Annotated in this window: 56 protein-coding genes and 1 riboswitch (1 of these 57 running past the window's edge); of the genes, 29 read left to right on the top strand and 27 right to left on the bottom strand. The window is 62.9% G+C overall.

Features of this window, described 5'->3' with window-relative positions; translation table 11 throughout:
* Positions 1-413, top strand: the 3' portion of a protein-coding gene (locus QM596_RS06645; protein ID WP_019744924.1) for a hypothetical protein. It extends 136 nt beyond the left edge of the window; only the last 413 of its 549 coding nucleotides appear in the window; its start codon lies beyond the left edge, outside the window; its stop codon occupies positions 411-413.
* Here the strand turns inward: QM596_RS06645 and QM596_RS06640 are convergent.
* The 3 genes from QM596_RS06640 to QM596_RS06630 all read right to left on the bottom strand — a co-directional run bounded on the left by QM596_RS06640 (position 397) and on the right by QM596_RS06630 (position 3,809).
* Positions 397-1,704, bottom strand: coding sequence for an MFS transporter (locus QM596_RS06640; RefSeq protein ID WP_007733487.1), 1,308 nt, complete (start codon positions 1,702-1,704; stop codon positions 397-399). The two genes, QM596_RS06645 and QM596_RS06640, sit on opposite strands and share 17 nt — an antisense overlap.
* Before the next feature lie 153 nt (positions 1,705-1,857).
* The gene (locus QM596_RS06635) at positions 1,858-2,289 is read right to left on the bottom strand and encodes a MarR family winged helix-turn-helix transcriptional regulator (protein WP_019744926.1); all 432 of its coding nucleotides are present in this window, start codon (positions 2,287-2,289) and stop codon (positions 1,858-1,860) included.
* A 65-nt stretch (positions 2,290-2,354) separates the two neighbouring features.
* The gene (locus QM596_RS06630) at positions 2,355-3,809 is read right to left on the bottom strand and encodes an NCS2 family permease (RefSeq protein ID WP_020970489.1); all 1,455 of its coding nucleotides are present in this window, start codon (positions 3,807-3,809) and stop codon (positions 2,355-2,357) included.
* A 102-nt stretch (positions 3,810-3,911) separates the two neighbouring features.
* Between QM596_RS06630 and QM596_RS06625 the strand changes: the two genes are divergently transcribed.
* A complete protein-coding gene (locus QM596_RS06625) occupies positions 3,912-4,169 on the top strand; it encodes a DUF2530 domain-containing protein (protein WP_019744928.1) in 258 nt (85 codons plus the stop codon).
* A 90-nt stretch (positions 4,170-4,259) separates the two neighbouring features.
* Positions 4,260-5,300, top strand: coding sequence for an iron-siderophore ABC transporter substrate-binding protein (locus QM596_RS06620; protein WP_052740959.1), 1,041 nt, complete (start codon positions 4,260-4,262; stop codon positions 5,298-5,300).
* Here QM596_RS06620 and QM596_RS06615 read toward each other — a convergent pair.
* The 3 genes from QM596_RS06615 to QM596_RS06605 form a co-directional block, all read right to left on the bottom strand.
* On the bottom strand, positions 5,290-5,841 hold the full coding sequence (locus tag QM596_RS06615) for a phosphatase PAP2 family protein (RefSeq protein WP_020908797.1): 552 nt from the start codon (positions 5,839-5,841) through the stop codon (positions 5,290-5,292). The genes QM596_RS06620 and QM596_RS06615 overlap by 11 nt on opposite strands.
* A gap of 6 nt (positions 5,842-5,847) precedes the next feature.
* Positions 5,848-8,520 (bottom strand): sacsin N-terminal ATP-binding-like domain-containing protein, encoded by a 2,673-nt coding sequence (locus QM596_RS06610; protein WP_283308419.1) that lies wholly within the window; start codon positions 8,518-8,520, stop codon positions 5,848-5,850.
* 68 nt (positions 8,521-8,588) lie between these two features.
* Positions 8,589-9,410 (bottom strand): DUF3027 domain-containing protein, encoded by an 822-nt coding sequence (locus QM596_RS06605; RefSeq protein WP_019744932.1) that lies wholly within the window; start codon positions 9,408-9,410, stop codon positions 8,589-8,591.
* A 38-nt stretch (positions 9,411-9,448) separates the two neighbouring features.
* On the opposite strand from QM596_RS06605, the gene QM596_RS06600 reads away from it, so the two are divergent.
* From QM596_RS06600 to QM596_RS06590, 3 genes are all read left to right on the top strand, one after another.
* Complete coding sequence (locus QM596_RS06600; protein ID WP_279217682.1) at positions 9,449-10,279, top strand: glutaminyl-peptide cyclotransferase; 831 nt, start codon at positions 9,449-9,451, stop codon at positions 10,277-10,279.
* Positions 10,280-10,348: 69 nt separating this feature from the next.
* Entirely contained in the window at positions 10,349-12,043 is a 1,695-nt protein-coding gene (locus QM596_RS06595; RefSeq protein ID WP_030244200.1) for an MFS transporter, read from the top strand.
* Positions 12,043-12,537, top strand: a complete 495-nt coding sequence (locus QM596_RS06590) for a DUF2771 domain-containing protein (protein WP_261779136.1) — start codon at positions 12,043-12,045, stop codon at positions 12,535-12,537. Before QM596_RS06595 ends, QM596_RS06590 begins: the two co-directional genes overlap by 1 nt.
* Positions 12,538-12,625: 88 nt before the next feature.
* Here QM596_RS06590 and QM596_RS06585 read toward each other — a convergent pair whose 3' ends face one another.
* On the bottom strand, positions 12,626-13,039 hold the full coding sequence (locus tag QM596_RS06585) for a cold-shock protein (RefSeq protein WP_007733502.1): 414 nt from the start codon (positions 13,037-13,039) through the stop codon (positions 12,626-12,628).
* Between the two features lie 215 nt (positions 13,040-13,254).
* Between QM596_RS06585 and QM596_RS06580 the strand changes: the two genes are divergently transcribed.
* Positions 13,255-13,482 carry a hypothetical protein gene (locus QM596_RS06580; RefSeq protein ID WP_003940194.1) on the top strand — a complete coding sequence of 76 codons (228 nt, stop codon included), beginning with the start codon at positions 13,255-13,257 and terminating at the stop codon, positions 13,480-13,482.
* Between the two features lie 33 nt (positions 13,483-13,515).
* A complete protein-coding gene (locus QM596_RS06575) occupies positions 13,516-13,905 on the top strand; it encodes a YccF domain-containing protein (RefSeq protein ID WP_003939919.1) in 390 nt (129 codons plus the stop codon).
* 95 nt (positions 13,906-14,000) lie between these two features.
* On the opposite strand, the gene QM596_RS06570 is transcribed toward QM596_RS06575, so the two are convergent.
* Positions 14,001-15,398: a YncE family protein gene (locus QM596_RS06570; RefSeq protein ID WP_283308418.1), complete on the bottom strand. Its 1,398-nt coding sequence runs from the start codon at positions 15,396-15,398 to the stop codon at positions 14,001-14,003.
* Between the two features lie 394 nt (positions 15,399-15,792).
* A riboswitch (cyclic di-AMP (ydaO/yuaA leader) is annotated at positions 15,793-16,002 on the top strand.
* Between the two features lie 8 nt (positions 16,003-16,010).
* Between QM596_RS06570 and QM596_RS06565 the strand changes: the two genes are divergently transcribed.
* Positions 16,011-16,574, top strand: a complete 564-nt coding sequence (locus QM596_RS06565; RefSeq protein ID WP_019744938.1) for a transglycosylase family protein — start codon at positions 16,011-16,013, stop codon at positions 16,572-16,574.
* A gap of 83 nt (positions 16,575-16,657) precedes the next feature.
* Here the strand turns inward: QM596_RS06565 and QM596_RS06560 are convergent, their stop codons facing one another.
* Positions 16,658-16,846, bottom strand: a complete 189-nt coding sequence (locus QM596_RS06560; protein WP_019744939.1) for a hypothetical protein — start codon at positions 16,844-16,846, stop codon at positions 16,658-16,660.
* A gap of 60 nt (positions 16,847-16,906) precedes the next feature.
* Here QM596_RS06560 and QM596_RS06555 point away from each other — a divergent pair, with 60 nt between their 5' ends.
* A complete protein-coding gene (locus QM596_RS06555) occupies positions 16,907-19,231 on the top strand; it encodes a helicase-associated domain-containing protein (protein ID WP_020908802.1) in 2,325 nt (774 codons plus the stop codon).
* Positions 19,232-19,318: 87 nt separating this feature from the next.
* On the top strand, positions 19,319-19,444 hold the full coding sequence (locus QM596_RS06550; protein WP_019744941.1) for a hypothetical protein: 126 nt from the start codon (positions 19,319-19,321) through the stop codon (positions 19,442-19,444).
* 425 nt (positions 19,445-19,869) lie between these two features.
* Here the strand turns inward: QM596_RS06550 and QM596_RS06545 are convergent, their stop codons facing one another.
* Together QM596_RS06545 and QM596_RS06540 are read right to left on the bottom strand one after the other, a co-directional pair.
* Positions 19,870-20,520: a TetR/AcrR family transcriptional regulator gene (locus QM596_RS06545; protein ID WP_283308417.1), complete on the bottom strand. Its 651-nt coding sequence runs from the start codon at positions 20,518-20,520 to the stop codon at positions 19,870-19,872.
* Between the two features lie 54 nt (positions 20,521-20,574).
* Positions 20,575-20,886, bottom strand: a complete 312-nt coding sequence (locus tag QM596_RS06540; RefSeq protein ID WP_097387007.1) for a hypothetical protein — start codon at positions 20,884-20,886, stop codon at positions 20,575-20,577.
* A 216-nt stretch (positions 20,887-21,102) separates the two neighbouring features.
* On the opposite strand from QM596_RS06540, the gene QM596_RS06535 reads away from it, so the two are divergent.
* From QM596_RS06535 to QM596_RS06515, 5 genes are all read left to right on the top strand, one after another.
* Positions 21,103-22,296 carry an LLM class flavin-dependent oxidoreductase gene (locus QM596_RS06535; RefSeq protein ID WP_020908805.1) on the top strand — a complete coding sequence of 398 codons (1,194 nt, stop codon included), beginning with the start codon at positions 21,103-21,105 and terminating at the stop codon, positions 22,294-22,296.
* Complete coding sequence (locus QM596_RS06530) at positions 22,293-23,372, top strand: alcohol dehydrogenase catalytic domain-containing protein (RefSeq protein WP_283308415.1); 1,080 nt, start codon at positions 22,293-22,295, stop codon at positions 23,370-23,372. Before QM596_RS06535 ends, QM596_RS06530 begins: the two co-directional genes overlap by 4 nt.
* 180 nt (positions 23,373-23,552) lie before the next feature.
* Positions 23,553-25,211, top strand: coding sequence for a DNA repair helicase XPB (locus tag QM596_RS06525; RefSeq protein WP_019744947.1), 1,659 nt, complete (start codon positions 23,553-23,555; stop codon positions 25,209-25,211).
* Between the two features lie 102 nt (positions 25,212-25,313).
* Positions 25,314-27,392: an amidohydrolase family protein gene (locus QM596_RS06520; RefSeq protein ID WP_283308414.1), complete on the top strand. Its 2,079-nt coding sequence runs from the start codon at positions 25,314-25,316 to the stop codon at positions 27,390-27,392.
* Positions 27,393-27,466: 74 nt separating this feature from the next.
* Positions 27,467-28,129 (top strand): DUF3239 domain-containing protein, encoded by a 663-nt coding sequence (locus QM596_RS06515; protein WP_113683297.1) that lies wholly within the window; start codon positions 27,467-27,469, stop codon positions 28,127-28,129.
* Between the two features lie 9 nt (positions 28,130-28,138).
* Here the strand turns inward: QM596_RS06515 and QM596_RS06510 are convergent, their stop codons facing one another.
* The 6 genes from QM596_RS06510 to QM596_RS06485 are packed head-to-tail and all read right to left on the bottom strand — an operon-like array spanning position 28,139 to position 34,508.
* Positions 28,139-29,125 (bottom strand): LLM class F420-dependent oxidoreductase, encoded by a 987-nt coding sequence (locus QM596_RS06510; protein ID WP_021345292.1) that lies wholly within the window; start codon positions 29,123-29,125, stop codon positions 28,139-28,141.
* A gap of 13 nt (positions 29,126-29,138) precedes the next feature.
* On the bottom strand, positions 29,139-30,371 hold the full coding sequence (locus QM596_RS06505) for an MFS transporter (protein ID WP_021332205.1): 1,233 nt from the start codon (positions 30,369-30,371) through the stop codon (positions 29,139-29,141).
* On the bottom strand, positions 30,368-31,714 hold the full coding sequence (locus tag QM596_RS06500) for an LLM class flavin-dependent oxidoreductase (RefSeq protein ID WP_019744952.1): 1,347 nt from the start codon (positions 31,712-31,714) through the stop codon (positions 30,368-30,370). Before QM596_RS06500 ends, QM596_RS06505 begins: the two co-directional genes overlap by 4 nt.
* A gap of 31 nt (positions 31,715-31,745) precedes the next feature.
* A complete protein-coding gene (locus QM596_RS06495; RefSeq protein WP_283308413.1) occupies positions 31,746-32,618 on the bottom strand; it encodes an ABC transporter permease in 873 nt (290 codons plus the stop codon).
* Positions 32,611-33,432: an ABC transporter ATP-binding protein gene (locus QM596_RS06490; protein ID WP_003940477.1), complete on the bottom strand. Its 822-nt coding sequence runs from the start codon at positions 33,430-33,432 to the stop codon at positions 32,611-32,613. Before QM596_RS06490 ends, QM596_RS06495 begins: the two co-directional genes overlap by 8 nt.
* Complete coding sequence (locus tag QM596_RS06485; protein ID WP_019744955.1) at positions 33,429-34,508, bottom strand: ABC transporter substrate-binding protein; 1,080 nt, start codon at positions 34,506-34,508, stop codon at positions 33,429-33,431. Before QM596_RS06485 ends, QM596_RS06490 begins: the two co-directional genes overlap by 4 nt.
* Before the next feature lie 277 nt (positions 34,509-34,785).
* Here QM596_RS06485 and QM596_RS06480 point away from each other — a divergent pair, with 277 nt between their 5' ends.
* A complete protein-coding gene (locus QM596_RS06480; protein ID WP_283308412.1) occupies positions 34,786-35,748 on the top strand; it encodes a sigma-70 family RNA polymerase sigma factor in 963 nt (320 codons plus the stop codon).
* Here the strand turns inward: QM596_RS06480 and QM596_RS06475 are convergent.
* Entirely contained in the window at positions 35,724-37,445 is a 1,722-nt protein-coding gene (locus QM596_RS06475; protein ID WP_283308411.1) for an FUSC family protein, read from the bottom strand. The two genes, QM596_RS06480 and QM596_RS06475, sit on opposite strands and share 25 nt — an antisense overlap.
* A 187-nt stretch (positions 37,446-37,632) precedes the next feature.
* On the opposite strand from QM596_RS06475, the gene QM596_RS06470 reads away from it, so the two are divergent.
* Positions 37,633-38,811 carry an acyl-CoA dehydrogenase family protein gene (locus tag QM596_RS06470; protein ID WP_046380016.1) on the top strand — a complete coding sequence of 393 codons (1,179 nt, stop codon included), beginning with the start codon at positions 37,633-37,635 and terminating at the stop codon, positions 38,809-38,811.
* Between the two features lie 4 nt (positions 38,812-38,815).
* Here QM596_RS06470 and QM596_RS06465 read toward each other — a convergent pair whose 3' ends face one another.
* Positions 38,816-39,442, bottom strand: coding sequence for a TetR/AcrR family transcriptional regulator (locus QM596_RS06465; RefSeq protein ID WP_020970505.1), 627 nt, complete (start codon positions 39,440-39,442; stop codon positions 38,816-38,818).
* Complete coding sequence (locus tag QM596_RS06460) at positions 39,439-40,095, bottom strand: TetR/AcrR family transcriptional regulator (RefSeq protein ID WP_046379073.1); 657 nt, start codon at positions 40,093-40,095, stop codon at positions 39,439-39,441. The genes QM596_RS06465 and QM596_RS06460 overlap by 4 nt, the downstream gene beginning before the upstream one ends.
* A 183-nt stretch (positions 40,096-40,278) precedes the next feature.
* On the opposite strand from QM596_RS06460, the gene QM596_RS06455 reads away from it, so the two are divergent.
* From QM596_RS06455 to fadD11, 7 genes are read left to right on the top strand one after another with little or no spacing between them, the layout of a single operon-like run.
* Positions 40,279-41,835, top strand: coding sequence for a flavin-containing monooxygenase (locus QM596_RS06455; protein WP_042952734.1), 1,557 nt, complete (start codon positions 40,279-40,281; stop codon positions 41,833-41,835).
* Positions 41,835-42,767: a metal-dependent hydrolase gene (locus tag QM596_RS06450; protein ID WP_020908819.1), complete on the top strand. Its 933-nt coding sequence runs from the start codon at positions 41,835-41,837 to the stop codon at positions 42,765-42,767. Before QM596_RS06455 ends, QM596_RS06450 begins: the two co-directional genes overlap by 1 nt.
* Entirely contained in the window at positions 42,764-43,855 is a 1,092-nt protein-coding gene (locus QM596_RS06445; protein ID WP_021332197.1) for a PDR/VanB family oxidoreductase, read from the top strand. The genes QM596_RS06450 and QM596_RS06445 overlap by 4 nt, the downstream gene beginning before the upstream one ends.
* Positions 43,852-44,352: an SRPBCC family protein gene (locus QM596_RS06440; RefSeq protein ID WP_021332196.1), complete on the top strand. Its 501-nt coding sequence runs from the start codon at positions 43,852-43,854 to the stop codon at positions 44,350-44,352. The genes QM596_RS06445 and QM596_RS06440 overlap by 4 nt, the downstream gene beginning before the upstream one ends.
* Positions 44,349-45,782 (top strand): aldehyde dehydrogenase family protein, encoded by a 1,434-nt coding sequence (locus tag QM596_RS06435; protein ID WP_046379078.1) that lies wholly within the window; start codon positions 44,349-44,351, stop codon positions 45,780-45,782. The genes QM596_RS06440 and QM596_RS06435 overlap by 4 nt, the downstream gene beginning before the upstream one ends.
* Positions 45,783-45,786: 4 nt before the next feature.
* Positions 45,787-46,749 carry an SDR family oxidoreductase gene (locus QM596_RS06430; RefSeq protein WP_283308410.1) on the top strand — a complete coding sequence of 321 codons (963 nt, stop codon included), beginning with the start codon at positions 45,787-45,789 and terminating at the stop codon, positions 46,747-46,749.
* Positions 46,746-48,548, top strand: coding sequence for a fatty acid--CoA ligase FadD11 (fadD11, locus tag QM596_RS06425; protein ID WP_283308409.1), 1,803 nt, complete (start codon positions 46,746-46,748; stop codon positions 48,546-48,548). Before QM596_RS06430 ends, fadD11 begins: the two co-directional genes overlap by 4 nt.
* Here fadD11 and QM596_RS06420 read toward each other — a convergent pair.
* The 5 genes from QM596_RS06420 to QM596_RS06400 all read right to left on the bottom strand — a co-directional run bounded on the left by QM596_RS06420 (position 48,524) and on the right by QM596_RS06400 (position 52,345).
* Positions 48,524-49,609: a sulfate/molybdate ABC transporter ATP-binding protein gene (locus QM596_RS06420; RefSeq protein ID WP_283308408.1), complete on the bottom strand. Its 1,086-nt coding sequence runs from the start codon at positions 49,607-49,609 to the stop codon at positions 48,524-48,526. The genes fadD11 and QM596_RS06420 overlap by 25 nt on opposite strands.
* Positions 49,606-50,415, bottom strand: coding sequence for an ABC transporter permease (locus tag QM596_RS06415; protein WP_020970514.1), 810 nt, complete (start codon positions 50,413-50,415; stop codon positions 49,606-49,608). The genes QM596_RS06420 and QM596_RS06415 overlap by 4 nt, the downstream gene beginning before the upstream one ends.
* Entirely contained in the window at positions 50,412-51,221 is an 810-nt protein-coding gene (gene modA, locus QM596_RS06410; protein ID WP_283308406.1) for a molybdate ABC transporter substrate-binding protein, read from the bottom strand. The genes QM596_RS06415 and modA overlap by 4 nt, the downstream gene beginning before the upstream one ends.
* Before the next feature lie 24 nt (positions 51,222-51,245).
* Entirely contained in the window at positions 51,246-51,641 is a 396-nt protein-coding gene (locus tag QM596_RS06405) for a TOBE domain-containing protein (RefSeq protein WP_003940157.1), read from the bottom strand.
* A 125-nt stretch (positions 51,642-51,766) separates the two neighbouring features.
* Positions 51,767-52,345: a carboxymuconolactone decarboxylase family protein gene (locus QM596_RS06400; protein ID WP_020908828.1), complete on the bottom strand. Its 579-nt coding sequence runs from the start codon at positions 52,343-52,345 to the stop codon at positions 51,767-51,769.
* A 135-nt stretch (positions 52,346-52,480) separates the two neighbouring features.
* On the opposite strand from QM596_RS06400, the gene QM596_RS06395 reads away from it, so the two are divergent.
* A complete protein-coding gene (locus QM596_RS06395) occupies positions 52,481-53,671 on the top strand; it encodes a pyridoxal phosphate-dependent aminotransferase (protein ID WP_283308404.1) in 1,191 nt (396 codons plus the stop codon).
* Entirely contained in the window at positions 53,668-54,678 is a 1,011-nt protein-coding gene (locus QM596_RS06390) for an AraC family transcriptional regulator (RefSeq protein WP_283308403.1), read from the top strand. Before QM596_RS06395 ends, QM596_RS06390 begins: the two co-directional genes overlap by 4 nt.
* Here the strand turns inward: QM596_RS06390 and QM596_RS06385 are convergent.
* Together QM596_RS06385 and QM596_RS06380 are read right to left on the bottom strand one after the other, a co-directional pair.
* Positions 54,675-55,100 carry a VOC family protein gene (locus tag QM596_RS06385; RefSeq protein WP_003940409.1) on the bottom strand — a complete coding sequence of 142 codons (426 nt, stop codon included), beginning with the start codon at positions 55,098-55,100 and terminating at the stop codon, positions 54,675-54,677. The two genes, QM596_RS06390 and QM596_RS06385, sit on opposite strands and share 4 nt — an antisense overlap.
* Positions 55,101-55,157: 57 nt before the next feature.
* Positions 55,158-55,598 carry an Lrp/AsnC family transcriptional regulator gene (locus QM596_RS06380; RefSeq protein WP_020970517.1) on the bottom strand — a complete coding sequence of 147 codons (441 nt, stop codon included), beginning with the start codon at positions 55,596-55,598 and terminating at the stop codon, positions 55,158-55,160.
* A gap of 79 nt (positions 55,599-55,677) precedes the next feature.
* Between QM596_RS06380 and QM596_RS06375 the strand changes: the two genes are divergently transcribed.
* Together QM596_RS06375 and QM596_RS06370 are read left to right on the top strand one after the other, a co-directional pair.
* Positions 55,678-56,415 (top strand): AzlC family ABC transporter permease, encoded by a 738-nt coding sequence (locus QM596_RS06375; protein WP_283308402.1) that lies wholly within the window; start codon positions 55,678-55,680, stop codon positions 56,413-56,415.
* Positions 56,408-56,737 carry a branched-chain amino acid transporter permease gene (locus QM596_RS06370; protein WP_003940007.1) on the top strand — a complete coding sequence of 110 codons (330 nt, stop codon included), beginning with the start codon at positions 56,408-56,410 and terminating at the stop codon, positions 56,735-56,737. The genes QM596_RS06375 and QM596_RS06370 overlap by 8 nt, the downstream gene beginning before the upstream one ends.
* The last annotated feature ends 84 nt before the right edge of the window (positions 56,738-56,821 follow it).

Raw genomic sequence — 56,821 nt, 5'->3', positions numbered from 1 at the left:
TCCTGCTCGTCGCCACAGCCCTCGATCTTCGGGGCGGCGGCGAGGCGAACTTCACCCACGGGCTTGCTGCGGCCTACATCGGCTTCTCCGTTGCGTTCGGGCACAGTCTCATCTCCTGGGCCGACGCCAGGTTCGCCTACCGATTCGCCGGCGGCCCGGCTCCCGTCGCGCCACCCAAGTACGGGAGTGCGCGAGCACTGCGCGAATGGCGCGAGTTCGGCAAAGCCGCGATCGCCTGGGCCATCGCGTGCGGACTTCTCGGCGCGGCCATCTTCCTCGTCGACGACCCCGCACGTACGGGTGCCCTCGACGGATGGATCAGCAAGCTGACAGTGGTGCTGGGAATCTGGGGAGCAATCGCCCTGAGCTACACGGTGTTTCCCAAGCGCGAGAAGGTCACGGCGCGCGGCTAGCCTCGACTGCCTGTTCGGTCGCGTCGCACACGATCACCGGACGCAGGACGAACACCGGCAACCTTCCACCGTCTTCCGGCCTCGCAAGACGAAGTTTCAGCCCTTCGCTACGTAGCAGGTACACCCCGGCCACTGTGCCTGAGACGAGCGAGATCACTCCGCCCACGATCAGGGGCGCACGGGGATCCACGGAGTCGGCGAGCCAACCAAGCAGCGGGCTTCCCAGCGGTGTGCCACCGAGGAAGCTGAGCATGTAGATGCCCATCACCCGCCCGCGCATCTCGGAGGGGACCGACATCTGCAGGATGTTCATCGCGGACGTCGTGAACGTCAACGTCAGTGCGCCCGTGGGGATCAACATCAGCGCCACCAACGCATAGGTAGGCATCAATCCCACCGCGACCTCGAACACGCCGAAAGCCACGGCGGCACCGAGGAACGTCCGCAACCGCGGCGCTTCCTTGCGCCTTGCGGCATACGCAGCGCCTGCAAGGGTTCCCACAGCAAGCGTCGTGGACAGCAGTCCGTAACCGTCGGCCTCGAGGCCGAACGTGTTGCGCGCCATCACCGCCAGGCTGATCGCGAAGTTCAGGCCGAACGTCGAGACCATGAAGACGGACACCATGATCACCCGAAGGTCCTTGCGACCCCACACATATCGGAACCCGTCGCGCACCTGCCCCTTGGTACGCGGCGCCGGTTCGGACGGGATCAGCTCCTTCTTGTTCATCAGGTACAGCGCGATGAGGACCCCACCGAACGTCGCGACGTTGAGCAGGAACACCCACCCGGTTCCGATCAGGTTGATCAAAACACCCGAGATGGCCGGACCGACGATGCGGGCCGTGTTGAACGTCATCGAGTTGAGCGCGATGGCATTGGACAGGTGTTCCTTGCCCACCATCTCGATAGTGAACGACTGACGCACCGGTGCGTCGAGCGCCGAGACACAGCCGAGGGCAAAGGCGATCAGGAAGACGTGCCACAACGCGACGAGCCCACCGACGTCCAACAGACCCAACACCAGTGCGCATACCGCACTCGCCCACTGCGTGAAGATCAGGATCCGACGCTTGTCGTACCGATCGGCCAGCACCCCACCCCACACCGACAGAAACAGCGTCGGACCGAACTGCAAGGCCATGACGATGCCCACCGCCAACGCGTTGCCGTCCGAGAGCGTCAGTACCAGCCAGTCCTGGGCAATACGTTGCATCCACGTGCCGACCAGAGAAACAATCTGTCCGGAAGCCCAAAGGCGGTAGTTGCGGTTGTGGAGCGCGGCAAACATGCCGGAATCGGGGTCTCGGGGCACCCCACCATCTTGCCCCTCGAGTAATTCGTTTGGGCAACGACCTCTATGTAGCGGAGCTACGCGACCTCTATGTAGCGGAGCTACGCGACGTCTCAGTAGCTGAGCTACACGACCGCATAACTCGCGGAACTACTCCGTCTTGTTGACCATCTCCGTGATGATCCCGACGGCACCGCGCAGCGTCGCGAGTTCTTCGCCACCCAGCCCGGCCAGCTGCTCGTTCATCCACGCCTCACGCGCATGGGTCTCGTCCGCGAGCAACGCCTGCCCGGCGTCGGAGAGATTCACGATGATCTGACGACCGTCCGTGGGATGCGGCGAGCGCTCGACCAGACCGAGCTCGGCGAGAGAAGCAACAACGCGCGTCATCGACGGCGGCTGAACTTTCTCACGTGCTGCGAGTACGCCAGGGGTCATCGGGCCGTACTGATCCAGGCTCGCCAAAGCGGACAGTTGCGTCAGCGATACCTGAGCGTCGACTCTGCGGCCGCGCAGATGCCTGGTGAGACGCACTACAGCCAGGGAAAGATCGCTGGCCAGCGCACGAGTTTCGGTGGTCACGCGTCAGACAATACGTCAAGAGCTGGCCGGTAGCTCACGTAATCGAATACCGGTCAACCCTGATTTCACGTAAGGGCGTCGGTAATGGGTCCGACAGTGAAGTAGGCCACAAAAAGTGCCGCCACGATCCAGAGCAACGGGTGGATCTTCTTGATACCACCGCTGGCAGCGTGCAGGACCACCCATGAAATGAAGCCGACACCGATGCCGTTGGCGATCGAGTAGGTGAACGGCATGACGATCATGGTCAGGAACGCCGGGAGAGCCACCGAGAACTTGGTGAAATCGATGTCTCGGACCTGTCCGATCATCAGCGCACCGACGACGACAAGGGCAGGCGCAGCTGCCTCGATCGGCACGACGGAGTAGAGCGGCGTCAGGAACATCGCGACGAGGAAGAGCAGTCCGGTCACGACATTTGCCAGGCCCGTGCGGGCGCCTTCGGCGATACCCGACGCGGATTCCACGAACACGGTGTTCGACGACGCCGAAGCGCCACCGCCCACGATCGCGCCCGCGCCTTCGACGACAAGCGCGCGACCGACGTTGGGGAGGTTTCCGTCCTTGTCGGTCAGGCCGGCTTCTTTACCGAGACCCGTCATCGTGCCCATGGCGTCGAAGAAATTCGCGAGTACAAGGGTGAAGACAAGCAGGCTGGCGGCCAGAACACCGATGCGGGTGAACGCGCCGAAGATGCTGACGTCGCCGACCAGGCTCAGATCAGGCATACCACCGAGCATCTCCGGGATCGCGGGGATGCTGAGGTTCCAGCCCTTGGGGTTGGTTCCGAGCGAGGGTCCGACGTCGGCAACTGCCTCGATGATCGCAGCGAGGATCGTCGTGACAACGATGCCGATCAGCAGTCCACCACGAACCTTGCGCACGACCAGAACACCCATGAGCAGGACACCGAAGATGAACACCACGGTCGGCCACGAAGCGATGGAGCCGTTGATTCCGAGCCCGACGGGAACCGTCGTACCGGCGGCATCGGGGATGCGGCGGACGAATCCGGCGTCGACCAGTCCGATGAAGGCGATGAACATGCCGATACCGGCCGCGATCGCGGACTTCAACGCCGAGGGAATCGCATTGAACACCGCAGTTCGGAAACCGGTGAGTGCCAACAGAACGATGATCACACCGTCGATGACCACCAGGCCCATCGCCTCGGGCCAGGTGACCTGAGGTGCGATGGTGACGGCGAGCAGGCTGTTGATGCCGAGACCCGCGGCGATGGCAAACGGATAGTTGGCAACGAGACCGAAGACGATGCTCATCAGGCCGGCAACCAGAGCGGTGACCGCAGCCACCTGGTTGACCGGAAGGATGTTGCCGAGAACGTCGGTCTTCGCTGCAGCGTCGTCAGCCGAGAAACTGCCGAGGATCAGGGGGTTGAGGACCACGATGTAAGCCATCGCCACGAAGGTGACGACACCGCCGCGAACCTCGGTCGAGATCGTCGACCCTCGTTCGCTGATCTTGAAATAGGTGTCGAGGATCTTGCCGGGTGCCGCCATGTTTGTTCTTTCCCCATCGCTGTAGGTCGCCGTGTGCCGGCGCACATGAAGCCGGTCGCACTAGGGAGAGTAGGCCACCGGGGTACGGGTAGCGTTAATTTTGTGACGGAGACTCGCAACACAACCAGCCTGATCGGCAAATTGTCCGCACCCGCGCCGGCACTGATCATCGGCACCGCGTTGTGGGTGGTCGCCACGATCGTGGTCGCGGTGAGCGGCGATCGTTGGTCGGATGCACTCCCGATCTGTTACGCGGGTATCGGAGTCGGCTTCCTCGGCCTCGCTCTGTTCTCCATTCAACGACGCGCAGCTGTGCGCGGTGACAAGGGCGCACAACAGGGCGCCGGTCTGGTCGACTGAGCAGGTCGATTCACCCTGTCAGTATGGTAAGCCTACCCTGCACTCTAGTGTCGGTCTTAGCTTGTCAATGCTGAAAGGAACCACGTAACCGTGAAGATCTCCCACCGAAATCGTTGGAAAAGCCGAGGACGTTGGACGAGACTGACACCCGTTGCTCTGGTCGCCCTGGTCGGCACAGCACTCGTCTCCTGCGGTTCGAACGACGACGCAGCAAGTAGTTCGTCGAGTTCCGGTGGCGGCGCCTTCCCCGTCACGATCGATCACGCTTTCGGCAGCACCACGATCGATTCCGAACCACAACGGATCGTCACTGTCGGTTACAACGACGAGCAGGCTCTGCTGGCCTTGGGCATCAAGCCCGTCGGAATGGTCAATCAGTACCCGGGCGAGCCGGACGTCAACCGCACGTGGCCGTGGGTCACCGGCCCTTGGGGCGGAACCGAACCGACCGTCGTCGGCAGCAATCCCGAAACCACGATCAGCGTCGAAAAGATCGCTGCGCTCGAGCCCGACTTGATCCTCGCGCTCTACTCGAGCATCGACAAAGACCTGTACAGCACACTTTCCGCGATCGCCCCGACCGTCGCGAAGGATCCGGCCTACGGCGACTACGCAACTCCGTGGCAGATCACGACGAAGACCGCAGCGAAGGCAGTGGGTCGCGAGGCCGACGGCGCGAAGTTGGTCGCCGATATCGACAAGCAGTTCGCCGACGCCAGAAGCGCTCACCCGGAATTTGCAGACCAGACCGCGGTGATCATCAGCGTCGACACGACCCCGGAGTTCTACGCCTTCTCCTCCGAGGACGCCCGCGGACGGGTCCTCGGCAGTCTCGGATTCAAACCTGCTCCCGCGGTCGAGGCATTGATGAACGGTGAGTTCTACGCGCCCATCTCCACCGAGCGACTAGATCTCCTCGACGTGGACCGTCTCGTTGTCATCGGCAATCCCGATGCCGCCCAGGCGGTCCGAAACAATCCGGGCTTCCAGCAACTCGACGTGGTCAAGAACAATCGCGTCGTCTACGTCAACGACGATCAGGCCCCGCAGGTCGGTGCGGCCCTGACCGCGAGTTCAGCACTGAGCTTGCCGTGGGCGACAAGCCAACTACTCGCCGAACTCACGAAGTAACCAGCGCCCGGCGCTTCCTGATCTGCGCAGTTCCCCAGATCCACACTCCGGCCCACACCATCCCGAACGCCCAACCTGCCAGCACATCGGTCATCCAATGGGCAGCCAGGTAGACGCGGGAGAATCCGACAGCGATCGTGTACAGGCCGAGGCTCGCGAGCATTGCCATCTTCGCGAGCCTCGGCAAAGCAAGCCGAAGAATCACTGCGGCAACCGAAGTCGCGAGTATCGCGCTCATCATCGCGTGGCCCGACGGGAACGAATACGAATCGATTTCGATCAAACGCTCCGGCAGGGGTGGACGGGTTCGCGTGAAGATGCGCTTCAATCCGCTCATCACGAGCAGACCGGTCAACATCGATCCGGCGATCAGCAGAGCTTCCGTTCGGAGCCCCCGAACCAGAAGCACGATCGTGAGCAGCGTCGCGATCAGCCACGACGCGAGGGTTCCGCCGCTGTCGGTGATGACGTCGACCACGTCCACGAGCCACGCCGTCCGCTGGCTCACTGCACTGTCGAGTACCCACTGATCAAAAGACATCTGCCCTCACATCCCTTGCGGCAGAGTCCACGTGCGCATCACGTGATGAACGCCGTCCGAGTCCACCCACCACGGCACGGTCACTGTCGCCTCCACCGCTCCTGTCAGTTCCACCGACAGTTCGTGATGGATCACTACCTCGCCGCCGGGAACCTCACGGCCGAGGGCTGCGAAGCCGAGAACTGCCTGTGGTTCGTTCGCCCACGTCGTCACAACGCCGGTGCTGCTCACTCGTCCGTGAACGGATGTGGACGCCGTAGCGACGTCGAGCAGATCTGCCAGTGCGTCAGCTGTCTCGAAACTGCCGAGCACCACTCGTTGTGCAGGCAGTGCCGCTCCCAGCCACGGTCGGTCGAGAACAAGGGCGTCGCCGGGATCGACCAGATCGCCGGAAAGGCCTCGCACGAACGGCGGCAGGTGCAGTTCCTCCAGGTCGAGAACCCGTCGCTGCGCTGCCTCACCCAGCAGTCGGTGCGTCCGCGCGACGACGGCGGAGGCCGGCATCCGTAGTGGGTCGGCAAGCCGATCGAGTAGCAGCTGAGCCAGTTCCGGATCGTCGACGGTATCCGATGCCAGCAATCCGGAGAAGAATCCGGCGTCGGGGTGTTCGGCAGCATCGAGCAATCCCTCGAAGGTGCGATCGCCCGGAGCGCGCAGCAAGCCAAGCACCTCACCGCCGAGTTCGGCATTCGAACGCAACCACCACGCCGTGTATCCACGACGGTCGGTGAGCAGCGCCCGCGTCGCCGGCGACTCGACCAGCAGCGACAGCGCCTGCGGCCAGCGGTCTTCGTCCACGAGATCGAGATCGCGCACGGCTTCGATGTATTCGGGGTCCTCGTCGAGGGTGTCCCACCATGCGTCTTCGGCGTCGAGATCGTGATCGGGGCCGGACGGCAATTCCTCACGGACCACCGTGAAACCCCACCCGACACCGACTACCCGTAGCGCCTGCTCCCCCACCCGCTGAACAAAATCAGCGTCGACGATGCCGAAGGGAGAATCCTCGACCAGGACGCTTGCAAGGGGAGCTCCCGGAAGCAGAAGTTGGTCGGCGGACCGCAATTCGCCCTCCGAATCAGGAAGCAGCACTTCACCGATCCACGACGGCAGCGCCCCTGGCGCCACGTGGGCCGCCAATCCGAGCACCACTTGCGCCAACTCCGTCGCTACCGAATCATCCTGATCCGCAGCATCTTCGATCAAGGCTCGCAGTGCCGGATCGGACAGCAGGTCGGTGGCACTCGCGGTCTGTGCTCCCAATCGAGACAGCAACGGGTGCGCCGCGACAGGATGAACCAACCTCGTCCACTGCACAGACGGTGCGTCTTCGCCCAGTTCGACGCCGACGACGACGGTCCGCGGTCCGGTCACCGTTCGTCCATCGGAGAGCGGAACCGGCAGTGTTCCAAGCTCTTCCACCGCAAGAGTGTCGACCACCAAGGGCTCGAGAGCCGAATAGAGTCGATTCCACCACTTCGGTTCACGTTCCAAGCCGCTGAGCAGTTCCGCGATGCGCGCGAGCCCGATGCGGTGCGTCGACACTGCCGAGAGTGCTCGCTCGTGCTTGGGGCCGGAGAGCTCGGGGACGACCAGGCCGCCGATGATGTCGGTGAGCAACTCGGCAAGGTCATCACTGAGCCCGGGCACCACGGATGCTCGCTGCGGCGCGCGGTTGGGTTCACCGACCACCGGAAGCCACTCGTTTTCCTGCAGCTCCTTCAGAAGCGCTTCGCGCAGAAGCGAATCGGTTTCGCTGCGGGCAAAGGCAGGGATCGGGACGAGTGCCGTTCGCTGCCGAGGAGGTAGTGCAGCAAGGAACTTCGCGTACCCCTCGGCAAGCGGAGCGATCGGTGCAGCGGGCATGAGGCGTCGCCGATCGGGTTGCATTGCAATGTCGGCAATGATGATCGCGGGGATCGACAGTTCCTCGTCGGATCGGGTCGGCGCCCGCAGCACGTCGTCTGCGACCGGCTCGACGACCCCGTCGCGGACCGGCACCAACCACCGTGCGTTCGGCGCCGAGTACTGCCACCACGTGCGATCTCCGATAGCTATCTCGACGAGACCGGATTCCAACACTCGTTCCGATCGCTGAAAGATCTTCTCGCCCAGACGAATATATCCGAGAGCCGGGAGTTCGAGAAGCAGGTCGACTGCCTCACGTGTCATCTGCGAAAGCAGCGCCGCGGCATCGACGTCCGGCCGAAGCGTCAGCACCACTTCCGAATCGGCACCGTCGCTCGGCAATTCGCCAGACGGCCACACCAAACGAAGTACGGGGACACCGGTTTCCGGCACGGGGAGTTCGCGAGACTCGATCTCGCGCAGAGTTTGCGAGGCAGAGAATCGAATCGATCCCGTCGACGAGCGCAGTTCCACCTCGTCACCGACCGAGAGAACTGCCGAGAATCCGACTCCGAACCGCCCCGTCACGCCTTCGTCGGCGTCGACCTTGTTCGACGCACGCAGCGCCGTGAGTGCGTGAACACCGGATTCGTCCAGCGGACGCCCGGTGTTCGCGACGGTCAGCGTCCGACCGTCCACGTCCACCCACAAAGAGCCCTCGACGCCCTCGCGTGCAGCTGCATCGGCAGCGTTCTGCGCCAGTTCGGTGAGCAGGCGGTCGCGGTACCCGGCCTTCGCGAGGTCGGATTCCGCAGCCGCGTCTTCACGCAATCGCGTCGGAGATTCCGACCACGCGCGCAGCGTCGCCTCGCGGAGTGCGTCCGTGCCGAACGGATCTTCTACTCGGTGGATACCGAATCCTCAACTGCAACAACGCTCGACGGGCGAGCGGGCACCGCAATCAGCTCGACTGCTCCGTCGTCGAATGCGTCGAACTGCGGCGAGCCCGCACCGAGCGGCAAGCTGGTGTCCGAATGTGCGCCACAGCCGTAGGACACGCTGACCACCCGGCCGTCTGCGGAGAGTTCGTTGCCGCACACGCCGAACGCTGCGTGCAGCGAACCTGCGAGTGGAAGGAAGAATCCACACAGCCCACACGTCGACGGGGCAGCCTTGGCCATCTCCGACTCCGGGCCGAAGTCACCGTCGAACCAACGCTGCGCGGCATCGAGTCGGCCCTCGAGGCTCATGACCTGTTTGCGGCCGAGCCCGATTTCGAGAGCTACCTCGTCGACTTCCGGGTCACCGGTGGCGACGTAGCCGGGAACGAGCCGAGGATCCTCGGCCGGCGGGGCGAGTAGGTCACCGACGGAGAGATCGCCGGGACGAATCCGCTGATCCCATGGCAGCCATTCCGGCGCAACCAACGCGTCGGGACCCGGCAGCAGCGCCAACTCACTGACAGTTGCGCGGGTGTCCTCCGGTCCGGCAGCGACGACAACCGCCCACTGCCAACCGCGGTATCCGGGAATGTCTGCTGCAAATCGATGGGTGGCGGCAAATTCGTCCTCCGACGTCACGCCGAGGTATGCCCCCACACCGCCTTCATGCAGGTCGACGACTGCCGTTCGGGCAAGCTCGACCGCATCGGCCAGTACTGGGCGCGGCACTGCACGCTCTGGAGAAGTAGCAACACTCACTCCTCCAGTTTGCCGCACCACCGCAAGTCCGCAACGCACTGGGCTGCCATGCTGGGCAGATGAGTAGGTCACACGCCAATTCCGTGCGCACTTTTGCAGTGGTCGCCGTGATCGCGTCGGCCCTGGCGGGGTGCTCCGATTCCCCCGGTGCTCCCGACAACCTCACGTCCGAAACCGGCTCCGTCGAGATCGTTCGAGTGTCCGCGCACGATCCCGACGCGTTCACGCAGGGCCTCGAGATCGACGGAAACCGGTTGTACGAAAGCACCGGACGCGTCGGGCAGTCCTGGGTGCGCTCGAGCGAGATCTCCGACGAGCAGTCCCCCGCTTCGGGACCGGAAGTTGCGCGTGCAGATCTCGACCCGCCGTTGTTCGGTGAGGGCATCACGGTCGCCGGAGACACACTGTGGCAACTCACCTGGAAAGACGGCGTCGCCATCGCCCGTGACAAGGACACCTTGACCGAACGTGGGCGGTTCCCACTCGACACCGAGGGATGGGGAATCTGTTCGCTCGGGGATCGGCTGGTCTCCAGCGACGGTTCGGCCACGTTGACCTTTCGCGATCCCGAAACCTTCGCGCCGATCTCCACGATCGACGTCACCAGATCTTCGGAGTCCGTCGGCAAATTGAACGAACTGGAATGCGCCGAAGACGGCTCCGTCTACGCCAATGTCTGGACCACCGACACCGTCGTCCGAATCGACCCGTCGGACGGCACCGTCACGAACGTGTACGACGCATCGGCGCTACGCGAAGAACTCGTCACGGATGGATCGACCAGCACCGTCGACGTTCTCAACGGCATCGCGCAGATTCCCGGTACCGATCGATTCCTGCTCACCGGCAAGTATTGGCCGCAGATGTTCGAAGTCCGTTTTGTTAACTGAGTCCGACATGACACAGGACTCGCAGGGGTGTGCGTGGTAGCCGCGCCGACACTAGGACAGAATTGAGTGGTGACCGGACCGCGCGAACCCTACGACCCCGAAACTCGGCGAATCCACGACGAGCCGGAGGGGCAACAGGTGCACCCCGGTTACGACAATTACCCACCCGCGGCCCGCCCGGACAACTACCCGCCTTCGGCTCGCCCCGCTGCGCGTCGCACGCCTTTGCCGCCGCTGCACCCGATCCCCGAATCACGGGGAGACTCGGATTCCGCGTCCGGTTCGAAGGCACCGGGTGCGGACGCCCCCAAGGCTCCCCCGATGCCTCGCAAGCTCACCGTCACCCGCGTCGCAGCGATGCGCAGCCGCGAACTGACGAACAAGGGCATCGCGACCTTCCAGCGCGCAGCGAAGGCCGACGGCGCGGACAAGTCCGGTCTGACCGCTCTCACCTACGCGGTGATGACGAACAACGCCACCGACGCCGCGATCTCCGTCGCTCTGGCCAACACGCTGTTCTTCTCGGCTGCGACGGGTGAGGACAAGACCAAGGTCGCGCTCTATCTCCTGATCACGATCGCACCGTTCGCGGTCATCGCACCGCTCATCGGTCCGATGCTCGACCGGTTGCAGCGCGGCCGCCGCATCGCACTCGCGTCGTCGTTCGGAATCCGGACGCTCCTCGCAGTGATCCTGGTCTTCAACTTCGACAGTTGGATCCTCTATCCGGCCGCGCTCGGCATGATGGTGCTCAGTAAATCGTTCTCGGTACTCAAGAGTGCGGTGACACCACGCGTCCTACCACCGGAAATAGACCTGGTGCGCGTCAATTCGCGTCTGACGGTCTTCGGGTTGATCGGCGGAACGATCGGCGCCGGCGCCGTCGCGGGTGCGCTCGCGCTCGCTTTCGGTTCCACCGGAGCCTTGTGGTTCGCCGTCGCCGTCACCGTCTTCGGCGCATATCTGAGCATGCGAATCCCGTCGTGGGTCGAAGTCACCGAGGGTGAGGTTCCCGCGACCATCACCTACCACCCGGACGAGGCGCACCACGCCGGCAGCGCCCCACCACAGCCGAACGCGAAACCGGCCAAGGTCAGACAGCCTCTCGGACGCGCCGTGATCATCGGACTCTGGGGCAACGGCACCATTCGGGTGCTCACCGGCTTCCTGACGCTCTACATCGCGTTCGTCGCCAAATCACGCACCGATCACGAGCCGCTCCAGCAAGCCATGATGCTCGGCCTGGTCGGCGCAGCGGCCGGTCTGGGAAACTTCGCCGGAAATGCCACGGGTGCGCGCCTCAAGCTCGGCCGGCCCGCACTGATCGTGCTCCGGTGCACTGCGTCGGTCTGGATCATCGCGGTGATCGCAGCGCTGACGGACAACCTGATGACCGCTGCGCTGGCCACACTCGTAGCCTCCGCCGCCAGCGCACTCGCCAAGGTCTCACTCGACGCGTCACTCCAGCACGACCTGCCCGAGGAATCGATCGCGTCCGGATTCGGCAGATCCGAGACGGTTCTGCAGTTGAGCTGGGTTCTCGGCGGCGCATTGGGGGTTCTGCTTCCGACCGAATACTGGATCGGGTTCACTGTTGTATCGGTGTTCCTGACGATCGGGCTTCTACAGACCTTCCTGAGCTACCGAGGAAGCAGCCTCCTGCCCGGCCTAGGCGGGAAGCGACCCGATCTGGCCGAACAAGAAGTGACCGAAGTGATTTACACCGGTAAATCCAACCGAGGACAAGGAAGTACTCCGCAGTGATGATGCGCTCGAGAACAAAGAAGATCGTGGCAGCGATCAGTGTCCTGATGGTGGTGGCACTAGTTGCTTACGTCTCCGTTCTTTTCGTGATCATCAAGAACATCAACGACGACCCCGAAAAGCTGCCGGTCATCACTGCATACGCACACGGCAAGACGATCGAGACGAACCCTGCCGGGTTCTGCACCATCGATCTGTCCCAGTGCGCCCAGGTGGGCGACATCTATGCCCTCGACGTTCCCGCGGGCTACCCGCTGCAGCTGTCGTTGTCGACGGACGTCTCCGATGCGCAGTGGGCCATGCTGGCGGTCTACGAGGATGCCGACGGCAACCAGACCGGCGAACCCCGAGTCTTCGAGCCCGGCGAGGCCCTGGCAGTGACGGTCGAATCTTCGAGCGATCCCGTCAAGCAACTCGTCGGCGTCGAAATCCACCTCGCCGTCGGTGAGGGAAGCGAACAGGGACTACTGATCTGGTCGATCAAGACCGCCTGATCCCCGGAAGAACGAAAATGCCCTGCACACCGATTGGTGTGCAGGGCATTTTGTTTCGAAGCCGTGTACGGCAGCTCGAATCGAGCGATCAGGTATCGAGCTCGCGAGCGACGGCTCGGACGACCTCGGAGATCCGCTGAGCGGTCTTGCGGTCCGGGTACTTGCCGTTGCGCAGATCCGGCTGGACCTTCGCCTCGAGCAACGTGATCATGTCCTCGACCATGCCGTGCAGCTGGTCAGGGGTGTGCTTACGCTCGACGGGCTCACGACGCGTCGCCGTAGCGCCCCGCAACGACGGCGCCGGCTCCAGCACCTTCAGGCTCAGCGCCTGCGGACCGCGGCGGCCCGCAGCCATGCCGAACTCGACGCGCTGGCCGGCCTTCAAGCCTTCGACGCCCTCGGGGAGAGCGGAAGCACGGACGTAGACGTCCTCGCCCTCTTCCTGCGACAGAAAGCCGAAACCCTTTTCGACGTCGTACCACTTCACCTTGCCGGTCGGCACCGCGTTCACCTGCTCATCACTCGACTGGGGCATCTGCCCCAATGTGCTCGGGAGGCTCTCGGAAGAGCCTCATGGCCTTGCTCGCATCGCTTCCGGTGGAAGAATGCAAAAGAACGCGCCCCACACTTGCTTCAGCGGGGCGCGCAGTCTGTTAACAGTCTACCTGTGACGAACCCGGGTCGGCACCCAGGTTTACAGGCACTATCCTCGTAGGTGTGGACCCTCAACCGAACCCGCGCACTTCCGGCACCGGAAACGGTCTGTTCCGTACGGCGATGGCACTGTTCATCGTCGGATTCCTGGCGATCGTGGCCATCTTCGCAGTCCACATCTTCAGCGACACCCCGCCCGGCCTGGCGTTGTACCTGGTGGCACTCGCGTGCCCGATCGGCTTCCTTCTGGCCATCGTCTACACGCTCAGATCCGGTCGACGCGTGCGCTGATCACTCCCGCCTCCAACCGAAAGGTCACTGACCATGAGAATCCTCCTGAACGTGATCTGGCTGGTGTTCGGCGGCTTCTGGCTGGCGTTGGGCTACTTCGCCGCAGGCATCATCTGCTGCATCCTCATCATCACGATTCCCTTCGGAATCGCGGCATTCCGCATCGGCATCTACGCACTGTGGCCGTTCGGTAAGACCGTCGTCGACAAGCCGACCGCTGGCGTCGGTTCGATGATCGGCAATGTCATCTGGGTGATCATCGCCGGTATCTGGTTGGCGATCGGACACATCGTCACCGCCGTCGCGATGGCGATCACGATCATCGGAATTCCGCTCGCGGTCGCGAACCTGAAGATGATTCCGATCTCGCTGATGCCGCTCGGCAAGGAGATCGTCGACGTGGACCGCGTCAATTACGCATAGCCGTGGACCGGGTGAATTACGCGTAAGCGGGCCCGGAGACAGAAGAACCCGACCACTGCAGGTGCTGTGGTCGGGTTCTCTCGTATCAGGTCGGATCAGCGGCCGAGGCTACCGAGTCCGGGGAGGTTACCGAGCGAACCGGTACCCGTTCCCGGGTTGCCCGGATCAACGGGGCCGACCGGACCCTCGGAGACCACGATGGTCACACTCGAAACCCGCGAAAGCACGCTCTTCGCAGTGATCTCGACCGTGACGCTGCCGACAGCCGTGGGGGTTCCCGAGATGGTGCCGTCCTGTGCGAGGGACAGTCCGCCGGGCAGAGTGCCGTTGGTGAGCGCAAAGGCTGCCCGGGTATCAGCGGCAGTGAGCTTCTGCGAATACGCCTTACCGACCTGAGCGGCAGGCAGTTCGACGGTCGCGGGTAGCGGGTACGCAGCAACGACGGTCACCTTGCCCCCGTTGGTCGTCGACGCGATGGCGCCGGTCGAGGTGTCGAGCGCGAGGTTTTTGACCTTCTCCAGTGCCGGAATCTTGGTATCGGTCAGAGCGGTGGTGGCGCGGGTCGTCAGATCGACCGACCACAGGTGTCCGTTCATGACGTCCGCGACATATGCAATGCCTGCAGCAGCGTCGACGACCACGCCGTTGGGAATCGCGGTCGGAGACAGCGTGGTCTTCGACAGAACCGCGCCGGCCGGGGTGATCGCCCACAGGTTGGTTGCCCGGGTGTCGGTCATGTAGATGTTGCCGGTGTTCGTGTCGACATCGACGTCGACCGGGTAGAGGTTGTCGGCACGCACGATCGACTTGAGTGCTCCGCCCTTGCGTACGTCCGCCTGCCACAGCGTGCGGCCGTAATTCTCGTCGAAGAAGTTGGTGTCCGCGATGTAGAGGAAGCCGCGGACACTGTCGAAGGCGAGCTTGGTCGGCGTTGCCGACTTGTCGACCAGAATGCTCGACACGGCGTCGGCGGCGTTGGGGTCGACGACTCGGATGTTGCCGGACTTGTAGTCCGAGAAGTACGCGCGGTGCGTTGTGGGGTCGACGACGACATCGTTGATCTGCGGCCGCGAGCCGTCGGGGTTCTTCTCGCTCAGCGTGACCGTCTTTTCGACCTTGCCGGTCTTCGTGTCGACAATCGAGATCGCGCCGCCGTAGGAGGAGGACACGTATGCGCGTCCGAGGTCCGAGTCCACGGCAAGTGCCGACGGGTAACCGACGACACCGTCGATGGTGCCGACGGACTTGCCGGTATTCGTGTCGACGACGGACAACGAGCTGGTCGGTCCGCCGTACTGCGTGATGTATCCGCGGTGGGTTGCCGAGTCGACGACGATGTCGCCGGGCTGGGTTGCGGAATAGCTTCCGACAACACCGTGTGTCGGATCCTCGGGTGAGGCGTGTGCAGCGGGAGCAGTGACGGCCAGGCCGACAGCAGCAGCGGCGACGGCGAGTGACGCGGTGACCGCACGCCGACGGTATTGCAGTTTCATGAGGGGTGCCCTACTTCTTTGGAAGACTCTGCGAACCCTGCCCATTCGGGGCAAGTCAGGCAAACCTAACCTAAGTTTCAATCTCGATGTTGAGACACAGGACACATCTTCGACCTGGATCGGCGCACCTCTCACTCGGCCGGAATTCCATTTCCACATAACGTGTGACCTTGCTCACATTACGGATGGATAACGGAACGGACACAACCGGACATTCACTCAGGCACCCCCACCTACCTGGGAAGAGTCTCCTGCGCTTTGTGTGACGCGTTGTACGTCCTTCGCCACGCCGCGTTATCAAATGGTGACACGAGAGACTCGAGCCGTTACCGTCGTTTTCGGCCGGGAAACTCGGCCACCTCCGGCCCGCCGCGCCAAGCCTTGTCCCGCGGGTACCGGACTTCCGACAGAGCATTCCAGGGACGAGGACGGGGGACCCAAAGTCCTCTGTGAGAACAGAAAAGTTCTCCAGTGGACACCGGTTCGATCGCAAGACCGAATCTTGGGGTGAAGCCAGACCCTTTCCAGCCAGGAAAGGCGAGGCCGGGCGACCTCTCAGCCCGAACCCGACAGCTGACCTCGCAGGCGCGTGTGGAGAGGATTTCGACCATCATGAGCGGACGCCATCGCAAGCCCACCACCACCGGTCGCACTGTCGCCAAGGTCGCCGTCACCGGCGCCATCATGGGCGTAGCAGGAATTGCAGCCACCGGAACCGCAAGCGCTGCCCCCGACTCCGACTGGGATCGTCTCGCCCAGTGTGAGGCCGGCGGAAACTGGGCCATCAACACCGGCAACGGTTACCAGGGCGGACTGCAGTTCTCCCCCAGCACGTGGAACGCACACGGCGGCGGACAGTACGCAGCCACCGCAAACCAGGCCACCCGCGAGCAGCAGATCGTTGTTGCCGAGCGTGTTCTCGCAAACCAGGGTTGGGGCGCATGGCCGTCCTGCTCCTCCAGCCTCGGACTGAGCAGCGGCGCCACCGAGCGTTCCGCTCCGGCCACCACGGCTCCTCAGGCAGCTCCGGCTCCGGCACAGCAGGTCGCTCAGACCGTTGCACACCCGGTCGCTGACGCCATCGATCAGGCAATCGCGTTCGCCAAGGCCAACGGCATCCCGGTCGACCCGCAGATCCTCGCAGTCGCCGACACCGCGAAGACGTTCCTCAAGTAACACCGGTAAGACTGTCCGCTCGGACGCTCGAACATCAAGAAGGCCCGCACCGAATCGGTGCGGGCCTTCTTCGTGTCGAGTTGTTATCGGTTGATGACGGTGTGCGGGTGTACGTAAGGAAGTGACTCCACCGGAACCGGAAAGGTGGTGTCCTCGCCGAAGGGTGAAAGTCCACCTGCGCGGGTCGATGACAATTCGGTCACTGCGTGATCTCCGTCTGCAGTTTCCGGCCATCCTGGATCTACATAGTGTTGCTTCGAATTGTTGGCCACGAAGTCATTTTGACAGGACGCCGTTACGCCGTACAGACCAGGTCTCTAATCTGATACCTGATGACCGAAACACGTGGCACCCCGGCGGGCAGTTCCGCAGCCGAAAGTCTGACCGATTGGCTCTCGGCGCGCAGTGACGCCGAGTTGACGGAGTTGCTGCGTCTGCGCCCCGATCTGGCCGTACCGCCGCCGAGCACGATGGTGGTTCTCAGTGGTCGGGCGCAGCAACGCGCGTCGGTCAGCCGAGCGGCGGACGAACTCGACACCCTCGATTTCGGTCTTCTCGAATTGTTGGCACTGGCTGGCGCCGAGGAAACTCCGATGACGCGGGCGGAGCTCAACAGTGCAATCGCCGAACGCGCCCTGACCGGCAAGGGCAAGGTCACCAAGAAGGCCGTCGACAAGTCACTGTCGAAGATGCGTGAGTCCGCCCTCGTCTGGGGTGTCGATCCCATCAGCGTCGTCCCGGCAGTCATCGGGATGATTCCGTGGCGTGTGGGGCGAGCCCTCGAACCTGCCGAGGCGATGACCGAGACCGAGATCTCGGCAGCCCTCGACGCTCTGGACACCCGTGAGCGGGATCTCCTCGAGACTCTCGCCAACTCCAGCCCGATCGGTCGCACCCGCGACGCCGCCCCCGGAACGCCGCCTGAGCGCCCGGTTCAGCGACTGCTGGCGGCCGGCTTGCTGCGGTGGCTCGACGAGCAGACCGTCGAGCTTCCGGCGACGGTTCGTCAGGTCATCCGCGGCGAGCCGGTTTTCGATCCGACGACGCTGACCGCACCCGTCATCGGGGGCGACAAACTCAAACCCGCGGACGTGAACGCCGCAGCGGCCGGCGAGGCGCTCGAGTTGGTACGCCAATGCGAGAGCGTGATCGCTGTTCTGGGCGCAGCACCGGCCCCAGCACTGCGAGCCGGTGGACTCGGTGTTCGAGAACTACGACGCGTGGCCAAGACGGCCGATCTCGACGAAGCGCGAGTGAGCCTGCTCGTCGAATTGCTCTCGGCAGCCGGACTCATCGCCAGTGGAACGCCCGACCCGGCGCCGGTCTCGGACAACGCGGACGAATACTGGACGCCCACACTCGCCGTCGACGGCTGGCTCAACGCGTCCACAGCTCGTCGGTGGGAGGTGCTGGCGTCCGCCTGGGTCGACGTACCGCGAGTTCCGTGGATGATCGGGCTGAGGGATTCCACCGACAAGCCCATCGCGGCGCTGTCCGAGGAAGGCCGGGCCCCGGCGGCTCCGCGCGATCGCCAGGCCATTTTGGGGCTGCTCTCCGAACTCGACAGTGGCCAGACTGCATCGGCCGTCGAGGTAAGTCGACTACTGGCGTGGCGACGCCCGCGATGGAGTGGGCGCCTACGGACGTTCGCAATCGAGCGGACTCTGGACGAGGCCGCCGCGCTCGGGCTGGTGGCCCGCGGCGCGTTGTCGTCACCTGGACGAGCTTTGCTGCACGGCGGGGACGCCGAAGCCGAAATGCAGTCCGCCCTACCCGAGCCCATCGACTACATCCTGGTCCAGGCAGATCTGACTCTGGTTGCGCCCGGCCCGCTCGTACCGGACCTGCTCGAGCAGGTGAGCCTGGTCGCGGACATCGAGTCGGCAGGATCGGCGTCCATGTACCGCATCAGCGAGGACAGCGTGCGGCGTGCGCTCGACGCCGGTCTGACGGCCACCGAACTGCATGCGATGTTCGCCTCGAAATCGAAGACGCCTGTTCCCCAATCACTTTCGTATCTGATCGACGATGTCGCCCGTCGACACGGGCGACTGCGTGCCGGAGTGGCGGCGTCGTTCATTCGATGTGAGGACGCATCACTGCTGGCGGAGGTCCTCGCTTCGGCGGTGGCGGAGCCCCTGGCATTGCGCGCCTTGGCTCCCACAGTCGCGATTTCGCAGGCCCCACTGCGCGAGGTCCTGGCCGAGCTGCGCGCAGCCGGATTCGCGCCGGCAGGTGAGGACTCCTCGGGCACGTTGGTCGATCTCCGCCCACGCGGGGCGCGGGTACCGAACCGTCGCAGCCGACCGGCCTCGCGAATGCCCGCGAGCCCGTCGGCGGATCAATTGGCGTCGTTGGTCCGCACGATGCGAGCAGGCGACCGCGCTTCCGCCCCGGGCCGTGGTGGTGTCCGGACGGACGGTTCGAGGGAGAACAATGCCGCCACCATCGCGTTACTGGCCACAGCGGCCCGGGACAATTCGAGCGTCAACATCGGCTATGTCGACGCTCAGGGGGTAGCGACTCATCGCATCGTCGACCCCGTCAGCGTGGGCGGCGGACAGCTGGACGCCTTCGACCCGGCAAGTGGTGCCGTACGCCGTTTCACGTTGCACCGCATTACTTCCGTCAGCCCCGTCGACTCCGGAAAAAAGTAGCAGAAAAGAAGCAACTGGCTTTTTTCTGTAAATGAAGTATGGTCGAGGTCAGTTTGTGATTGCCACTTCGAAAAATGAGGAGCGACAATGGCTGACAAGGCGCCGGGAAAGAACATGAAGAAACCCGCTCAGTCGATCAAGGAACGCCGCGCGGAAAAGCGGGCGAAAACTACGGAGTCTTCCGAGTTCATTCGTAAGCGGAAGCGGAGCTGACAGCACAGTCCAGAGGAAGACGAGCTGACTGCGAAGCTGACCAATGCCTGCCTCCACCGACACCCTCGTGCACCTGCACGAAACATTCAACCTGTTCAAGTCACGTAGTCGAGGAACTGATGCACGCTCGCGCGGCTACGCAGCGGGCATGACCCTGGCATCACTGTGTGTCCTCGACGAACACGCTCGGCAATCCGGAATACTTCTTTCGGATTTACCGCAGAAAGAGAATCAACCATCGTGAAAAGAACAATCCACACCCTGGACCGTATTCAAACGAGACTCGAATCGGAGCTTGATTCCACTCCGGGTGATTCCGAAAAGAATATCGGCTATAGATCCGGAATTTCCGAAGCTATTACTCATGTAATGGAAATGCGGAAGTCAGTGGTCGCGCAGAAATAGGAGGCGCATCAATTAGGCGCTCATCCCAATAACTGCCGCACTCCACCCACCAGAAAGACGACCTGGTCCTCGTAGAAGTCGGCAAGTCGCTCCGGCGCGAGCGGCTTGCTGCTTCCGCTCCAATCGTCCGCTCGGCTCAACGCCTGGAGGAAGCCCATCAAGGCAACCGCCCAGCGAGTCTCGAGCCTTTCGAGATCGGTAGCAGGAAAGGTACGACGGACCTGGTCGAGAAGATGATCACGAAGGTGCAGCTCGGTCGCCTCGAGGGCTGGATGGCCCGGTCGTGACATCTGCGGCTGCGAAATCTGCGTGACGATTCTGATCCATCGCATTCCCCGCGTGCGATGGCGAAGAAGCAGTGTCTTGTATGGCGCCGTGACCGCCCGCACCAACGCTTCGACCGTCGGCGGCTCCTTGTCGGCGGCTAGGGCGTCCACGTTCGCGCTGATCTGATCTCGCACCGACGTTCCCATGTCCAACAGCACCGCGGCGACCAGATCCTCCTTGGTGCCGAAATGGTAGTGGACGGACGACGGTCCGAGACCGGCCGCCGCGTTGACCGCGCGCAGCGAAACTGCATCCAATCCCTCTGTCGCGAAAAGCCGTTCAGCAGTTTTGAGCAAACGCAGACGTGTCACGTCGCCTTGACGGTTCTGCCGGGAGTCGGTCATACGAACGAGCTTCGCACGGGCTCGCCGAACTTCTCCGAAGCGCTGACCGCGGAGTCAGAGTGATTCACGGTGTGCTCGCACCCTGTTGTCGCGATCGACCCAGCCGTGGGCGCGTGCGTAGTCCACCATCGCGGAGAACTTCTGCCTCCACTGCGCGTTTCCGACCTGGGCCGCGACGGCTTGTTCCAGGTGAGCAATGTCGAGCCAGACATGATCGTCCTCGAGTTCCCCCCATGGTTCCAATGCCCGACTCAGAGTCTCGGATTGATCGTCGCCGCCTACGACGACCGAGAGACTGGTGAAGTCGTCGACCCCGTTCAGTTCGACGGTCGAGGAGGTGGGGGTGATTGTGACGTCCAGTCGCATGACCTCTTCAACGCTCCTTCTCAAAATGCCTGGTTCAGTTGATCGACTTGGAACAACCTTAGACGACATGACTGCGCCAGATAGCGTTGAGCTACAAGTGATTACAAACCTCCCACTGTGCGGGAGGCTCAACTTATTGGATCAGTTGATCCATGTTAGACATCTCTATCAGAGCGAGTGATCCAAATCACTCCCCTGTCGACAGGAGATGTCATCGTGTGGTCCGCATCGTCCATCCGCTTCGGAGCCTTCCTCGCCCCGTACCATCCGCTCGACGCCGATCCCGCCCTGCAACTCAGACGCGACATCGACCTCATGACACACCTGGACCACCTCGGATTCGAAGAAGCGTGGATGGGTGAGCATCATTCGACCGGCGCCGAGATCGTGCCTGCTCCGGACATGTTCATCGCGGCCGCCGCAGAGCGAACCGAGCGCATCCAGTTCGGCACAGGCGTGACGTCCCTGCCCTATCACCACCCGCTGATCACGGCCGACCGCATCACTCAGCTCGATCTGCAGACGCGCGGACGGCTCATCTTCGGCACCGGCCCAGGCAAGATTCCCCTCGATGCACACATGATGGGCATCAACCCGTCGGACCAGCGTCGCCGCCAGGGCGAAGCGCTCGAGGCCATTCTCGCGTTGCTTCGCGGCGAGGTCGTCAACATGGAAACCGACTGGTTCACGTTGCGTGACGCACGCGCACAGCTGCCCACATACCGTGCGGACGGCATCGAGACCGTGACAGCGTCGACGATTTCACCCAACGGTTCGGTGCTCGCCGGCAAGAACGGGCTCTCCCTGCTCTCACTCGCGGCGAGTTCACCCAGCGGATTCGACGCACTGGATCGCAACTGGGATGTGTACGAGAAGGTCTCGGCCGAGCACGGCCACCACGCCGACCGGGCGACGTGGCGTGTGGTCAATCCGATGTTCATCGCCGAGACCCGAGCCGAGGCCGAGCGCGCCGTGAGCCGACGGATCGGATCGATGGCCTCCTACGTGAATCGACAGACCGGCCAGAACCCGGCCTGGGCAGATACACCTGCCGGAATCATCGACCAGTGGCGCAACGACACGCTCGGCGAGTTCGGTCAGGCGATCATCGGTACGCCCGAAGATGCGATTGCTCAGATCGAGCGTCTGATCGAGAAGACAGGAGGGTTCGGCACGTTCCTGATCCTTCACGTGGACATGGCGAGCTGGGAGGACACCAAACGCAGCTACGAATTGTTCGCCTCCGAGGTGGTCCCGCACTTCCGGAAGCGGAATGTCGGACGTCAGGCGAGCATGCAGTTCGCCGAGGACAACCGCGAATACCTGATCGGCGGGCTGGTCGGAGCGATCACCAAAGCCCATACCGACTACTACGGCCAACCGGCCGAGACGGGAGCCGTGCGCGCATGAGGGCCGTCCGATTTCAACAGGGAGAATTCGCCGTCGCCGAGATGGCCGACGCGCCGCCGTTGGCACCCCATCAGATCCGCATCGACGTCGTCGCCTGCGGAATCTGCGGCAGCGACCTGAGCATGTCGAAGGACCCGTGCCGATTCGTCGAGGTCGCACACGACGGTGGCTACCCGCTCGCCACCTTCGATCCAGACGCACCCGTGGTGCTGGGCCACGAATACGCGGGTATCGTCGCCGAGACCGGTTCGGCAGTAGACGATTTCATGATCGGTGATCGGGTGGCCGGCATCGGCTTGGCCACCGACACGGCTACCGGGATCCCGACGATCATCGGTTACTCGAACGAATACCACGGCGCGTTCGGCGATCACATCGTTGTCGACGCATTCTGGGTCCGCAAGGTTCCCGACCATCTGTCACTCGAGCACGCCACACTGGCCGAACCTCTACACGTCGGCGAGATGCATCTCCAACAGTCCGGCCTCACCTCGGCCGATTCAGCGCTCGTCGTCGGTTGCGGCACGATCGGACTGGGTGCCATCGTCGCGGCGAAAGCGAGAGGGGCACAGATCGTCATCGCATCCGAGCCCTCCCCCAAACGCCGCGAACTCGCCAAGAAGATGGGCGCGGACATCGTCGTCGACCCCTTCACACAGGATCCGATCGAACTGTGGAATCAGATGGTCGCCGAAGGCAACCCGCTCGTGGGCCAGGCCGCGAACGGCATCCTGATCGCCTACGAATGCAGCGGCCGGGCGGGGGTCATCGGCGAACTGATGCGCACCCTGCCGTTCAACTCGCGGATTCAGGTCCTGGCTGCGCCGTTCGGCGACGAGACCATCGTTCCCGTCATCGGGCAGTTCCGAAGGATCTCGATCAACTTCGGTCATGGCCCCTACGAGAACGCGTACGACATCACCCTTGCTCGGTTGGCCGACGGCGAGATCGACGCCGAAGCGATCATTACCGGCCGTGTCGGGCTCGACGGAGTCTCGGACGCTTTTGCGGCTCTTCGCGCACCCGACGAGCACGTGAAGATCCTCGTCCTGCCCGCCGCAGGTCGCCCGGAATAGCGGTTGGTCCTGCCCTGTTGACGTAGGGGTGCCCGAACTCGGGCACCTCTACTCCTGGCTGTGCGAGCGTCGTCTGTTGGCGTATGCGCGCCGATACCAGGACAATGGCAGGGTTGGCGTCAGCCGACAACGCGGTGCAACGCTCTGTGGCTGCCGCGTTTGTTTCACTAGGAGGCTTCCGTGACCGACGGACCGTTGATCGTCCAATCCGACAAGACGCTGCTGTTGGAGGTCGACCACGAGCGCGCCGGCGATGCCAGGCAGGCAATCGCCCCCTTCGCCGAACTCGAACGCGCCCCCGAGCACGTCCACACGTATCGCATCACTCCCCTGGCCTTGTGGAATGCCCGCGCCGCCGGACACGACGCCGAGCAGGTTGTCGACGCTCTGGTTTCGTTCTCACGATTCGCAGTTCCGCAACCGCTGCTGGTCGACATCGTCGACACGATGGCCAGGTACGGACGCTTGCAGCTGGTCAAGAGCCCGGTGCACGGCCTCATCCTGGTCAGCCTCGACCGGGCAGTCCTCACCGAGGTGATGCGACACAAGAAGATCTCACCGATGCTCGGTGAGAAGGTCGACGACGACACCGTGATCGTCCACCCGAGCGAACGCGGCCGCCTCAAGCAGATGCTGCTCAAGGTGGGCTGGCCGGCCGAGGACCTCGCCGGCTATGTGGACGGCGAAGCGCACCCGATCGATCTCGCTTTCGAAGAAGGCCACTGGGAACTGCGCGACTACCAGCAGATGGCAGCGGATTCGTTCTGGGCCGGCGGCTCGGGCGTCGTCGTGCTGCCGTGTGGCGCCGGCAAGACGATGGTGGGCGCAGCAGCCATGGCAAAGGCCAAAGCCACCACACTCATCCTCGTCACCAATACCGTCGCCGGTCGTCAGTGGAAGCGTGAGCTCATCGCCCGCACGTCGTTGACCGAGGAAGAAATCGGCGAGTACTCCGGCGAGCGCAAGGAGATTCGGCCGGTCACGATCGCCACTTACCAGGTGATCACGCGTCGTACGAAGGGCGAGTACAAGCACCTCGAACTCTTCGACTCCCGCGACTGGGGACTGGTGATCTACGACGAGGTCCACTTGCTGCCCGCACCCGTCTTCCGGATGACGGCAGACCTGCAATCGCGCCGCCGTCTCGGCCTGACCGCAACGCTGGTTCGTGAGGACGGCCGCGAAGGCGACGTCTTCTCGCTCATCGGCCCCAAGCGCTACGACGCTCCGTGGAAGGACATCGAAGCGCAGGGCTGGATCGCGCCGGCAGACTGCGTCGAGGTGCGAGTGACGATGACGGACGCCGAGCGCATGTCCTATGCCGTCGCCGAACCGGAGGAGCGCTACAAACTGTGCTCGACGGCGCACACCAAAATTGCTGTCGTGAAGTCGATTCTGGCGAAGCACCCGGATTCACCGACCTTGGTGATCGGTGCGTATCTCGATCAGCTCGACGAACTCGGCGAAGCCCTGAACGCCCCGGTGATCAAGGGATCCACCAAGAACAAGGAACGTGAGATCCTGTTCGATCAGTTCCGCAACGGTGAGATCCAGACGCTGGTGGTGAGCAAGGTCGCGAACTTCTCGATCGACCTTCCGGAGGCGTCTGTCGCCGTGCAGGTTTCGGGAACCTTCGGATCGAGGCAGGAAGAAGCTCAGCGACTCGGGCGACTGTTGCGCCCCAAGCACGACGGCGGTCAGGCCCACTTCTATTCGGTGGTTTCCCGCGACACTCTCGATGCGGAATATGCGGCACATCGTCAGCGATTCCTCGCCGAACAGGGCTACGCCTACCGGATCACCGACGCCGATGACCTGCTCGGACCTGCAATCGGCTGAACATTTCTGCAACACGTTGCAGAATCAAATGGACATACGTCCAGTTATCTGTAGAGTGTCCCCTGTCACAGTCGTGTCCATCGGCCGGGGGTCACCAGCACCATGCGCTCAGTTCCACGTCTACGGGGTCGGCTCGCCGGAACCATCTCGCTGCTGACTGCCGCCGTCGTCGTCGCCACGACCGGCGTCAGCGCCGCGGCACCGAGTCCTGCTCCTACCGCGCAGAACTCGGTGTACGCACTTGCGAACGGTTGCTTCGCGCTGCGCACCGAGTCTGGTGATTTCGTCCGTCGTGACGGGTCGGCGTACCTCACCGACGTAACGAAAGCCGCAGACGCCGAACCGTTCCGACTACATGCGGCCCAGTTGGGTCGTTTCATGCTGTACGGCCCGGACGGGTCGATGCTCTCGCACGACGGCGCGGACTCGGTACTCGCCACTTCCGAAGCAACTCCCTCCACCGACTGGACCGCGATGTCCACCGGTGAATCGTTCGTTCTGACCGCGACCTCGAACGGCCGCCAACTGATCTCGCGCGACTTGACGCTCACGATGTCCGATCCCGGTGACGTCCCCGAATCTGCGTTCACGCTGATCCCGCGCGGTGGCTGCGCCGATTTCCCCGAAGCGGAGGTGGGCGCAAACGGCGTTCCAGGAGAAATCGGACCGAACGGTGAAGTCACCGGATTCATCGACACACACGTGCACATGAATGCTTCCGAGTTCATGGGCGGAAACCTGCACTGCGGCCGACCTTTCGATCCTCAGGGCGTCACCGCAGCGCTCGTCGACTGCCCGGACCATCAACCCGACGGGATACCGGCGCTCCTCGAAAACGTTCTGTCGTACGGCAATCCCTTCGAAACTCACGACACCACCGGCTGGCCGAGTTTCGCCGACTGGCCGGCGCACGATTCACTGACACACGAGCAGACGTACTACAAGTGGGTCGAGCGGGCCTGGCGTGGCGGTCTGCGAATCTTCACCAACCTCTTTGTCGCCAACCGTGTCCTGTGCGAGCTGTATCCGAGTAAACGAAATCCCTGTGACGAGATGGAGACCGTCCGGATCCAGGCGCAGCAGACGCGCGAACTCCAGGACTACATCGACGCCCAGTACGGCGGTCCCGGCCGGGGTTGGTTCCGCATCGTGAGCTCCCCTGAACAGGCCAGGCAGGTGGCCGCCGACGGAAAGCTGGCCGTCACCCTCGGGGTGGAGGTGTCCGAACCCTTCGGTTGCTCTGTGCGCAACGGTATTCCGCAGTGCACCGAGGACGACATCGACCGCGGCCTGGACGAGTTGTACGACCTCGGTGTTCGGCAGATGATCGTCACGCACAAGTTCGACAACGCCCTCGGCGGTGCCCGTTTCGACGGCGGCGTCACCGGAGTGGCCGTCAATATCGGCAACTACCTGGGCACCGGGGAGTTCTGGCAGTCGGAACCATGCACCGGCGTTGCCGAGGACAATGTGCTGCCCACCAAGGTCGACGGCGCACAGAATCTTCTCGCGGTACTCCCACCCGGAGTGACGCTTCCGGTGTACCCCTCTGGTCCGCAATGCAATTCGCACGGCCTGACCGACCTCGGCGCATACACGATCCGAGGTTTGATGGACCGAGGGATGATCGTGGACATCGATCACATGAGCGTCAAGACCGCCGAAGCAGCCCTCGACATTCTCGAAGCAGCGAACTATTCCGGTGTTGTTTCCAGTCACAGCTGGAGCGACCCGAGCCTCTACAAGCGGATCTACGCGCTCGGCGGATTTGTCGCCCTGTACGCCGGGCAACTGGACGCATCGGACGACAAGCCCGAGGAGCGTGGGTTCATCGACCAGTGGCGCGACGCACGGGCAATGCGAAGCGAGAACTACTACTTCGGTTTCGGCTACGGCGCAGACACCAACGGCTTCGGGCCGCAAGCCGCACCGCGCGGTGACGCCGCCGAAAATCCGCTCCAATATCCGTACACCGCCTTCGACGGCACCGTCATGGACCAGCAGCGCGCCGGCACCAGGGTTTTCGACGTGAACACCGACGGTGTTGCCCAGTACGGGATGATTCCCGACTGGATCGCGGACATGCGTATTGCTGCGGGCGCCGACGGTGACACGATCATCGAGGACATGAGCCGTGGCGCCGAGGCTTACCTGCAGATGTGGGAGCGCGCGCGAAACTAGCTACGCTGGTGGACGGCTCCCGGGAGATCGGGGGCCGGTCCTAGATCGTCCGGCACCACCCGAAGGATTTTTTCGTGGCTGACTTCCAGTTCACCGTCGACAAGGCCCACGCCAAGTCGGTCAACGACACACTGGCCGACGTACGCCGCCTGCAGATTTCTGCGGTGATCTTCGCGATCGTCCTCGCCGCGGTCGGAGCCTGGCTGATCAGCATGGGTGAGGTGTGGTCCATCATCATCGGCGCGGTCCTCGCCATCGGTGCGGCCAGTTCACTGTGGGTCGCCTTGTGGGCACCTCGCAAGGTGGGAAGCGTCGAATCTCTGTATGCCGACAACCCACTGGTTCCCGCGATCGTCACCGAGGTTCACCCTCGAGCGGCGACCCTGACGGCACTGATCGACATCGCGAAGCCGGCGGCCGGAGCACCGAAGTACGCGCTCGTCAGCCGCAATGTTCGACTCAATCCGAAGTGGCGAGTCGGCGACCGCATTCCGTCGGTGGCACTGCGTTCGGATCGTTCCACCCGCAGCAAGGCTGACACGTGGCAGATGGTCAGCCCCATGCCGATCGAGTGGGGAACCAAGGACTCGGCAGTGCTGGCACGCGCGATCGCAGCTGTCAGTGCGAGCGAGTGGAACTTCCTGCAGAGCCGGATCCCCGACTCCGAAGAAGTTCGCACCCACCCCGATCGCCGGCTTCTGATCAACCCGGCCGATCTTCCTGACTCCCTGCGCTAGCCCTAACGGTTACGCAAGCGCGGGCAGCACTTCCTTCTCGAACATCTCGATTCCCGACGTGTCGTACGCGGCCTCGGGGAAGTAGAAGATTCCGTACTCGAGTCCCTGCGCCTTGAGCGCCGACAGGTTCTCGATTATCTGCTCGGGTGTACCGACGGCAGGCATTCCGCGGAACGCGTCGAGCGACGCATCGGCGGCAGCTTCGCCGACCAACGGTGTCAGTCTGTCCTTCAGTGTCTCCAACCGCTGAGCCACCTCGGATTCCGTCGCGCCGATGGCCACGTTGTAGTTGGCCGAACGGACGATGGCATCGAAATCGGTACCGACGGTGTCGCAGTGCTTCTTCAGGATCTCGGACTTGTGCGCGAAGCCGGCCGGGGTGCCGTCGAAGTTTGTGTACTGCGCGTACTTGGCCGCGATCTTGAGTGTGACCTTCTCGCCGCCACCGGCAACCCAGATGGGAATTCCGCCCTCTTGCAACGGAAGTGGACGGCACAGCGCTCCGTCGACCTGGTAGTACTTGCCGTCGAGCGTCGAGCTGCCGGTCGACCACGCCTGCTGCATGATCTGGATTCCTTCGTCGAGGCGGCCCAGACGCTCACCGGCAGAGGGGAAACCGTAGCCGTACGCGCGCCACTCCTGCTCGTACCAACCGCCGCCGATGCCCATCTCGACGCGTCCACCCGTGATCAGGTCGGTGGTCGCGGCGACCTTGGCGAGGTACGCCGGGTTTCGGTAACTCATGGCGGTACACATCTGGCCCAGTCGGATACGCGAGGTCGACGCACCGAGTGCGGCCATCAACGTCCACGCCTCGTGAGTCGCTTCTTCCGTCGGCTGGGGAACGGTGTGAAAGTGGTCGTAGACCCACACCGACTCCCACGGCCCTGCCTCCGCGCGCAGCGTGAAGTCTCGCATCACCTCCCACTGCTTCGCGGGGTCGATGCCGACCAGGTCCAGACGCCAGCCTTGAGGTACGAACAGTCCGAATCGCATGTAGCGAGCCTACCTACAGTTTCCCGACGCGCGACCGGGGTGACACCCGCGGAGAATAGACCGGAATGAAGCGGAACATCATCGCCGCGCCGGCGAACGAAGTCGCGCCCAGTGCGGCAAATGCCCACCCGAGCGGGAACACCGCGGCGAGAAGACCGATCGCGAGCGGCCCACCGAACATGCCCGTGTCGTGCGTCAATCGCCATGCAGCGAGGAACTCGGCGCGCTCTTCGGGTGGGGCGATATCAGCACCGAGAGTCATGATCACGCCGTTGCCCAGTCCGTTGCCGATCCCCATCACGACAGCGACCACGGTCAATCCCACTGCGCCCGTCGAAAACGGCAACATCAGGTACGACACACCGATCACCGTCAGCGAAGGCACCGCGACCAACCTGCGGCCGTATCGGTCCATGATGTGTCCGGCCGGATACGAGCACAGCAGGTCCACGGCCGCACCGATACCGAAGATCACACTCACCTGGGCTGCATCCAACCCGAGGTGCAATGCCCACAATGGAAGAACGGCCTCACGCGAAGCCCGGGCGGCGCCCATCAGAAGGGAGCCTGTCCCGAGCGTGGACAGAGCGGCACGATGACGGCGAAGGATCTCCGGGAGGGTGACGTGCCCGTGATCGCTGTTGCCCGCCTGCACCTTTCGTGGCGGGTCGGGAACGCGGGCCATCAGCGCCCCGGCGAGCACGACGCCCACCAACTGGACGAGGAATCCTCCGCGCGCTCCCACCAGGAGAATCACGCCGGCACCGATGAGCGGTCCCAGGAAGAAACCCAACCGCCACATCGCGGCGAACGACGACATTGCTCGGGCCCGAAGACCGAGTGGCACGGTCTCGGCGAGGTAGCTCTGCCGCGCAAGGCCCCACACCGCATTCGCCAGTCCGGTCAACAGTGCGCCGATACCGAGCATCCACGGAGTCTGCGCAAGCAGACAGATCACCACTCCTGTTGCACCCAAAGAACTTCCGCCGATGATCGATCTACGCTCACCGAAACGCGACACTATCCGGCCGGCAGGGAGGTCACCGAGTACGGCACCCAAGCCACCGAGCGCAACGATCAGGCCGGCGACGGCGACCGATGCACCCAGGTCGCGCGCGGTGACAGCCATGATGGGGGCAGCCGCACCCTGACCGATCCCGAAGATGGCCGCCGGCACGAAAACCGTTGTGACCAGTGGCTTGAGTCCGGCAATCGCCGGCTGTTCCTTGGGCAGTGTTTCCGTCACGCGCTCACTTCTGCCGCGTCAGCGGCCCGCGAGAACCGGTTCGCCGGACGATCGAGGCCGTAGTGGCCCCGCAGGGTCGATTCGGTGTACTCGGTTCGGAAGAGCCCACGCGCCTGCAGAATCGGCACGACCCGGTCGACGAACACCTCGAGCCCTCCGGGCAGATAGGGCGGCATGATGTTGAAGCCGTCCGCTGCGCCCTTGTCGAACCATTCGGTCAACTCGTCCGCGACCTGCTCCGGTGTCCCGGCAAAAGTCCGATGCCCACGGCCACCGCCGAGTTTGCCGATCAATTCACGGACGGTGAGGTTTTCGCTCTCTGCAAGATCTTTGACGAGCTGGTATCGACTCTTGTTCCCTTGGATGCGATCGATGTCCGGCAACGGTGGCAGCGGGGCATCCAGAGAATGCTCGGTGAGATCGACACCCACCATGTTCGAGAGCTGGCGCAGCGAATACTCCGGAGAGATCAGGTCCGTGAACGACTGCTCCAGAGCCTTCGCTTCTTCTTCCGTATCCGCGATGAAGGGCACGATGCCCGGCAGCACCTTGATCTCGTCGGGACTACGCCCGTACTTGATCAGCCGCGCTTTGAGATCGTTGTAGAAATCCTGCCCCTGCTCGAGTGTTCGTTGAGCGGTGAACACGGCTTCGGCATACCTCGCCGCGAAATCCTTACCGCTCTCGGAGGAACCGGCCTGTACAAGCAGCGGACGTCCCTGTGGAGACCTCGGCGAATTGAGCGGGCCAGCCACCGTGAATCGTTGACCGTCATGGTCGATGCGATGGACACGATCAGGATCGGCGAAGATTCCGGTCTCTTCGTCCAGGACAACTGCCCCCTCTTCCCAGCTGTCCCAGAGTCCGAGCGTCACGTCGAGAAACTCCTCGGCGCGCTCGTAACGACCGCTGTGCGTCGGTACCGCATCGAGGCCGAAGTTCGCGGCCTCGTCGGCGCCGGCCGACGTCACGATGTTCCACCCGCCTCGTCCGCCACTGATGTGATCGAGGGAAGCGAACTTCCTTGCAAGAGTGTACGGATCGCTGTAACTGGTCGACGCGGTTGCAATCAACCCCACCTTCTCGGTGGCCGCAGCGATCGCCGACAGCAAGGTGACGGGTTCGAAGATCGCCTGAGTGTTGTATTTGACCCGCGGGCCGACTGCTAGACCGTCGGCGAAGAACACCGAGTCCAGCTTGCCACGCTCGGCGATTCTCCCCAGTTCCTGGAAGTGCTTGACGTCCAGAAGGTTGGCCGCATTTGTGCGTGGGTGGCGCCACGCCGCCTCATGATGGCCGACGCCCATCAGGAAGGCGTTCAGATGAAATTGTCGTTCGGACATGAGTTCGCAGAATCTTTCCGTGAAAGTGTGGTCAGGTGGTGACGCGCCAGCGCGAGAGCCGACGTTCGATCAGGACCAGAATCGCGTTGATTGTCAGACCCAACAACGAGATCGCGACGATGCCCGCATACATGTTCGGGATCTGGAAGTTGAGTTGGGAAGCGGTGATCAGATACCCGAGACCGGCTTTGGCCCCGACCATTTCGGCGGCGATCAGCACGAGAATCGACGACGCGGCGGCCATGCGGATACCCGTGAAGATCGTGGGAACTGCGGCGGGCAGAACCACCTTCTGGAACAGCCGAATCGAGGAGAACCCCAGCGAGGCAGCGGACTTGATCAGCAGGGGGTCCACTGTTCGCACACCGGAGATCGTGTTGAGCAGAATCGGGAAGGTGCAGGCGTAGATCACCAGGGCGATCTTCGATTCCTCACCGATTCCGAGAATCAGCACGAAGACGGGAAGCAGAGCCAAGGCTGCTGTGTTGCGGAACAATTCGAGAATCGGGTTGAGGAAGTCGGAGACCGGGCGGTACCAGGCGATCGCGATTCCCAACGGAATCGCGATCGCAATGGCCACGAAGAATCCGGTCAGCGCACGCGTCAGACTGGCCGAAACATGCTCTTGCAATTGTCCGTTCTCGGCGAGAGTGAAGAATGCGGACACAACTTCGGTGAAGGGCGGGAGGAAGACCTTGTCCACCAACCCGAGCCGAGGTGCCGCTTCCCAGATCCCGAGGAAGATCGCGATCGCAATCGACGGCTTGGCAATCCGCCAGGCGGTGGAGCCAATGTAGCGCGCCGCCTTGCCGCCGGCCTGGTTCCGCTGCGCAATGTCAGGTGTTTTGTCGGGCAACGGTTTCGGGGTGGCGACTACCTCCGGCGTCGCCAATGCGCTAGACATGTGCAACCTCCTTGGCAGGATCGAGTTCGCCGGCCCGAGCGCGCTCGACTTCACCGTGCAGCAGCGTCCAGATCCGGTGCCGGAACACACGGAACTCCTCACCTGATCGCACGTCGTCGCCGGACCGGTCGATGTCGATGTCGACGATCGTCTTGACGCGCCCCGGCCGCGAAGTCAGTACTGCAACACGTTGCCCGAGGTAGATGGCCTCGTCGATTCCGTGGGTGATGAACAGGATGGTCTTGCCGGTGGCCTTCCAGATGCGCAGAAGCTCGTCCTGCAGTGACTCTCGCGTCTGTGCGTCCAGCGCAGCAAATGGTTCGTCCATCAGCAACACTTCGGGATCGAATGCCAAGCTGCGGGCGATCGCGACTCGCTGCTTCATTCCACCGGACAACTCGTGCGGATAGCGATCCGCGAAACCTTGCAGACCGACCAGTTCGAGGTAATGCTCGGCGAGCTCGCGTCGCTCGCTCTTCTTCACGCCCTTCGCCTCGAGTCCGAACTCGATATTGTGACGTGCAGTTCGCCATGGAAGTAGCGCGTATTGCTGGAAGACGATTCCCCGATCCAAGCCTGGGCCCGTGATCTGCTTGCCGTCCAGAAGGATTCGACCGGACGTGGGTGAACTGAGTCCTCCGAGGAGGTCCAGCAGAGTCGACTTGCCGCAACCACTCGGCCCGACGAGGACCAGGAACTCCCCCGGCGCCACGTCGATGTTGATGTCCTCGACCGCGGTGAAAACTTCGTCGGTCCCACGAATGTCGAACTGTTTGGTGACGTGCTCGAGCCGTAGTTTCGGTTCTGTGCTCATTTTGCTGCCTCCAGTGCCTGTCCGTCAGCGCCGCTGTCGGGTGAATACGTTCCGTTGGCGTACGGGTTGAATTCGTTGGTGTAGATGTCCGACGGCTTCAACTTTCCTTCTTCGAGTTCACCGTTACGGGTGAGCCAGTCGATCCACGTGCTGATCTCGGTATCGGTGATGGTTCCGCCGGGACCGGCAACTCCTGGGCTCTTCCAGTAGCTGATGAGCTTGGTGTCCTCGTTGCGTCCGCGGCTGTTGATGATCGACGTCAGCTTCGCGATCACTTCTTCTCGTGGGTGCGTCTGGGTCCAGCGAATGGCCCGTGCTGTTCCCTGTACGAAATCGGCGACCGCCTCCTTGTTCTGCGCGATGTAGTCGTCACGGAACACCAACGTGCCGTAGGTGAACGAGCCGAACAGCGATTCGTCGGTGAACAGCTCGCGAAGACCACCGCGTTCGAGCGCTGAGTCACGGAAGACCGAGCCGAGGGTGGCGACATCGATCTGTCCCTGCCGCAGCGCCTGTTCCGTGTTGACCGGCGGAACGACGATCAATTCAACCTGCTTGATCTCGTCAGGCGTAAGTCCCTGCCGCGCAAGCCATTCACGGACGACGAACTCGTGGTGCGCACCAAGGGTGTTCATCCCGACCTTCTTGCCGATCAAGTCCTTCGCCGACTTGATCGGACTGTCGTCGAGTACGTAGTACCCGTTGAAGCTCTCCTTGTCGGAGCCGTAGTACCCGATGACCGAGGTGATCGGTGAACCCGCGGAAGCCAACTTCACCACCGCACCGTTGAACGCTCCGCCGAACTCGGTTTGACCAGTCGCTGCGTTCTGAATGCTCTGAGGGCCGCTGGTCGTATCGCCGATCCAGTTGAGCTCCACGTCGTTGAAGTAACCGAGGTCAGCGGCCAGTTCGGGGTAGATGACCTGTCCGGTGCTGCCCTCGTACCGCAGGACGGTCTTGCCGTCGGCGGTCTTGACGACTTCGTCGGAGGAGCCCGAGCAGGCAACGGCAAGGCTGGACAGAGTGACAAAGGCGACGGCCGCGGCTACCGAGCGCGCGAAACGAGGGCGAATCATGAAGTTGCTTCCTGTAGAAGATGATTGGTTCAGTTCTCGGCTACACCTGTCCGGAGCGCCGTATGCGGCGCTCGGCACAGGCAGGTGTGGGGAATGTCAGTTCAACGACAACAGTTGAGCGACATGAGCGGGAAAGACCGAAACACGTGAGACTCCAATGAATGTGAAGACAGAATCGAGCCGTTAGCAGTGCCGAAACCATACGTCGGCACCCACTACCTGGGTCAACGGTTACATTCATGCCGGATTTAATGTGTGAGGTCCGTATCATGAGGGCATGCTTTCGCCGACGACTGCGCAGGACTTCGAGCAACACCGTGGCCACCTGACGTCGGTGGCCTACCGTCTCACCGGAAGTTTCAGCGACGCTCAGGATGCGGTGCAGGAGGCATGGATACGCTTGCAAGTCGCACAATCGAGACAAGGAAGCGACCTCGAGATCCGGGAGCTGCGCGGATGGCTCACCACTGTTGTCGGTCGGATCTGCCTCGATCATCTCAAATCGGCCGCAGTCAGAAGAGAAAGCTATGTCGGACAGTGGCTTCCGGAGCCGATCGTCACGCCCGTCGACGCCAACGCGGGCACACCCTCAGCGACACCCGATCCGCTGGAGTACGTCGTGACGCAGGAGCAGAATCGTTTTGCAGCCCTCGTCGTCCTGGACACCCTTACTCCCGCTCAACGCGTTGCCTTCGTCCTGCATGACGGCTTCGACGTGCCCTTCGCCGAGGTTGCGCGCATCCTCGACATCGAAGTAGCCACTGCCCGTCAGTTGGCCTCGCGGGCCCGTAAAGCCGCAGCGTCGGCGCCGGTCCCGGTCAGTAGCGAGGAGCATGCTGCCGCCGTCGAGCGATTGGTGACGGCTATCGCGAGTGGAGATCTGAACGCCGTGATCGATGCACTCGATCCCGATGCCGTCCTGATCGGTGACGCAGGCGGAACGACCCGCACGGCTGTCAACATTGTGCGCGGCAGCGATCGTGTGGCGCGGTTCTACCTGGGATTGGCCCGCAAGTACGGACCGGCAGCGGTGTTCTCGATGTCACCGGTTCTCGTCAACGGACGGCTCGGCGGTGTATTCGCCGGCTCACCAGGGGATGACCAGTACCCGCAGTTCGCCGCTCGCGTTGCCGGCTTCACTGTCCGCGACGGAGTTGTGTGCGCAGCCTACGATATTGCGAATCCAGCCAAGTTCAGCGCTGTGCCGATGCTCGATCACACCGAACCCGAACGCAAGTAGCGAGACTCCCATTCCTCGAGGTGTGATCTGGACACCTGCGTTCCGAACCACAGTCGGTGCAGTACATCCGATCCCAGATGATGCAATTCGGTGTGCGTCCTCCACTGCTGCGACGCCCACTCGGGTTCGTTGTGGGCGGCGTCGATCCCGGCCATCGCGCTACCTCGTAGTTCGAAGTCCAGGTCCCGTCGAAGCTCCGAAAGCTCCGACCAATTCACCTGTGGTGCATAGTGCCTCGCGCGAATTTCGGTCAGTAGCTTGAACAGGACACTACCCGCCCGTTCGTCGACCCAGATCAGAGTGCGTCGATGCGCACCGCGCCCCACCGTCCACAGGACCACCAACGCCACGACGACGCCGATTGCCGTCTCGAGCATGCGGCTGAGGATCAGATGTTGGACGGTCCCGTGCGCACCACCGGCCGCGCCGAGGAGAATCGCGAGGGCGGTGATGAAGATGACGGCTATCCCGTAATTCCGCACCAGGAACAGCTCGATCCCGGCCATCAGGACTGCAAGTACCGCCACCAACCACAGACCGGTCGGACTCCAGGCGTAGATGGCACCCAACAGAATCAACCCGAGGACGGTTCCGCCGATGCGGTGGATTCCGCGATAGGTGCCCAGTATTCGATCCGGTCCTTGATGAAGGACCATCGCCGCGGCGATCACCGCCCAGTCCGGGCGATCGATGCCGAGCAGGACGGTGAGGGTTCCCGCGGCCATGCAGGCAATGGACAGCCGAAGTGCCGTGACCGACGCTCGGCTGGACGGATTGCAGGCGCGGAGGAACCGATATCGGATCGTCGGATCGGGCAGAGGCGGGTGGGCCCCGACCTCGTCGACGTCGAACGCGGGGTCCGCCCTGAGCTCCGGATCGTGGTCGTCGGAGATCGCTCTGGCCATCGAGATCTGCGCTCGTTCGAGTTCACGGGTCAACGGGTGGTCTTTCCCGACGATTGCGCCGCGGTAAAGGCACTGCCACGCGTCGTGCAGCCGAAGTGCTGCAGCGTGGCGTTTGTCTCGCGTGAGTTCGGGTGGGGCGTACGCCGCCTGAGCGTCCGTGTACTCCGCAACGGCCGAGACGGCTGCCTGTACAGCGCAGCGTTCGACAGCTCTCGGTGCCCACAGGATTCCCGTCATCGAGACGACCACCGCGCTGATCCCACCGATTGCCGTCCACATCGCGACCTCGACCGGCGGCTGGCCGGGAGTGGCGATCACGGAGCTGATCTCGGTGGTGAGCAACAGAAAGAACGCGCCCGGTGGACCCAATCGAAGCGCGTCGACGGTGAAGGCGCAGGTCGACACCACGACGGCCATGATCAGCACGACAAAGACGAGCAGCACCGTCGGCGCTCCCTCGGCGATGGCTCGGTGGACGGGCTCACCCACTGATGCCCCGATGAAGGACAGGATCGTCAGCGCCGTCGCGGCGATACCGACTGCCTTCCACCTGCTCCGGTACGGACGACCCTCACCGTAGATCGATGCAAATGCGCCGAGGCCGACCAGGAGCGACGCAGACCCGAATCCGAGCAGTGTGGCGATGGCCGCCGGAATCGCCAGGGCGAGGGCGACGCGAACCGCTCCGGGGTACCTGTTTCCCACCGGCGGCAATCCGAACAGGACGCTGCGCGCCGGCCGCGGAGCCGGGAGGTTGGACTCGTGACCCGCTGATGTTTCTTCGGGGTCCACTGCCCATCCTTCGCGCCGGCCTGTTCGTGTCTGTGTCCTCCCATTCTTGCGGGCGGCCGACGTGGAATTCGAGGCGGGTTCGGAGGTCGATTCGACCACCCTGTTATTGACACTCTGTCAACAGTGTGGATGATAGGTGGAGTCGGATCCGCTCGCGGGTCGCACTTCATCGATCGGGAGAATCACGATGACGCAAGGATCTACCGCAACCCGAACCACCGAACGCCGGTCCCCGTGGATGGACGACGAATTGGAGGCCGTGGCCGACCTGGCAAGGAACTTCTTCGCCAAACACGTCACACCGCATCAGAAACGCTTCGCGTCCCAGGGTTTTCCCGACAAATCCGCCTATCGGGAACTCGGGACGCTCGGGCTCGCCGGCATGTCGATCCCCACCGAGTACGGCGGCGGAGGAGGAACGTTTGCGCACGACGCCGTGCTGTTCCACGAGCAGGTCATGGCGGGTGATCATTCACTCCAACTCGGCGTGCACTCGGGAATCGTGCCGCACTACCTCAATGCCTACGCCGATCACGAGCACAAACTGCGCTGGCTACCGAAGCTGGTGAGTGGCGAGTGGGTGGGCGCAATCGCCATGACCGAGCCCGGCACCGGATCCGACTTGCAGAACATCACCACCCGCGCCGTCCGCGACGGTGACGACTATCTGATCAGCGGCGCAAAGACATTCATCTCGAACGGTCGCAATTGTGATCTGGTGATCATTGCCGCCAAGACCGATCCCAGCCTCGGAGCGCGTGGAGTGTCGCTCATCGTGGCCGAGGTCGATGACAACACACCGGGTTTCGAGCGCGGGCGAATACTCGAGAAGGTCGGACAGAAGGGCCAGGACACCACCGAGCTGTTCTTCGACCGCTTGCGGGTGCCTGCAACAAACCTGCTCGGGGACCGCGAAGGCACAGGGTTTGCCCAGCTGATGCAGCAGCTACTGCCCGAACGATTGATCTGTGGGGTTGCAGCCACTGCGGCAATGGAGCGTGCCGTCGCCCTCACCGTCGAGTACACCAAATCCCGAAACATGTTCGGGCAAACGCTCTTCGATCTGCAGAACACCCGCTTCGAACTTGCCGAGTGTGCGTCCATCGCTCGTATCTCACGAACGTTCATCGACGACTGCATCGTCAAATACCTTGCCGGGCAACTCGATGCGACTACCGCCGCGATGGCCAAGTACTGGCTCACCGACCAGCAGTGCGCCGTGATCGACCGCTGCGTGCAACTACACGGCGGGTACGGCTACATACTCGAATATCCCATCGCTCAGATGTACGCCGACGCTCGTATTCAGCGAATCTACGCCGGATCGAACGAAGTCATGAAGGACCTCGTGGCGAGATCACTCTGAGCAATCAGGAATCCGCCTCGCACGCCGGCAGAACGTCACGCACGATGGCGAGCAAACTGCGTACCAGCAGAAGGTGCACCTGTTCGCGGTCGAGCGCTCCCGTCACCAACCACTGCTTACTGGCGGCCTTCGCCAATCCTCCGTACGCCACGATCATCGAATGAACAGCAGCCTCGCTGCCTTCACTCGGTCGAATCTCGAGCGCATCCATCATGCGTCGCGCAGCAACGTCGTCAGCGTCCTGCAGGATCCGATCCATCTCGGGATCACGGCGGAGGTCGTCGGACATGACTGTCGAGATCCACATGTCGCGATGACGCCAGGCGACGTCGAGCCACCGATCGATCACGGCGCCGATCCGCTTCTCCTGGCTCGCCGATCGCGGAATGCGGTCCACCGCCACTTCGGGAATGAAGACGAATCGCCGCACGACGTCGAGGTACAACTCCCGCTTGGAGCCGAAGTAATGATTGAGCAGCGGACGACCGACCCCGGCCGCCTTGGCCAACTCGGTCATCGAGACGTCGGCAAAAGACTTCTCCTCGAAAACCTTTGCCGCGCTGACAATGATCTGCTCACGCCGGTCTTCAGGACCGAGACGCTTTCCGCCTGTGGCCGACGCGGACGTCATTCTTTTCTCGCGGGCGTGCTGTTGACCGTCGCCTGCGCTTCGACCATGAGCGAAATGTGTTCCACCAAACGCTTTCGAGAGATCTTGGAGGACGGGGTGTGCGCCTGATAGATGAACGCGAGGGCACCGAACAGCCCCACCGAATTGAGTTCGGAGTTCGCGGAGTCGGTTGCCTCGCCGCCGTACATCAGCTCGAGCGACGCGGAGATCGGATTGGTGAACTCCGCCATCAATTCTCGCCCTCGATCCCACAGCGCAGGTTCCGCCTGGGATTCGACGAACATGATGCGTCCACGGCGCGGATCCCTGAATACGTAGGTGGTGAAGGCCTTCACCACGTGACGGATCAGGGCCGACGGTTCGGAAGGCGCCGCCTCGAGAGCGTCCAGAATAGTGTCGCGCGCCCCGAGAACGACCTCGTCGAGCACGGCGACCAGCAGTTCGTCACGATTGGCGAAGCTCTCGTAGAAGTACCGTTCGGTCAGCGCAGCCTCGCGGCAGGTCGCACGCATGGTCGCGGCGGCCGCACCCTCGGTGCCCATGATCTGCAGCCCGGCTTCGATCAGCTGTGCCCGGCGCGCGGCGCGGCGATCTTCTGGTTCCTGCCCACGCCACCTGCGCGGGCCGGTGCGCCGAGCCTCGGTATCCGTCATGTCCCCATGTTCTCACTGACCGGCAGTGCTCTCGACCTCAGGTTATCGCGGCGACCTCGGCAAGCGAACTGACATCGCACGATGTCAATCAATTCAATTCTGACATCAATCGCTGTTGACATCACTTGATGTCAGACTTACTCTTCGTTCAGTTGTTCACGCACCAATCAGGAGGCGTCACACATGGTCGACATCGACCCAACCTCGGGGCCATCGGCCGGTGACGAGGAAACTCGAACTCGCCGAACACGAGTCGTCGTCATCGGAGCCGGTTTCGGCGGCATCGGAACGGCTGTCCGCTTGAAGCAGTCCGGGATCGACGACTTCGTCGTTCTGGAACGTGCCGCGGAGCCCGGGGGGACCTGGCAGGTCAATACCTACCCCGGTGCACAGTGCGACATCCCGTCGATTCTGTACTCGTTCTCGTTTGCGCCCAATCCGAACTGGACGCGGCTGTATCCGCTACAGCCCGAGATCTACGACTATCTCCGGGATTGCGTCCATCGCTTCGGACTGGCCGGTCATTTCCACTGCAACCAGGACGTGACAGAAGCTTCGTGGGACGAGCAAGCCCAGATCTGGCGGATACACGCTGCGGAAACCGTCTGGGAGGCACAGTTCCTGGTCGCGGCCACCGGCCCGTTCAGTGCCCCCGCCACACCCGACCTTCCCGGGCTCGAATCGTTTCGTGGTCAGATGTTCCACACCGCGGACTGGAACCACGACCACGACCTTCGCGGTGAGCGGATAGCCGTGGTCGGCACCGGCGCCTCTGCGGTGCAGATCATCCCCAGACTGCAACCGCTCGCGGACACGTTGACCGTGTTCCAGCGGACACCGACGTGGATCCTGCCGCATCCGGATCAGCCGATGACCGGCTGGCCAAGCGCTCTCTTCGAGCGGGTGCCGCTCACCCAACGACTGGCACGCAAGGGACTCGACCTGCTTCAAGAAGCCCTGGTACCCGGATTCGTGTACAAGCCGTCACTGCTCAAAGGGCTGGCCGCACTCGGCCGAGCACACCTTCGCCGGCAGGTGCGGGACCCGGATCTTCGCGCAAAGCTGCTCCCCCACTACGCATTCGGATGCAAGCGTCCGACGTTCTCGAACACCTACTATCCCGCGCTGGCGTCACCCAATGTGGAGGTGGTGACGGACGGAATCGTCGAGGTGCAGGAGCGCGGAGTTCTCACCGCGGATGGCGCCTTCCGGGAAGTCGACACCATAGTCATGGGAACCGGCTTTCGGATGGGAGACAACCCGTCGTTCGACATCATCCGAGGCCAGGACGGCCGCAGCCTCGCACAGACGTGGAACGGCAGTGCCGAGGCCTTCCTCGGCACCACTATCAGCGGTTTTCCGAACTTCTTCATGATCCTCGGCCCCAATTCCGTGGTCTACACCTCACAGGTCGTCACGATCGAAGCCCAGGTCGAGTACATCGTGAGCTGCATTCTTCAAATGGACGAGCGCGGCATCGGCAGCATCGACGTCCGCGCAGACGTGCAACGCGAGTTCGTACGCGCGACAGACCGCCGACTCGCCACCAGCGTGTGGAACGCCGGTGGGTGCAGTAGTTACTACCTCGTCGACGGCGGTCGCAACTACACCTTCTATCCCGGATTCAACCGATCATTCCGGGCCAGGACCAAACGAGCCGACCTCGCTCACTACGCGCAGGTACAACCCGTCTCGTCCGCAGCACTCACCACTGCTCGAGAAACCGTGAGGAGCCGATAATGCTCGGCATCAACGCCTTCCGAGGCACACCCGTCGTCGCACCGTCCGGCGCTCGCCGCTACACAGACGAAGCACATGCGATCGCCGCCCGTGACGTCGAATTCGACTGGGACGGCGTACCACTGCATTACGTGCCGAACGAACCGATGGTCACCCACGTCGTCAACTTCATGCATCTCGTGTTACCCGAAGGAGAGCGGGCCATGTCCGCAACGCTCGCCGAAGCACTCCCGCTCATCGAAGACACTCGCCTGCACGAAGAGGTGGTGGGATTCGTCGGCCAGGAAGCAACACACGCGTCGTCGCACAAAGGTGCACGCGAGCATCTTGCGGACCTCGGCATGGACATGAAACCGATGTCACGCCGGATGGACTGGCTCGTGGACAAGATATTGGGCGACAAAGGATTGACCGGAAAAGCCAAGCACGCCTGGCTCTGTGAACGTCTCGGCTTGTTTGCCGCCATGGAGCACTACACGGCAGTGGTCGGGGAATGGCTGCTCACCGATCCCGCCCTCGAAGATGCCGGCATGCACCCGATGATGCTCGACATGGTGAAGTGGCACGGCGCCGAGGAAGTCGAACACCGCAACGTAGCCTTCGACGCCTACATGTACGTGGACGGCAGCTACGCCAGACGCGTTCGCACGGCGCTGCTGGCCAGCTTCACGTTGTTCGTGCTGTTCATCGCCTCGATGAACTACCTGTTCCGACAGGACCCGTCCACGACGAAGGGCCGACTGTGGCCTCTCCAACTGATAAGCGCCACCCGTCGTGGCCTGGTACCCAACATGAAATTCCTGATCACCGAGATTCCTCCGTATCTGCGGCCGAGCTTCCATCCTTCCCAGATCGGGGACATGGACGTCGCCATGCGTTACCTCGCTCGCTCGCCTGCTGCCAATCGTTCTTCCGAAGCGAGCGCAGGATGAACAAGACGACTGCCGACAGTTCCCACGACGCACCCGACTTCACACCGACCCGGTCGTTGAGGTTTGCCGCGCAAGCCACCGGCGCATACCGCCGAATCTTTGCAGCAAGTCCAGCAGCGCAAATACTTTCGCGCCCCAGCCCGGTCCGCTACAGCGGGTTCGACATGACTCTGGACGTGAAGTCCGTCCGGTCAGAGTGCGACGACGTCCTGAGTGTCACCTTGACCCCGAGGGAAGGAATCACCCTTCCGTCGTGGATTCCCGGCGCCCACCTCGACATCTTTCTCCCCTCGGGAAGGCAACGACAGTATTCGCTGTGCGGCGACCCCGACGACTTGTCCTCGTATCGGATCGCCGTCCGGAGGATCGACGAGGGTGGGGGCGGCTCGCGCGAGATACACGAGTCGCTGAAACCCGGCATGGTTGTGGACGTCCGAGGGCCACGCAATGCATTTCCGTTTGTCGCTGCTCCGTCGTACCTCTTCGTTGCGGGCGGAATCGGGATCACTCCGCTCCTTCCCATGGTGCAACGTTGTCACCGCCGCGGAATCCCGTGGCGTTTGGATTATCTCGGACGATCTCGGACGGCCATGCCATTTCTCGACGAGATCGAGGAATACTCCAGCGGCCGGGTAACCATCCGACCGGACGACGAGTTGGGCCCGACGGATATCGAAACACTGGTCACTGCTGCGGATCCCGGTGCCGCGGTGTACACGTGCGGACCGGCGCCGCTGATGAACATGGTGCGCGCGGCGACCTTCGCCGGCAATCCGACCGGATCGGTGCACAGCGAGAGGTTCTCCCCACTCCCGGTAGTCGACGGCAAGGAGTTCACGGTGCATCTGGCGCGCACCGGTCTCACCGTCGATGTGGGCGAGTCCGAAAGTGCTTTGGCTGCGATACGACGTGCACTTCCCGGAGTCGCGTATTCCTGCCAACAGGGCTTCTGCGGTACGTGCAAGGTTCGGGTGCTCTCGGGGAGCGTCGATCATCGAGACACCTTGCTCACCGAATCCGAACGTGCCGATTCGATGTTGACCTGTCGATCACGTTCCACCGGTGCTTCTTTGGTGGTGGACCTGTGAGGGGAAAATTCTCTCTTGCGGCAGCCGACGCAGACTTCGTCCGATCCGCGCCGCTGGTGATCACTCACCGGATCGAATCCGAAGCGACGTGCGAAAGCTTGTGGCAGACGTTGACCGCGGACGGAGCGCTCACGTCGTGGGCGCGCGGGATCACCGGAGCCGACTGGACCTCGGCCAGACCATTCGGCATCGGGACTACCCGAACCGTGCGCGCCGGCGCTTTTGCTGCACTGAACGAGAGATTCTTCCGCTGGGACGAGGGGCACCGAATGACGTTCTACGTGGAGTCGGCGTCACTGCCGGGGTTCAAACGCTTCGCCGAAGATCTGGTGCTGGAACCGACTTCGACAGGCAGCCGCCTCACCTGGACATTCGCCGTACAAGCGCAGCCGTGGTTCGCCCCGATTCTGGCTCTGTCCCGACCGATCCTCGAACGCGTCACTCGCAGCTGGGCCGACGGCGCCGTCCACCACACACTTCAAGGAACTCCACAATGACGGCGACCGAGATCGACACGACCACACAGGCGTCCGACGACACGGTGACACAGGCAGTGCGCGACGCCCGAACTGCTTCCGAGTGGTGGGCAGAACTGACATTCGAGCAACGCGCTCGTCGACTGGATCGGTGGCGTGGAATCATCGCTCGTCGAGCATCCGAACTCGCCGACGTCGTGCACCGGGACATGGGCAAGCCGCACCCTGACGCGATGCTCGAAATCGCCATGGCACTCGAACATCTCGCGTGGGCGTCGAAGAATGCCCGAAAGGTATTGGGCAGGCGCAGCGTCCGCTCCAGTTTGTTGACGGTCAATCAGGCCGCCTCGGTGGAGTATCGACCTCTCGGGGTGATCGGTGTGATCGGTCCGTGGAACTATCCGGTCTTCACCCCACTCGGTTCGCTCTCGTTCTCGCTGGCTGCAGGCAACGCCGTGGTCTACAAGCCGAGTGAGTTCGCGCCGGCAGTCGGGCAATGGTTGGTCCGAGCGTTTGCCGAGGTCGTCCCTGAACATCCTGTGCTGCAAGTTGTCACAGGCGACGGTTCGGTCGGCGCGGCACTGTGCCTGGCCGGTGTCGACAAGATCGGGTTCACCGGATCGACCGCGACGGGCAAGAAAGTTATGGCAGCGTGCGCCGGGACCCTCACACCGGTGTTGATGGAATGTGGCGGTAAGGACGCGCTCATCCTTGATGCCGACGGAAATGTTGGTGCCGCCGCGGATGCTGCGGTGTGGGGCGCATTGTCCAACTCCGGTCAAACCTGTCTGGGCGTCGAGCGTGTATACGTGCACGAACAGGTATACGACGAGTTTATCGACAAGACAATCACTTTGGCTGCCCGAGTTCATGCGGGCCCGGGGGCCGAAGACAAGATCGGTCCGATCACCATGCCCTCGCAAGTGGCTGTAATCCGGCGCCACATCGACGACGCGGTGTCTCGAGGTGGACGTGTCGTTCTCGGAGGGCTCGGCTCGATCTCCGGCCAGTATGTGCAACCGACCATCATGGTCGACGTCCCCGAAGACAGCCTCGCCGTCACGGAGGAAACTTTCGGCCCGACGATGACGATCACCAAGGTCGCCTCGATGGACGAGGCGGTGGAGTTGGTCAATGCGTCGCCATATGCATTGGGAGCAAGCGTGTTCGGCAAGGATGGAGTGGCTGTTGCCGATCGGCTCCGATCCGGAGGAGCGTCGGTGAACTCTTACGTGATGTATGCCGCGGTTCCCAACCTGCCACTGGGTGGGGTCGGAGCATCTGGTTTCGGACGCGTTCACGGCCCAGATGGTCTGAAGGAGTTCACCTATGCCCGGTCGATGACCAGGCAACGATTCCGTTCGCCCCTACCACTGACGACGTTTCGACGGACCGCCCGAATCGACTGGCTGGTCAAGGTTCTCATCCGCGCTCTACACGGAAGGCACTGAAGCAATGACGGGACGCATGTCCGCAATTGCGGGAACAGTCCGCGATCTGGGCATTCCACTGCCCGGACGCCGAATCGACTACGACGTTGCCGGAAAGGTCGTGCTGATCACCGGCGGAGGCGACGGTATCGGTTCCGCGCTGGCGCGCACTCTCCACCGGCGTGGGGCCACCGTGGCGCTGGTCGACGTCAACGAAAGTTCATTGGCAACGGCCGAGCGCTCATTCGAGTCACAGCGAGTCGTGACGGTGACGGCCGATGTCCGAGATCGGGACGGCATGACAGGAGCCGTGCAAACGATCATCGAGCAGCTGGGCAGAATCGACGTCGTGGTTGCCAACGCCGGAATCACCCCTCCCCCGGCAACATTGCGCCAGATCGATCCCGACGCCTTCGATCGTGTGCTCGACGTCAATCTCACCGGCGTCTTCAACACCGTGCATCCGACCATCGACGAGGTGATCCGCAACAGTGGGCACATCGTCGTCGTGTCATCGGCGGCGTCGTTCGCCCCCGGTTTGGGCGGCGCTTCGTACATGATCAGTAAGGCTGGGGTCGAAGCGCTCGGCCGGGCGCTGCGTCTCGAGGTTGCCGGCTACGGCGCCACTGCCGGCATCGCGTACTTCGGGATGGTGGATACACAACTTGCACGCGCCACACTCGACGACGACGAGATCGGGCGCAAACTCGACGCTCGACTACCCGGTCCCCTCCGTCATCGAATCTCCCCGGACCGTGCCGCCACGGTGATCGCAGACGCGATCGCGCGCCGCGCCGCGCGGACCCTTGCCCCCGCTGCCTGGGAACCCTGGGCGTGGGGACGCGGATTCATCAATGTCCTGGCCGACGGCTATCTGGCCAGGGACAAACAGGCACACGACCTGATCCGCGAACTCGAAGACAGAACCACCGCTGCGGCCCCGACGAATGTATCAGCCCTGACAAAGGCATCCAGGAGATCATCATGACCACGTTGTGTGCAGCCTTCCAGCGAGTGTCGGCGGTAGCGCCCGACGCGGTGGCCCTGCGAGACATCGGCGATGCGCGAACACTGACGTGGCGCGAGTACGCCGAACAGGTCCGCGAGGTTGCCGCGGGATTGGCCGGAATCGGCGTGGGACACGGCGATACGGTTGCCTTGATGATGAGTAACCGCATCGAGTTCTATCCGATCGACGTCGGTGCCCAACATCTCGGCGCGACGTCCTTCTCCATCTACAACACGTCGGCACCCGAAGCCATCCGTTACATCCTCGCCAATTCCGGTGCACGGGTTCTCGTCTGCGAAGACCGGTACGTGGATACGGTCCGCCGCTCGGGCGCCACACTCGAGACGATCGTCGTCGTCGACGCGCAATCGCATGTCCACCAGCCCGGCACCGTGACCCTGGAGCAGATGAAGAATTCTGCCGCATCGGATTTCGATTTCGAGGGCACCTGGCGTGCGGTGAAACCGAACGACGTCGCCACGTTGATCTACACCTCCGGCACGACCGGCAACCCCAAGGGCGTCGAGACGACTCATGCATGCCTGTTGTTCGAAACCAACGCCGTAAGCGCTGTACTCCCCGTCGAATTCGGTGACCGCATCACCTCGTACATGCCGTCGGCGCACATCGCCGATCGGCTCACCTGCCTGTACATGCAAATGGTGTTCGGCACCCAGATCACTGTCGTACCGGATCCGAGCCAGGTAGCGGCCGCGCTTCCGGACTGTCGTCCCACGATCTGGGGCAGCGTCCCCCGTGTGTGGGAAAAGCTGAAAGTTGCAGTCGAATCGGCTGTCGCCAACGAACCGGACGACGCGCGGCGAGCGGCGTTGCAGTGGGCACTCGACGTCGGTCGCACTCGTCTCGCACACTTGCGAGCCGGTGAAACAGTCCCCGCCGAACTGGAAGCGGACTACGCCCGAGCCGATACGATGGTCCTGTCCGCTCTGCGTGCGAAACTCGGCTTTGCCGAACTGAAGTGGGCCATCTCTGGCGCCGCACCGATTCCGCCGGAAACCTTGGCATTCTTTGCGGCCCTGGGAGTTCCGATCTCGGAGATCTGGGGAATGTCCGAGCTGACATGCATCGCAAGCACCGCGCCGGCCGAGCCGACCAAGCTCGGAACGGTCGGAAAGTTGCTCCCAGGCATGGAAATGCGCATCGAGGCGGACGGCGAGCTACTGGTTCGAGGACCGTTGGTCATGAAGGGGTACCGCGGCGAACCCGCAAAAACGGCCGAAGCGATCAGTGCAGACGGGTGGCTCTCGACCGGAGATGTCGTCACCGCCGACGCGGACGGCTACCTCACGGTGATCGATCGCAAGAAGGAGCTGATCATCAACGCGTCGGGAAAGAACATGTCACCGGCTGCCATCGAGACGGCAGTGAAGACGTCGTCGTCGTTGATCGGTGAGGTCGTGACGATCGGAGACGGCCGAAAGTTCAACACAGCGTTGATCACACTCAGCGCCGACGCCGCGGTCGGAGCGGCACGCTCACTGGGACTTGCGTCCGAGGCCGCGGTACTCGCCAAGGACGCTCGGATCGTCGACATCGTTGCAACTGCTGTCTCCGAGGGAAACTCGCGTCTGTCGAGGGCCGAGCAGATCAAGCGGTTTCACGTACTCACCACGTTCTGGGTGCCAGGCGGCGACGAGCTGACACCGACGATGAAGCTCAGGCGCAAGCCGATAGCCGAGAAGTACGCATCCGAAATTGCAGCCCTCTATGCGGATTCGTTCGTAGAGGACGTCTACGAGCCTGCACCCTGCGCATAGATCAGCGTCTCGGTGGCCTTGACCACAAACGTAGCGGCCGATCCCGGAACCAGATCGAGTTCGGCCGCTGCGCTCGCCGTGATGTCGGCAGACAAGCCCGGCTGGCCGGCTTCGTCCTCCGCTCGCACTCGGACGACATCGCCTCGGTTTTCGATCTCCGCGATCGTGACCGCAAACGCATTTCGTGGGCTGCCGTGCGGCGGATCCAGGTAGACCGACACTGCTCGCGGCTCGAAGACCGCCACGGCGGCACTGCCGGCCGGTAGGTCGGTCTCCGTCTGGCCCGCGATATCCACCCCGACCGGACTTCTGAGCACTCCGTCTCCGGCCATCGTGCCGCTGCGCAAGTTGATCCCGGCGATGCGTGCTGCAAATGCACTACGCGGGCGGGTCAGAACTGTTCGTACGTCGCCACGTTCGACGACCCGGCCACCGTCCATGACGACAACCGTGTCGGCCAGCGCCAGTGCGTCCAGAGCGTCGTGCGTGACCAGTACGGCAGTGCGATCGCCGGTCCTGAGCACTCGGCGCAGTAACGACCGCAGCGCGGGGGCGGAGGCGACATCGAGCGCGGACATCGGTTCGTCGAGCAGAAGCAGTTCGGGTTCAGCAGCCAATGCCCTCGCCACTGCAATCCGTTGCGCTTGGCCGCCGGAGAGCTGTGAAGGCCTGCGGTCAGCCAAATCGCCGGCGTCGACTGCCTCCAGCCAATGGCGCGCGGACTCGGCGGAATCGCGACGCGACCGCCCTGCACTGCGCGGCGCGAACGCCACGTTCGCAGCCGCACTGAGATGGGGAAAGAGAAGTGCCTCTTGCGCGAGTAGGGCAGTGCCGCGCCGATGGGGTGCCAACACGACTCCCCTACGGGTATCGGTGAGAACGCGGGAATTGAGTTCGATCAACCCGCGCCGCGGATGATGCAGTCCGGCAACCGCCGCCAGTATCGTCGACTTGCCGGCGCCGTTCGGCCCGAGGATGGCGGTCACCTCGCCCGCCGCGACGTCGAACGTCGCAACGACGTCGCGCTCCGGAATCTCGATGTCGACGTGGAGGCCACTCACAACGAACCCGCCGATCCGCGTCCACGCACCGCAACCACGATGACCACCGCGACTACAACCAGCACCAGCGAAAGCGCCACCGCTGCATCCGGATCGGTCTCACGCTGGAGATAGATTTCCAGCGGCAGGGTACGCGTCACCCCTTGCAGACTTCCCGCGAAGGTCAGCGTCGCACCGAATTCCCCCAGCGCTCGAGCGAAAGCCAGAACTGCCCCTGACACCAGACCGGGAAGCACCAGCGGCAGAGTCACCCGGCGAAGCACAGTGGTCGGGCGGGCTCCGAGCGTCGAGGCAACGGCCTCGTATCTTGTACCCGCAGTGCGTAGTGCACCTTCGAGGCTGACGACGAGGAACGGTAGCGCAACAAACGTCTGCGCCAGGACCACCGCGGTTGTCGAGAATGCTATCTGGATGCCGAGCACTTCCAACTGCTCACCGATCAACCCTTTGCGCCCGAACGTGTACAGCAACGCGATACCGCCCACCACGGGCGGCAGAACCAGCGGGAGCAGAATCAACGATCGAAGAACGGACAGTCCCCGAAAATGACTGCGCGCCAATACCGCGGCCATCGGTACCCCGAACAGGATGCACAGCAGCGTGCTCATTGCCGCTGTCTTCAAACTCAGTTTCAACGCGGCAACCGACGATTCGGAAGTCACGAGTTCCCAGAACTGCGACCACTGCACGGTGGCCAGCATCGCCGCCAAGGGCGCGATGACAAACGCTCCGCCGATCAGCGCCGGAAGGTAAATCCATACCGGCAACCCGAGCGGAGCCCGGACTGCCGGTCTTAGGTGTGTCACGGGGCAGCGAATCCCGCGTCACTCAGAACTGCCAGGCCCTTGGGCCCCTTCACGAGATCGACGAATTTGGTTGCCGTTCCCGAATTCTTCGAATCCTTCAGCACCGCAATCTGGTACAGGTTGACCACCGTGGTGGCTTCCGGGAACGCGACCGTCTGCACCTTGTCACCCGCGGACTTCGCGTCGGTGACGTAAACGATGCCGGCATCGGCCTGCCCGAACGTCACCTTGTTGAGAACGTCCGTCACCGACGATTCCTCACTGACGGGCGAGAGGGTCTCACCTGTGGCCGTCTCGACCTTCTTCGTAGCCGCGCCGCACGGGACCTGCGGAGCGCAGATCACCAGTTGTGTCCCCTCCTTTGCCAGATCTGCGAAGGACGCGATGCCCTTCGGATTGCCAGGCGGTACAACGATCGTCAAGGTATTGCTCGCGAAATCCGAGGGCGACCCCGCGACGACACCGGCATCGGTGGCCTTGGTCATGTTGGCGGCGTCAGCCGAGGCGAACACGTCAGCCGGTGCGCCCTGGGTGATCTGGGCGACGAGATCCGAGGACCCGGCAAAGCTGAATGTGACCGATGAACCGGGGTTCTCGGACTCGAACTCCTTGCCGAGTTCGGTGAAGCTGTTCTTGAGTGACGCCGCCGCGAAGACGGTGATGCTTCCCGTGGCACTGTCACTGGAAGTGGTCGTGGTCGGAGCGGCCGACGACGTCTCCGACGACGAATTGTCGGAGGAACTACAACCGGTCACCAGGGCAAGCGAAAAGGCACCTGCTGCAACAAGTCCGACTACACGCTTCACGAATTTCCTCCAGTATGTTCAGAACTACGGCGTTTCCACGATGACCGTGGTGGCCTTCACGATTGCGACTCCGATACTCCCGACCTCGAGTCCGAGCTCCCGAACCGCGTCGGTACTCATCAACGAGACGACAGTGAAGGGCCCACACTGCATTTCGACCTGGGCCATCACCTTGTCGGTGACGACCTTGGTGACGAGGCCGGCGAACCGGTTGCGGGCCGAACTCGCACCCGTGAGCGGATCGGCCGGTGCGGGTCCGGCGTTGGACCGGGCGAAGCCCGCCAACTCGGCACCGTCGATGACCTTGCGGCCGGAGTCGTCCGTCGTCGCGGTGAGAAGCCCACCGTCGACCCACCGTCGAACGGTGTCGTCACTGACACCGAGCAGACCGGCAGCTTCGCGGATTCGAATGTTGGGCACCAGGTGATCGTAGGTCGCAAGTGCGGACCTAACAAGCCGAAATACTCCGCAGATGCGTGAACTAGTCAATCATGATCACGTATCTGCGGAGCATTGTCGATAGTTGCCGTAGACGAGTCAGCGCATCATTCTTCGGCCCAGGGCACGCGGCAGGAGTCGGTGCTGAACCCTTGCTCGGTGATCCCCAACGCCGAATACATCCGGGCGCGCATGTTTTCGAGCCCGATCTGATAGGTCAGTTCCACGACGCCCGCACGCCCGAACCTGCGCTCGAGATCCGCGACCTGCTCGTCCGTCACCCCGTTCTCCCCGTGCGGGTCACCGGTCATGGCATCGGCGTAGGCGATCGCGGCCCGCTCGTCCTCGCTGTACTTCGGTGAATCCCGGTAATTCGCGATCCCTTTCAGCTTGTCGATGTCCAAACCGTCCAGGCGCGAGAGCATCGTCCCGAAGTCGACACACCACGAGCAGCCGACAGTCCAGGCGACGCGATAGACGGCCAGTTCACGAATGTTCGACGGCAGCACCTTCGACGCCTTCTGCACGGCCATCTCGTGACGGGCAGCCGCGACGAACAATTTCCGATGGTTGGCCAGGACGGCAAAGGGCTCGGGGACTTCGTCGTACTGCCTGGCGGCGAATTTGTATGCCACTTTGATCAACGGACTGGCTTCTGACGGTGTCACTGCGGGAATGCGAGTCATGGCAAGCCTCCGTATGTTCTGGGGCACCGGATTCGATGCTCTCTACAGAGTTGGACGATGGCGGCGATTCAAACGTGACAAGCACCGCGTCCGAGCGGATGTGAGGATGCGGTGTCAGCCGACTAAGCTGCAAAGATGCCTTCGACGCCCCGCAACCGCACCGTCTCGCGTCTGCAGCCGTTCGCATCCACGATCTTCGCCGAGATGACAGCGTTGGCCACACTTCACGACGCGGTCAACCTCGGTCAGGGCTTTCCGGATACCGACGGTCCTGCGGCCATGCTCGAAGTAGCGCGCCGAGCCATCGCCGAGGGCGTCAATCAATACCCGCCCGGTCCGGGCATGCCCGTCTTGCGTCAGGCCATCGCGGAGGATCGGCGCGTCCGTTACGGACTCGACAGTGATCCCGACTCCGAAGTTCTGGTCACCGTCGGCGCCACCGAGGCGATCAGTGCTGCGATTCTCGGACTGGTCGAACCCGGCGAAGAAGTAGTGCTGATCGAGCCGTACTACGACTCCTACGCTGCATCCGTCGCATTGGCAGGCGCTGTGCGTCGCACAGTTCCGCTGGTTGCCGCGGGAGACGGATTCGCGGTCGATCTCGATGCATTGCGCGGCGCGATCACCGCCAAGACGAAGATGCTGATCGTCAACAGTCCTCACAACCCCACCGGCACCGTATTCACCGATCACGAACTTCGAGCGATCGCCGAACTCGCGTGCGAACGCGACCTGATCGTGTTGAGTGACGAGGTCTACGAGCACTTGGTCTTCGACGGCCTCACCCACACACCGATGGCGTCGCTCCCGGGCATGCGTGAGCGCACCGTCACTGTGTCCAGTGCCGCAAAGACTTTCAATGTCACCGGCTGGAAGACCGGCTGGGCGATCGGCCCCCGAGAACTCATCGACGGAGTCCGTGCCGCCAAGCAGTTCATGTCATTTGTTGCCGGTGCACCATTCCAACCGGCCGTTGCCTACGCGCTGACCAACGAACAGCCGTGGGTCGTCGAACTTCGACAGAGCTTGCAAGGCAAACGGGACGTACTCGGAAAAGCTCTGACCGAGGCCGGTTTCACGGTGCATTCCGGCGGCGGCACGTACTTCCTCCTTGCCGACATCAGACCGTTGGGTGAAACCGACGCGGGAGATTTCTGTCGCGCACTGCCCGAGCGTATCGGCGTCGCGGCCGTACCGGTCGACGTGTTTGCGGACAACCACGACGATTGGAAGCACCTGGTGCGCTTCGCCTTCTGCAAGCAGGACCACATTCTTTCCGAAGCTGCACGCCGTCTCCACCTGCTCCAAGGAGCAGCGCACCCATGACAGCGCGGACCATCCCGACCGCATTCGTCCACCGCTACCTCGCGTTCTCGCCGGACAACGACGTCGATTTGTCTGGTGCACTGCGAGCTGCTGGGATCGACCTGGAGACATTGTCGGACGCTCGCGCACGGCTGACCCCAACTCAGGTCACCACCTTCATCCAAACCACGTGGCAGATCACCGACGACGAATTGTTCGGCCTCGGATCCGCCCCGGTCCCCCGTGGCACTTTCCGATTGATCTGCCTGACGTTGATCCATTGCCCTGACCTCGGATCAGCCTTCGCTCGAATGTCCGACGTGATCCGTGCACTACCGGCTCTCGCCCCACTGGCGATCGAGAAGGGCGAGGAAAGCACGCGGGTGAGCTTCGCAGTCCGCGCTCGCGAAGGCGTCGCCGAACCTGATGTCGCAGAACGTGTCACAACCGATTTTGTCCTGATCTTGCTGCACCGATTTTCCGCGTGGTTGATCGGAAAGCGCGTCCGACTTCGGGCAGTCGAATTTCCGTACTCGGCACCGGATGCGCGGTTGGCGCAGGACTACGACTACATATTCGGAGCGCCGGTCACCTTCGGCGCGCAGCGAGCGGCACTGGAGTTCGACAACTCGGCCATGCGCGCACCGATCATCCAAACCGAGGAGACGTTGAAGGAGTACCTCCGAGAATCTCCGATTCAGCTCATGTCCGAACGCGATTACGACAGCACTGCGTCGGCGCAGGTGCGACGGGTCCTCGAACTCGGAGTGAAGGGGCGAACCTCCACGGCCGAGGAGATCGCCGAGATGCTCTCGATCAGCGTTCCCCATCTGCGTCGACTGCTGCGGCGTGACGGAACATCACTGAATCAACTACGCGAGGAAGTGCTCCGCGACGTAGCCATCGCGGGTTTGCGGCGCGGAGAATCCGTCGAAGTACTCTCGGCGCGATTGGGGTTCTCCGAGCCCAGCGCGTTCCGTCGGGCCTTCAAACGATGGACCGGCGACACTCCGAGTTCGTACCGCTAGCTGACGCAGAACTCGTTTCCTTCGGGATCGGTCATCGTGATCCACACGCTCGGCCCCTGCGCTCCACGGTGCAGGATCGTCGCCCCCACCGTCTCGAGGTGCGCTGCGACATCCTCGCGCTTATCGCCCACTCGTATGTCGAAATGGAGCCGGTTCTTCACCGTCTTCGATTCCGGAACCAGTTGGAACAGAACGCGGGGACGTTCGGGATGCTCCGGATCGCTGATGGCTGCACCTTCGCGCCAGACGAGAACTCCCTCGAAGGTCGTGGTGTCAGATTCCTTGGCGTGACCAGCAGCGACGAGGCCCCTGATGAAGTCTTCGTCGCTGGGCTCCGCTGCCCACCCGAGTGCTGCGGCCCACCACTTCGCCTGTTCGTGCGGGTGTGCCGAATCTACTGTGACTTGAAATTCGTATCCCATGTTCCGACGTTAACGCCGACCACCGACACCTAGTGAAGGTTCAGCCGAGCCCGGGCATCAGTCGACACTCTTGATGGTCTTCATGGTGATCAGCGATGTCACCCGCGAGACAGCCGGAAGCCCGCTGAGCTTGGTGACCATGAAGTTCTCGTACGTCGCGAGATCTTTCACCGCGACCCGAATGAAGTAGTCGGGAATTCCGAACAACCGCCGACATTCGATCACTTCGTCGAAGGCGGCGACCTGGGATTCGAAGTCCTCGATGGTCGCCTGGTCGTTGACTCCGATCTCGGCGGTGACAATCACCTGAAATCCTCGGCCAAGCGCTTCCTGACTGACGATCGCGCGGTACCCGGTGATGATTCCGTCGGCTTCGAGCTTTTTCACGCGGCGCAGGCAAGGGGACGGTGTCAGACCCACCAGATCCGCCAATTCCGTGTTCGTCAGACTCGAGTCCTGACGGAGGTGAAACAAAATTGCGTCATCCATGGCATCCATCGCACTATTATTGCGCACTGTTCAATATGTGGGCATTCTGAGCAATCGATCACCTCGATCTTTGTTATAGATTTGCGTCGTGATCGAACCAGCATCGTCGACGGCCGCGCCTGCCGTCGAACTCTCGCCGCGAACCCCGGCGTGGCGGCACGCCTTCCAACTGTCGCTGCCGGTCGGATTCGGCCTGCTCCCACTCGGGATAGCCCTGGGCGTTCTTGTGGTCCAACAGGGCCTCAACCCTTGGTGGGCAGTCGCTTTCACCTCGCTGATCTACGCCGGATCGCTGGAGTTTCTCGCCGTCGGAATGGTCGCGGCCATGACACCACTGCCGTACGTCGCTCTGACCGCACTGCTGGTCAACTTTCGACATGTGTTCTACGCCTTGAGTTTTCCGCTGGAAAAGATTCGCAACCCCTTCGCCCGCTTCTACAGCATGTTCGCGCTGACCGACGAGGCCTATGCGATGTCGGTAACTGCCGATCCCAAGGCACTCACCGGACGCGTCATCGTCTACTCCCAGCTGTACCTCCACGGCTACTGGATCGGTGGCGCGATCCTGGGCGCGACGGCAGGACAGTGGATTCCAGATTCGATAGTCGGTCTCGACTTCGCTCTGACCGCACTGTTCGTCGTCCTCTCGATCGAGGCAATTCGCGCACAAAACGGATTCGCGGTGCCGGCCGCTGCGGTCACCTGCGCCCTGGTCGCCCGGCTCGCAGCCCCGGATCACATGCTGCCAATCGCAATGGGCGCCTTCGTGCTCTTCCTGATCGGCCGCTTTGTCTACGACTCACGAAAGGCGAAGATCGATGCCTGACACCTCGTACATCTTTGCGGCGGTCGCAGTCATGGCCGTGGTCACCTTCGCGCTGCGCGCAATCCCCTTCGCCGCGCTCATGCCGCTGCGCTCCTCCGCCCTGGTCGGCTACCTCGGCATCTACATGCCGGCGGGCGTCATGCTGATCCTCGTGATGTATTCACTCAAAGGGGTGTCGATCACCGCCCCGTCTCACGGCCTCCCCGAACTGATTGCAGTGTGTGCCACGATCGCCGCGCACCTGTGGCGAAAGAATGCCGTCCTGAGCATCGTTGTCGGAACGACGATCTACGTTGCGCTGGTCAATACCGTGTTTGCCTGAGCAATTCCCATCCGGGAGCAAAGCAGCTTTACTCCCGGATGGGTGATTTGTAACCTCCAGGCGCTTATCTGAACAGTTGAACAC

This window comes from Rhodococcus sp. IEGM 1406 (genome assembly GCF_030056745.1).
GTDB classification, from domain to species: domain Bacteria; phylum Actinomycetota; class Actinomycetes; order Mycobacteriales; family Mycobacteriaceae; genus Rhodococcus_F; species Rhodococcus_F erythropolis.
This window is presented reverse-complemented; position numbering and strand designations above follow the sequence as displayed.

What these genes read in the sequence shown, in the direction of transcription:
- QM596_RS06385 (WP_003940409.1), bottom strand. Translation starts at nt 55,100, where the DNA reads ATGGGATACGAATTTCAAGTCACAGTAGATTCGGCACACCCGCACGAA.
- QM596_RS06530 (WP_283308415.1), top strand. Translation starts at nt 22,293, where the DNA reads ATGAGGGCCGTCCGATTTCAACAGGGAGAATTCGCCGTCGCCGAGATG.
- QM596_RS06400 (WP_020908828.1), bottom strand. Translation starts at nt 52,345, where the DNA reads ATGACTCGCATTCCCGCAGTGACACCGTCAGAAGCCAGTCCGTTGATC.
- QM596_RS06590 (WP_261779136.1), top strand. Translation starts at nt 12,043, where the DNA reads ATGATGCGCTCGAGAACAAAGAAGATCGTGGCAGCGATCAGTGTCCTG.
- QM596_RS06630 (WP_020970489.1), bottom strand. Translation starts at nt 3,809, where the DNA reads ATGGCGGCACCCGGCAAGATCCTCGACACCTATTTCAAGATCAGCGAA.
- QM596_RS06460 (WP_046379073.1), bottom strand. Translation starts at nt 40,095, where the DNA reads ATGACGGATACCGAGGCTCGGCGCACCGGCCCGCGCAGGTGGCGTGGG.
- QM596_RS06555 (WP_020908802.1), top strand. Translation starts at nt 16,907, where the DNA reads ATGACCGAAACACGTGGCACCCCGGCGGGCAGTTCCGCAGCCGAAAGT.
- QM596_RS06500 (WP_019744952.1), bottom strand. Translation starts at nt 31,714, where the DNA reads ATGTCCGAACGACAATTTCATCTGAACGCCTTCCTGATGGGCGTCGGC.
- QM596_RS06520 (WP_283308414.1), top strand. Translation starts at nt 25,314, where the DNA reads ATGCGCTCAGTTCCACGTCTACGGGGTCGGCTCGCCGGAACCATCTCG.
- QM596_RS06540 (WP_097387007.1), bottom strand. Translation starts at nt 20,886, where the DNA reads ATGCGACTGGACGTCACAATCACCCCCACCTCCTCGACCGTCGAACTG.
- QM596_RS06490 (WP_003940477.1), bottom strand. Translation starts at nt 33,432, where the DNA reads ATGAGCACAGAACCGAAACTACGGCTCGAGCACGTCACCAAACAGTTC.
- QM596_RS06370 (WP_003940007.1), top strand. Translation starts at nt 56,408, where the DNA reads ATGCCTGACACCTCGTACATCTTTGCGGCGGTCGCAGTCATGGCCGTG.
- QM596_RS06480 (WP_283308412.1), top strand. Translation starts at nt 34,786, where the DNA reads ATGCTTTCGCCGACGACTGCGCAGGACTTCGAGCAACACCGTGGCCAC.
- QM596_RS06470 (WP_046380016.1), top strand. Translation starts at nt 37,633, where the DNA reads ATGACGCAAGGATCTACCGCAACCCGAACCACCGAACGCCGGTCCCCG.
- QM596_RS06390 (WP_283308403.1), top strand. Translation starts at nt 53,668, where the DNA reads ATGACAGCGCGGACCATCCCGACCGCATTCGTCCACCGCTACCTCGCG.
- QM596_RS06380 (WP_020970517.1), bottom strand. Translation starts at nt 55,598, where the DNA reads ATGGATGCCATGGATGACGCAATTTTGTTTCACCTCCGTCAGGACTCG.
- QM596_RS06485 (WP_019744955.1), bottom strand. Translation starts at nt 34,508, where the DNA reads ATGATTCGCCCTCGTTTCGCGCGCTCGGTAGCCGCGGCCGTCGCCTTT.
- QM596_RS06570 (WP_283308418.1), bottom strand. Translation starts at nt 15,398, where the DNA reads ATGAAACTGCAATACCGTCGGCGTGCGGTCACCGCGTCACTCGCCGTC.
- QM596_RS06450 (WP_020908819.1), top strand. Translation starts at nt 41,835, where the DNA reads ATGCTCGGCATCAACGCCTTCCGAGGCACACCCGTCGTCGCACCGTCC.
- QM596_RS06615 (WP_020908797.1), bottom strand. Translation starts at nt 5,841, where the DNA reads ATGTCTTTTGATCAGTGGGTACTCGACAGTGCAGTGAGCCAGCGGACG.
- QM596_RS06455 (WP_042952734.1), top strand. Translation starts at nt 40,279, where the DNA reads ATGGTCGACATCGACCCAACCTCGGGGCCATCGGCCGGTGACGAGGAA.
- QM596_RS06510 (WP_021345292.1), bottom strand. Translation starts at nt 29,125, where the DNA reads ATGCGATTCGGACTGTTCGTACCTCAAGGCTGGCGTCTGGACCTGGTC.
- QM596_RS06545 (WP_283308417.1), bottom strand. Translation starts at nt 20,520, where the DNA reads ATGACCGACTCCCGGCAGAACCGTCAAGGCGACGTGACACGTCTGCGT.
- QM596_RS06575 (WP_003939919.1), top strand. Translation starts at nt 13,516, where the DNA reads ATGAGAATCCTCCTGAACGTGATCTGGCTGGTGTTCGGCGGCTTCTGG.
- QM596_RS06395 (WP_283308404.1), top strand. Translation starts at nt 52,481, where the DNA reads ATGCCTTCGACGCCCCGCAACCGCACCGTCTCGCGTCTGCAGCCGTTC.
- fadD11 (WP_283308409.1), top strand. Translation starts at nt 46,746, where the DNA reads ATGACCACGTTGTGTGCAGCCTTCCAGCGAGTGTCGGCGGTAGCGCCC.
- QM596_RS06430 (WP_283308410.1), top strand. Translation starts at nt 45,787, where the DNA reads ATGACGGGACGCATGTCCGCAATTGCGGGAACAGTCCGCGATCTGGGC.
- QM596_RS06565 (WP_019744938.1), top strand. Translation starts at nt 16,011, where the DNA reads ATGAGCGGACGCCATCGCAAGCCCACCACCACCGGTCGCACTGTCGCC.
- QM596_RS06495 (WP_283308413.1), bottom strand. Translation starts at nt 32,618, where the DNA reads ATGTCTAGCGCATTGGCGACGCCGGAGGTAGTCGCCACCCCGAAACCG.
- QM596_RS06600 (WP_279217682.1), top strand. Translation starts at nt 9,449, where the DNA reads ATGAGTAGGTCACACGCCAATTCCGTGCGCACTTTTGCAGTGGTCGCC.
- QM596_RS06640 (WP_007733487.1), bottom strand. Translation starts at nt 1,704, where the DNA reads ATGTTTGCCGCGCTCCACAACCGCAACTACCGCCTTTGGGCTTCCGGA.
- QM596_RS06445 (WP_021332197.1), top strand. Translation starts at nt 42,764, where the DNA reads ATGAACAAGACGACTGCCGACAGTTCCCACGACGCACCCGACTTCACA.
- QM596_RS06465 (WP_020970505.1), bottom strand. Translation starts at nt 39,442, where the DNA reads ATGACGTCCGCGTCGGCCACAGGCGGAAAGCGTCTCGGTCCTGAAGAC.
- QM596_RS06550 (WP_019744941.1), top strand. Translation starts at nt 19,319, where the DNA reads ATGGCTGACAAGGCGCCGGGAAAGAACATGAAGAAACCCGCTCAGTCG.
- QM596_RS06435 (WP_046379078.1), top strand. Translation starts at nt 44,349, where the DNA reads ATGACGGCGACCGAGATCGACACGACCACACAGGCGTCCGACGACACG.